This is a genomic window from Acetobacterium wieringae, from assembly GCF_026646375.1.
GTDB classification, from domain to species: Bacteria; Bacillota; Clostridia; order Eubacteriales; family Eubacteriaceae; genus Acetobacterium; species Acetobacterium wieringae_A.
Window position 1 is genome coordinate 1 of record NZ_JAIPPU010000010.1, and the last position, 57,671, is coordinate 57,671.

Annotated in this window: 58 protein-coding genes (1 of these 58 running past the window's edge); 37 read left to right on the forward strand and 21 right to left on the reverse strand. The window is 43.1% G+C overall.

Going from position 1 to position 57,671, the window contains the following annotated elements:
• The 4 genes from Q7P33_RS10070 to Q7P33_RS10085 all read left to right on the forward strand — a co-directional run.
• Positions 1–837 (forward strand): virulence RhuM family protein (locus Q7P33_RS10070; RefSeq protein WP_303869973.1); only part of this gene is annotated, 837 nt, incomplete at its 5' end.
• Between the two features lie 86 nt (positions 838–923).
• Positions 924–4,172 carry a type I restriction endonuclease subunit R gene (locus Q7P33_RS10075; RefSeq protein WP_303869976.1) on the forward strand — a complete coding sequence of 1,083 codons (3,249 nt, stop codon included), beginning with the start codon at positions 924–926 and terminating at the stop codon, positions 4,170–4,172.
• 156 nt (positions 4,173–4,328) lie between these two features.
• Positions 4,329–5,159, forward strand: a complete 831-nt coding sequence (locus tag Q7P33_RS10080; RefSeq protein WP_303869979.1) for a GIY-YIG nuclease family protein — start codon at positions 4,329–4,331, stop codon at positions 5,157–5,159.
• Positions 5,160–5,402: 243 nt separating this feature from the next.
• Positions 5,403–6,014 carry a GNAT family N-acetyltransferase gene (locus Q7P33_RS10085; RefSeq protein ID WP_303869981.1) on the forward strand — a complete coding sequence of 204 codons (612 nt, stop codon included), beginning with the start codon at positions 5,403–5,405 and terminating at the stop codon, positions 6,012–6,014.
• Between the two features lie 292 nt (positions 6,015–6,306).
• On the opposite strand, the gene Q7P33_RS10090 is transcribed toward Q7P33_RS10085, so the two are convergent.
• The 5 genes from Q7P33_RS10090 to Q7P33_RS10110 form a co-directional block, all read right to left on the reverse strand.
• Positions 6,307–7,194 carry a hypothetical protein gene (locus Q7P33_RS10090; RefSeq protein WP_303869983.1) on the reverse strand — a complete coding sequence of 296 codons (888 nt, stop codon included), beginning with the start codon at positions 7,192–7,194 and terminating at the stop codon, positions 6,307–6,309.
• Positions 7,195–7,288: 94 nt separating this feature from the next.
• Positions 7,289–8,662: a HAMP domain-containing sensor histidine kinase gene (locus Q7P33_RS10095; RefSeq protein WP_303869986.1), complete on the reverse strand. Its 1,374-nt coding sequence runs from the start codon at positions 8,660–8,662 to the stop codon at positions 7,289–7,291.
• The gene (locus Q7P33_RS10100) at positions 8,659–9,342 is read right to left on the reverse strand and encodes a response regulator transcription factor (RefSeq protein ID WP_303869989.1); all 684 of its coding nucleotides are present in this window, start codon (positions 9,340–9,342) and stop codon (positions 8,659–8,661) included. The genes Q7P33_RS10095 and Q7P33_RS10100 overlap by 4 nt, the downstream gene beginning before the upstream one ends.
• Positions 9,343–9,506: 164 nt before the next feature.
• Positions 9,507–9,689, reverse strand: a complete 183-nt coding sequence (locus Q7P33_RS10105; RefSeq protein ID WP_303869991.1) for a hypothetical protein — start codon at positions 9,687–9,689, stop codon at positions 9,507–9,509.
• Positions 9,690–9,709: 20 nt separating this feature from the next.
• Positions 9,710–10,090, reverse strand: coding sequence for a DUF2680 domain-containing protein (locus Q7P33_RS10110; RefSeq protein ID WP_303869994.1), 381 nt, complete (start codon positions 10,088–10,090; stop codon positions 9,710–9,712).
• Between the two features lie 357 nt (positions 10,091–10,447).
• Between Q7P33_RS10110 and Q7P33_RS10115 the strand changes: the two genes are divergently transcribed.
• The 3 genes from Q7P33_RS10115 to Q7P33_RS10125 all read left to right on the forward strand — a co-directional run bounded on the left by Q7P33_RS10115 (position 10,448) and on the right by Q7P33_RS10125 (position 13,738).
• Positions 10,448–11,416, forward strand: a complete 969-nt coding sequence (locus tag Q7P33_RS10115; protein WP_303869997.1) for a lamin tail domain-containing protein — start codon at positions 10,448–10,450, stop codon at positions 11,414–11,416.
• Between the two features lie 19 nt (positions 11,417–11,435).
• A complete protein-coding gene (locus tag Q7P33_RS10120; protein WP_303869999.1) occupies positions 11,436–12,080 on the forward strand; it encodes an MBL fold metallo-hydrolase in 645 nt (214 codons plus the stop codon).
• 290 nt (positions 12,081–12,370) lie between these two features.
• Positions 12,371–13,738 (forward strand): phosphatidylserine decarboxylase, encoded by a 1,368-nt coding sequence (locus Q7P33_RS10125; protein ID WP_303870001.1) that lies wholly within the window; start codon positions 12,371–12,373, stop codon positions 13,736–13,738.
• A gap of 76 nt (positions 13,739–13,814) precedes the next feature.
• Here the strand turns inward: Q7P33_RS10125 and Q7P33_RS10130 are convergent, their stop codons facing one another.
• Both Q7P33_RS10130 and Q7P33_RS10135 read right to left on the reverse strand, forming a co-directional pair.
• Positions 13,815–14,825 carry an NAD-dependent epimerase/dehydratase family protein gene (locus tag Q7P33_RS10130; RefSeq protein ID WP_303870002.1) on the reverse strand — a complete coding sequence of 337 codons (1,011 nt, stop codon included), beginning with the start codon at positions 14,823–14,825 and terminating at the stop codon, positions 13,815–13,817.
• A gap of 148 nt (positions 14,826–14,973) precedes the next feature.
• Positions 14,974–15,630 (reverse strand): hypothetical protein, encoded by a 657-nt coding sequence (locus Q7P33_RS10135; protein WP_303870005.1) that lies wholly within the window; start codon positions 15,628–15,630, stop codon positions 14,974–14,976.
• Positions 15,631–15,813: 183 nt separating this feature from the next.
• Between Q7P33_RS10135 and Q7P33_RS10140 the strand changes: the two genes are divergently transcribed.
• The 3 genes from Q7P33_RS10140 (at position 15,814) to Q7P33_RS10150 (ending at position 19,791) form a co-directional block, all read left to right on the forward strand.
• Positions 15,814–16,410: a hypothetical protein gene (locus Q7P33_RS10140; RefSeq protein ID WP_303870006.1), complete on the forward strand. Its 597-nt coding sequence runs from the start codon at positions 15,814–15,816 to the stop codon at positions 16,408–16,410.
• Between the two features lie 315 nt (positions 16,411–16,725).
• Positions 16,726–17,925, forward strand: a complete 1,200-nt coding sequence (locus Q7P33_RS10145) for a M20 family metallopeptidase (RefSeq protein WP_303870008.1) — start codon at positions 16,726–16,728, stop codon at positions 17,923–17,925.
• A gap of 291 nt (positions 17,926–18,216) precedes the next feature.
• Positions 18,217–19,791 (forward strand): diguanylate cyclase domain-containing protein, encoded by a 1,575-nt coding sequence (locus Q7P33_RS10150; RefSeq protein ID WP_303870011.1) that lies wholly within the window; start codon positions 18,217–18,219, stop codon positions 19,789–19,791.
• A gap of 136 nt (positions 19,792–19,927) precedes the next feature.
• Here Q7P33_RS10150 and Q7P33_RS10155 read toward each other — a convergent pair whose 3' ends face one another.
• The 4 genes from Q7P33_RS10155 to Q7P33_RS10170 are packed head-to-tail and all read right to left on the reverse strand — an operon-like array spanning position 19,928 to position 22,889.
• Positions 19,928–20,587, reverse strand: a complete 660-nt coding sequence (locus Q7P33_RS10155; protein ID WP_303870014.1) for an amino acid ABC transporter permease — start codon at positions 20,585–20,587, stop codon at positions 19,928–19,930.
• Positions 20,581–21,303 (reverse strand): amino acid ABC transporter permease, encoded by a 723-nt coding sequence (locus tag Q7P33_RS10160; RefSeq protein ID WP_303870016.1) that lies wholly within the window; start codon positions 21,301–21,303, stop codon positions 20,581–20,583. Before Q7P33_RS10160 ends, Q7P33_RS10155 begins: the two co-directional genes overlap by 7 nt.
• On the reverse strand, positions 21,303–22,115 hold the full coding sequence (locus Q7P33_RS10165; protein WP_303870018.1) for a transporter substrate-binding domain-containing protein: 813 nt from the start codon (positions 22,113–22,115) through the stop codon (positions 21,303–21,305). The genes Q7P33_RS10160 and Q7P33_RS10165 overlap by 1 nt, the downstream gene beginning before the upstream one ends.
• A gap of 51 nt (positions 22,116–22,166) precedes the next feature.
• Complete coding sequence (locus tag Q7P33_RS10170; protein ID WP_303870020.1) at positions 22,167–22,889, reverse strand: amino acid ABC transporter ATP-binding protein; 723 nt, start codon at positions 22,887–22,889, stop codon at positions 22,167–22,169.
• Between the two features lie 266 nt (positions 22,890–23,155).
• Here Q7P33_RS10170 and Q7P33_RS10175 point away from each other — a divergent pair, with 266 nt between their 5' ends.
• The gene (locus Q7P33_RS10175) at positions 23,156–23,521 is read left to right on the forward strand and encodes an ABC transporter ATPase (RefSeq protein ID WP_303870025.1); all 366 of its coding nucleotides are present in this window, start codon (positions 23,156–23,158) and stop codon (positions 23,519–23,521) included.
• An 80-nt stretch (positions 23,522–23,601) separates the two neighbouring features.
• On the opposite strand, the gene Q7P33_RS10180 is transcribed toward Q7P33_RS10175, so the two are convergent.
• On the reverse strand, positions 23,602–24,123 hold the full coding sequence (locus tag Q7P33_RS10180) for a DUF4364 family protein (RefSeq protein WP_303870027.1): 522 nt from the start codon (positions 24,121–24,123) through the stop codon (positions 23,602–23,604).
• Positions 24,124–24,208: 85 nt separating this feature from the next.
• On the opposite strand from Q7P33_RS10180, the gene Q7P33_RS10185 reads away from it, so the two are divergent.
• The 6 genes from Q7P33_RS10185 (at position 24,209) to yqeC (ending at position 30,961) form a co-directional block, all read left to right on the forward strand.
• Positions 24,209–24,913, forward strand: coding sequence for a 4Fe-4S double cluster binding domain-containing protein (locus Q7P33_RS10185; protein ID WP_303870029.1), 705 nt, complete (start codon positions 24,209–24,211; stop codon positions 24,911–24,913).
• A 114-nt stretch (positions 24,914–25,027) separates the two neighbouring features.
• Entirely contained in the window at positions 25,028–26,350 is a 1,323-nt protein-coding gene (locus tag Q7P33_RS10190) for a DUF512 domain-containing protein (RefSeq protein WP_303870031.1), read from the forward strand.
• A 212-nt stretch (positions 26,351–26,562) separates the two neighbouring features.
• Entirely contained in the window at positions 26,563–27,882 is a 1,320-nt protein-coding gene (der, locus tag Q7P33_RS10195) for a ribosome biogenesis GTPase Der (RefSeq protein ID WP_303870035.1), read from the forward strand.
• A 240-nt stretch (positions 27,883–28,122) separates the two neighbouring features.
• Positions 28,123–29,709 carry a 4Fe-4S binding protein gene (locus Q7P33_RS10200; RefSeq protein ID WP_303870036.1) on the forward strand — a complete coding sequence of 529 codons (1,587 nt, stop codon included), beginning with the start codon at positions 28,123–28,125 and terminating at the stop codon, positions 29,707–29,709.
• A 142-nt stretch (positions 29,710–29,851) separates the two neighbouring features.
• Complete coding sequence (locus tag Q7P33_RS10205) at positions 29,852–30,082, forward strand: hypothetical protein (RefSeq protein WP_303870038.1); 231 nt, start codon at positions 29,852–29,854, stop codon at positions 30,080–30,082.
• A gap of 153 nt (positions 30,083–30,235) precedes the next feature.
• Complete coding sequence (gene yqeC, locus Q7P33_RS10210; protein ID WP_303870040.1) at positions 30,236–30,961, forward strand: selenium cofactor biosynthesis protein YqeC; 726 nt, start codon at positions 30,236–30,238, stop codon at positions 30,959–30,961.
• Positions 30,962–31,225: 264 nt separating this feature from the next.
• Here yqeC and Q7P33_RS10215 read toward each other — a convergent pair whose 3' ends face one another.
• The 4 genes from Q7P33_RS10215 to Q7P33_RS10230 all read right to left on the reverse strand — a co-directional run bounded on the left by Q7P33_RS10215 (position 31,226) and on the right by Q7P33_RS10230 (position 32,975).
• Complete coding sequence (locus tag Q7P33_RS10215; RefSeq protein WP_303870041.1) at positions 31,226–31,633, reverse strand: arsenate reductase ArsC; 408 nt, start codon at positions 31,631–31,633, stop codon at positions 31,226–31,228.
• A 21-nt stretch (positions 31,634–31,654) separates the two neighbouring features.
• Complete coding sequence (locus Q7P33_RS10220; RefSeq protein ID WP_303870043.1) at positions 31,655–32,086, reverse strand: arsenate reductase ArsC; 432 nt, start codon at positions 32,084–32,086, stop codon at positions 31,655–31,657.
• A 202-nt stretch (positions 32,087–32,288) separates the two neighbouring features.
• Complete coding sequence (locus tag Q7P33_RS10225) at positions 32,289–32,651, reverse strand: putative zinc-binding protein (protein WP_303870046.1); 363 nt, start codon at positions 32,649–32,651, stop codon at positions 32,289–32,291.
• A gap of 24 nt (positions 32,652–32,675) precedes the next feature.
• Positions 32,676–32,975 carry a helix-turn-helix transcriptional regulator gene (locus Q7P33_RS10230; protein WP_303870047.1) on the reverse strand — a complete coding sequence of 100 codons (300 nt, stop codon included), beginning with the start codon at positions 32,973–32,975 and terminating at the stop codon, positions 32,676–32,678.
• Between the two features lie 192 nt (positions 32,976–33,167).
• Here Q7P33_RS10230 and Q7P33_RS10235 point away from each other — a divergent pair, with 192 nt between their 5' ends.
• Genes Q7P33_RS10235 through Q7P33_RS10255 form a run of 5 tightly spaced genes read left to right on the forward strand, consistent with a single transcriptional unit; the run spans position 33,168 to position 35,489 of the window.
• Entirely contained in the window at positions 33,168–33,539 is a 372-nt protein-coding gene (locus Q7P33_RS10235) for a hypothetical protein (protein WP_303870049.1), read from the forward strand.
• A 2-nt stretch (positions 33,540–33,541) separates the two neighbouring features.
• Entirely contained in the window at positions 33,542–33,844 is a 303-nt protein-coding gene (locus tag Q7P33_RS10240; RefSeq protein ID WP_303870052.1) for a ferredoxin family protein, read from the forward strand.
• Positions 33,837–34,685, forward strand: a complete 849-nt coding sequence (gene gcvH / locus Q7P33_RS10245; RefSeq protein WP_303870054.1) for a glycine cleavage system protein GcvH — start codon at positions 33,837–33,839, stop codon at positions 34,683–34,685. The genes Q7P33_RS10240 and gcvH overlap by 8 nt, the downstream gene beginning before the upstream one ends.
• Complete coding sequence (locus Q7P33_RS10250; RefSeq protein WP_303870057.1) at positions 34,678–35,085, forward strand: putative zinc-binding protein; 408 nt, start codon at positions 34,678–34,680, stop codon at positions 35,083–35,085. Before gcvH ends, Q7P33_RS10250 begins: the two co-directional genes overlap by 8 nt.
• The gene (locus Q7P33_RS10255; RefSeq protein ID WP_303870060.1) at positions 35,082–35,489 is read left to right on the forward strand and encodes a putative zinc-binding protein; all 408 of its coding nucleotides are present in this window, start codon (positions 35,082–35,084) and stop codon (positions 35,487–35,489) included. The genes Q7P33_RS10250 and Q7P33_RS10255 overlap by 4 nt, the downstream gene beginning before the upstream one ends.
• 75 nt (positions 35,490–35,564) lie before the next feature.
• Here the strand turns inward: Q7P33_RS10255 and Q7P33_RS10260 are convergent, their stop codons facing one another.
• On the reverse strand, positions 35,565–36,104 hold the full coding sequence (locus Q7P33_RS10260; protein WP_303870064.1) for a (Fe-S)-binding protein: 540 nt from the start codon (positions 36,102–36,104) through the stop codon (positions 35,565–35,567).
• Positions 36,104–37,255: an aminotransferase class V-fold PLP-dependent enzyme gene (locus Q7P33_RS10265; RefSeq protein ID WP_303870067.1), complete on the reverse strand. Its 1,152-nt coding sequence runs from the start codon at positions 37,253–37,255 to the stop codon at positions 36,104–36,106. Before Q7P33_RS10265 ends, Q7P33_RS10260 begins: the two co-directional genes overlap by 1 nt.
• Before the next feature lie 266 nt (positions 37,256–37,521).
• On the opposite strand from Q7P33_RS10265, the gene lpdA reads away from it, so the two are divergent.
• From lpdA to lexA, 15 genes are all read left to right on the forward strand, one after another.
• A complete protein-coding gene (gene lpdA, locus Q7P33_RS10270; RefSeq protein ID WP_303870070.1) occupies positions 37,522–38,907 on the forward strand; it encodes a dihydrolipoyl dehydrogenase in 1,386 nt (461 codons plus the stop codon).
• A 100-nt stretch (positions 38,908–39,007) separates the two neighbouring features.
• Positions 39,008–40,723 (forward strand): arsenical pump-driving ATPase, encoded by a 1,716-nt coding sequence (arsA, locus tag Q7P33_RS10275; protein ID WP_303870072.1) that lies wholly within the window; start codon positions 39,008–39,010, stop codon positions 40,721–40,723.
• 66 nt (positions 40,724–40,789) lie between these two features.
• A complete protein-coding gene (locus tag Q7P33_RS10280) occupies positions 40,790–41,068 on the forward strand; it encodes a hypothetical protein (protein WP_303870074.1) in 279 nt (92 codons plus the stop codon).
• A 210-nt stretch (positions 41,069–41,278) separates the two neighbouring features.
• Positions 41,279–42,103: an XdhC family protein gene (locus tag Q7P33_RS10285; RefSeq protein WP_303870076.1), complete on the forward strand. Its 825-nt coding sequence runs from the start codon at positions 41,279–41,281 to the stop codon at positions 42,101–42,103.
• Between the two features lie 65 nt (positions 42,104–42,168).
• Positions 42,169–42,528, forward strand: a complete 360-nt coding sequence (locus tag Q7P33_RS10290; RefSeq protein WP_303870077.1) for a metalloregulator ArsR/SmtB family transcription factor — start codon at positions 42,169–42,171, stop codon at positions 42,526–42,528.
• Between the two features lie 88 nt (positions 42,529–42,616).
• Positions 42,617–43,633 (forward strand): radical SAM protein, encoded by a 1,017-nt coding sequence (locus Q7P33_RS10295; protein ID WP_303870079.1) that lies wholly within the window; start codon positions 42,617–42,619, stop codon positions 43,631–43,633.
• A gap of 70 nt (positions 43,634–43,703) precedes the next feature.
• Positions 43,704–44,105, forward strand: a complete 402-nt coding sequence (gene arsD / locus Q7P33_RS10300) for an arsenite efflux transporter metallochaperone ArsD (protein ID WP_303870081.1) — start codon at positions 43,704–43,706, stop codon at positions 44,103–44,105.
• 884 nt (positions 44,106–44,989) lie between these two features.
• Positions 44,990–45,358, forward strand: coding sequence for a metalloregulator ArsR/SmtB family transcription factor (locus Q7P33_RS10305; RefSeq protein ID WP_026393202.1), 369 nt, complete (start codon positions 44,990–44,992; stop codon positions 45,356–45,358).
• A gap of 36 nt (positions 45,359–45,394) precedes the next feature.
• Positions 45,395–47,746: a heavy metal translocating P-type ATPase gene (locus Q7P33_RS10310; RefSeq protein WP_084504829.1), complete on the forward strand. Its 2,352-nt coding sequence runs from the start codon at positions 45,395–45,397 to the stop codon at positions 47,744–47,746.
• A 264-nt stretch (positions 47,747–48,010) separates the two neighbouring features.
• Positions 48,011–48,691 carry a TnsA endonuclease N-terminal domain-containing protein gene (locus Q7P33_RS10315; RefSeq protein ID WP_051355559.1) on the forward strand — a complete coding sequence of 227 codons (681 nt, stop codon included), beginning with the start codon at positions 48,011–48,013 and terminating at the stop codon, positions 48,689–48,691.
• Positions 48,669–50,570, forward strand: coding sequence for a DDE-type integrase/transposase/recombinase (locus Q7P33_RS10320; RefSeq protein WP_070371419.1), 1,902 nt, complete (start codon positions 48,669–48,671; stop codon positions 50,568–50,570). The genes Q7P33_RS10315 and Q7P33_RS10320 overlap by 23 nt, the downstream gene beginning before the upstream one ends.
• 23 nt (positions 50,571–50,593) lie before the next feature.
• Positions 50,594–51,589: an ATP-binding protein gene (locus tag Q7P33_RS10325; protein WP_070371420.1), complete on the forward strand. Its 996-nt coding sequence runs from the start codon at positions 50,594–50,596 to the stop codon at positions 51,587–51,589.
• 344 nt (positions 51,590–51,933) lie between these two features.
• Entirely contained in the window at positions 51,934–53,082 is a 1,149-nt protein-coding gene (locus Q7P33_RS10330) for a hypothetical protein (protein ID WP_303870092.1), read from the forward strand.
• A 516-nt stretch (positions 53,083–53,598) separates the two neighbouring features.
• A complete protein-coding gene (locus Q7P33_RS10335; RefSeq protein WP_303870094.1) occupies positions 53,599–54,579 on the forward strand; it encodes a tyrosine recombinase XerC in 981 nt (326 codons plus the stop codon).
• Positions 54,580–54,674: 95 nt separating this feature from the next.
• Complete coding sequence (gene lexA, locus Q7P33_RS10340; RefSeq protein ID WP_303870096.1) at positions 54,675–55,319, forward strand: transcriptional repressor LexA; 645 nt, start codon at positions 54,675–54,677, stop codon at positions 55,317–55,319.
• Positions 55,320–55,362: 43 nt separating this feature from the next.
• Here the strand turns inward: lexA and zapA are convergent, their stop codons facing one another.
• The 3 genes from zapA to pheT all read right to left on the reverse strand — a co-directional run.
• Positions 55,363–55,923, reverse strand: a complete 561-nt coding sequence (gene zapA, locus Q7P33_RS10345; RefSeq protein WP_303870098.1) for a cell division protein ZapA — start codon at positions 55,921–55,923, stop codon at positions 55,363–55,365.
• Between the two features lie 107 nt (positions 55,924–56,030).
• Positions 56,031–56,909 carry a DNA-processing protein DprA gene (locus tag Q7P33_RS10350; RefSeq protein WP_303870101.1) on the reverse strand — a complete coding sequence of 293 codons (879 nt, stop codon included), beginning with the start codon at positions 56,907–56,909 and terminating at the stop codon, positions 56,031–56,033.
• A 14-nt stretch (positions 56,910–56,923) separates the two neighbouring features.
• Positions 56,924–57,671 carry the final stretch of a phenylalanine--tRNA ligase subunit beta gene (pheT, locus tag Q7P33_RS10355; protein ID WP_303870104.1) on the reverse strand. It continues 1,634 nt past the right edge of the window, so only the last 748 of its 2,382 coding nucleotides appear in the window; its start codon lies beyond the right edge, outside the window; its stop codon occupies positions 56,924–56,926.

Genomic DNA, 57,671 nt, shown 5'->3' on the forward strand with positions numbered 1-57,671 from the left:
ATTTTTGCTGTTAATGAATTGATGGAAAATTCAGTTATTCGAAATTTTCGAATAACTGGATCAGATGGCAAAAGCTACAATACCAAGCATTATAACTTATCGGCGATTATTGCGGTTGGTTATAAAGTGAATTCTGAAAAGGCCGTCCAATTTCGGAAATGGGCAACTGAAATCGTCAGGGAATTTACCATCAAAGCTTATGTGATGGACGATGAACGGTTAAAAAATAATGGAACAATTTTAACGAAGGATTACTTCGAAGAGCAATTAGAGCGGATTCGCGAAATTCGCTTGAGCGAAAGACGGTTTTACCAGAAAATTACCGATATTTATGCCACCAGTCTTGATTATGACAGAAGTGCTGCCACGACCAAACGCTTTTTCGCCACCGTTCAAAATAAACTTCATTGGGCGATTCATCAGGAAACAGCAGCCGAGACTGTTTATAACCGGGCGGATTGCGAAAAAGAAAATATGGGTTTGATGTCCTGGAAAGATGCACCGGCTGGCAAGATTCAAAAGTTTGATGTGGTGGTAGCCAAAAATTATCTGACCGAAAAAGAAATGAACCAGCTGGCTCGCCTGGTTAATAGTTATTTGGATCTGGCAGAAGATTTTGCCCGCCGGGAAATTCCGATGACAATGAGCGATTGGGAAGAACGGCTAAACGCATTTTTAAAACTTACCGATCGTGAGGTGCTTAATGATGCCGGGAAAATTTCGGCGGCCATTGCTAAGAATAAAGCGCTGGCAGAATTTGAAAAGTTCCGGGTGAAGCAGGACTTAACTTACCAGTCGGATTTTGATCGCTTGATTGAAGGTGTCGAAAACAACTGACCCTTCCTGTCAAACTGACCATTACCAAAGAGAACGTATGTCGAAACCATAAAAGTTTAACATTACAAACAAAAAAGGGAGACATTATGAGTTTATCAGAAACCTTCACCGAGGCCTTTCTGGAAGAGGCCGCCATCGAAATACTCACCAGTCTGGGCTACAGCTACGCCTTTGGCCCGGATATTTCCCCCGGTGGGGCGGCCCCCGAACGGCAGGATCACCGGGATGTCCTTCTTTCTGAGCGCATCCGGGAGGCCCTTTTTAGCATCAACCGCGATTTGCCCAAAGAGGCTCTGGATGAAGCCTTTCGCCAGGTCATCAGCTTAAACAGCCCGATGCTGTCTGAAAACAACCGCCAGTTTCACCGGCTCTTAACAGAGGGCATCGAGGTCTCCTTTATGGAAGCCGGCCATCTTCGTACCAAGCGGGCCTTTCTGATCAACTACGACGAGCCCGATAAAAACGATTTTCTGGTGGTCAATCAGTTTACCATCATTGAGCATGAAAACCGCCGCCCGGATCTGATCCTCTTTGTCAACGGTCTGCCCTTGGTGGTGGTGGAGCTAAAGTCAGCCAGTGACGAAAACGTCGGTATCAGCAGCGCCTACAATCAGATTCAGACCTACAAAAAAGACATTCCCGCCCTTTTTGTTTACAACGCCTTCTGTATCCTTACCGACGGCATCAATGCCCGGGCCGGCACCTTAACGGCCAGCGAAGAACGCTTCATGAACTGGCGGACAGTGGACGGGGTGGACATTGCCCCCAAAAATCATCCCCAGTATGAGGTTCTCTTTAAGGGGATGCTGGCCCCCGGCCGGATTCTGGAGCTGATCCGGGATTTTATCCTGTTTCAGGAATCCAAACAGGCCGATACTGACGAAACCGGCAAAAAACACGGCGAGACCAAAGCCATCGTCAAGATACTGGCGGCCTATCATCAGTATTTTGCCGCCAAAAAAGCCCTCGAAAAAACCCGGGCGGCTGTTAGCGAAACAGGCGACCGCAAAATCGGGGTGATCTGGCATACTCAGGGGTCAGGGAAGAGCTTTTCCATGGTTTTCTACACCGCCGGACTGGTCCGGACGTTAAACAACCCCACGGTGGTGGTGATTACCGACCGCAACGATCTCGATGATCAGCTTTATGCCACCTTTGCAAAATCCCGGGATATTTTAAGGCAGACCCCGGTTCAGGCCGATGTCCGCCGCCTTAGCGACAGCCAGAAAGCCCAGGCCGCCTGCGGGGTGATGGTCAACGGCTTGTATGAACTGTTAAACGAGCGGGAATCCGGGGGGATCATTTTTACCACCATCCAGAAATTCACCCCGGAATCCGGGGAAATGCCGATCCTCACCGATCGCAGCAACGTCATCATCATTGCCGATGAGGCCCACCGCAGCCAGTACGGCCTGAGTGCCAAAACCGATCTGGGCTCCGGGGCGGTTAAATACGGCTACGCCAAATATCTTAGGGATGCCCTTCCCAACGCCTCCTTTATCGGCTTTACCGGCACCCCCATCGATCTGGCGGACCGCTCCACCACGTCGGTTTTCGGGGAGTGTATCGATACCTACGATATGACCCGGGCGGTGGAGGACGAGGCGACGGTGCGGATTTATTACGAAAACCGGATCATCCGTCTGGATACCGATGAGAACGCGCTCGCAAAAATCGACGCCGATTTTGAGGCCATCACCGAAGGCCAGGAGGACAGTGTCCGGGATAAAAACCGGGCCCGCTGGACCCGGCTGGAAGCGGTGGTGGGTTCCCCCAACCGGATCAGAAAGCTGGCTGAGGACATTGTCGCCCACTACGAAGCCAAGGCCCGGGTGATTTCCGGCAAGGCCATGGTGGTGTGCATGAGCAGACTGATCTGTGTCGATTTGTATAACGCCATTATTGCCCTGCGGCCGGACTGGCACAGCGATGACGTCGATGCCGGTAAAATAAAAGTGGTGATCACCGGCAGCGCCGCCGACCCCGAAAAGCTCCAGCCCCATATCGGCGGCAAGCAGCGCCGGGACATTCTGGCCCGGCGGATGAAGGATGATCAGGATGACCTTAAAATTGTCCTGGTCCGGGACATGTGGCTGACCGGCTTTGATGTGCCGTCGCTGCATACCATGTACATCGATAAACCGATGCAGGGCCACAGTCTGATGCAGGCCATTGCCCGGGTTAACCGTGTCTTTAAGGAAAAGTCCGGCGGTGTGGTGGTGGACTATCTGGGGATTCTGGAAAGTCTCAAAAGCGCCCTCAAACAGTACACCAGCAGCGATCGGGGCAATACCGGGGTGGATGTGACCGTGGCGGCCTCAATCATGCAGGAAAAGCTGGAGATCCTCCGGGGCATCCTCCATGGTTTTGATTATCGGGGCTATTTCGGGGACTCCCAGGTCGAGCGCCTGCGGGTGATCATCGGCGGTATGGATTTTATCCTCGGAAAACCCGAGAACGAACAGAAGGATTTTAAGAAAACAGTCATTGAGCTGGCTAAAGCCCATTCTCTTTGTGCGGCTACCGAAGTGGGGAAGGCCCTGGCCCTGGAAGTCAGCTATTTTAAGGCGGTCAAGGCCAGTCTGGTCAAAATCAGCGATCCGGAAACACCACCCAAACCCCAGTGGGAAGTGGATGCCCGGCTGCGGCAGCTGCTGGAACGCTCGATAATTTCCGAGGATGTCATCGATGTCTTTGATGTGCTGGGGATCAAACGGCCGGATATTGCCATTTTGTCCGAAGAGTTTCTAAATGAGATCCGGGAGATGAAGGAGAAAAACCTCGCCCGGGAAATGCTCAAAAAGCTGTTGGAAGGGAAGATCAAGGCCCTGGAGCGCAGCAATCTGGTGAAGGCCGAGACTTTTTCTGAAAAGCTCACCCAGGCCTTAAACCGCTACCGCAATCAGGCCATTACCAATGCCGAAGTCATTGAAGAGCTGATCCGGATGGCTCATGAAATTGCCCGGATGAAGGCTTCCCAGGCCAGTCTGGGCTTAAACGACGATGAGATCGCCTTCTACGATGCCCTGACAGCGGATGACATTGTCCGGGAATTTATGGAGGATGCGACCTTAAAAACCATTGCCCAGGAGCTGACCATTGCCATTCGCAACAACATCACTATTGACTGGAGCATCAGAAAGAGTGCCCAGGCCAGCATGCGCAAAATCATCAAACGGCTATTGAAGAAATACAAGTATCCCCCGGAACAGGCCGATAAAGCCTTAAAAATCGTCATGCGCCAGGCTGAAAAAATGTGCGAAAACGTGGTCCATGAGGGCTTCTGGTATGAGAAGGTCGCCGAGGAGAAAGCGGAATATCGGGTGGAGCGGTGATTGGTAGGGCAAGTCATTTAAAGAGAAAAGCCATGGCATCAAGTATGTTATAAAACATAGAACTATATAAAAAACATCATTGCAATAAATAATAAAGTCTGTACAATAACCAACCTCAAAGCAATTATTTACACTTAAAACAGAAAGGAACAATCTATGCAAAAATCAATCACTTATCTTTATCCGGATGCTGATAACGCCGCAAATCTAAAAATGTACCAGGATCGGACAAATCAGATCAAAGCCTTTTACTTTACCAAAGAAAGCTATAAAAAGGTTTATGAACTTCCGTATGCCCTTAATTATGCCATTTACTTTCTGTTTAATGACAGTGAAGATGAGAATCTTGTTTACATTGGGCAGTCTGTTAATGGCATTCAGCGGATTGAAGAACATGTTAAAGGTAAAGATTTTTGGTCCTATGCCATTCTTTTTGTGACTGACAATAACAGTTTTGACAAACTATCGATTGATTATTTGGAATATGATTTTATACAGAAATTCAAAGAAAGCAGCTATGTTTTAACCAATAAAGATCTCAGACCTAATCGACCCAACATCAGTGTTTATGACCTGCCAAATCTGGAATCGTTTATAAATCAGATTGTTTTTTTACTTAGTGCAGAAGGCGTTGACCTCGATGAAGTAAAAACCGCACCGGAAAAAGTCAAATATTATTATCCATCCCCCAAGCATCACGCAAAATTGTTTGTGCAGGACGGAAAATTTGTTTTAGTATCGGGCAGCGTGATTAGAAGACCGCCAGAATCAACCAAAGAATGGAAAAACAGCAGGCGTTTTGACAGGGGAAATGAAATTATAGACAGCTATATCGCAAACGAGAAGGTTAAAGAAATCGATGGGAAATTAATTACTCAGGTGAATATGGCGTTCAAGTCGCCATCAGCACCGGCAGATCTGATTACTGGACAGTCCGAAAATGGTTGGAAATTTTTCAAGGGGTTGGACGAGCTTAGAAACAAGTAGGGCGAAATTCCTGGCAGCTTTTTTAGTTCCGTCAAGACCCGTTTAATGTCCCACTGGCCCCAAAAACCAAAACATCAGAGCGTCACTTTAAATCAAAACCCAGCGGGATGACTTGGCTAATGATCGACTAAATCTATTTGCCATTTTTTGCAAAATATTACTGACACAGCCCAATTTAACAGGCACCCAGGCAGCACTTAACTGAGGCTTTGCCTGTCGGATAAAAAATACGGAGGATTACAAATGATGACAGAAAATGAATTAAAAACCTATACCCAATTGATGAAAACCCGGTTTATGGAAGATCCGGGGGTGATCTTTCAGATTAACGGTCTGGATCGTGCCGATTTGTTGATTGAAGCCCAGTTCGAAGGGCAAATCCAGGCCTTTATGGCAGAAAACGCCGTCCAGGTACTGGCTGATGGTCAGGGGCTGCTGATTGGTTACGCAACCAGAGAGTGGCCCGAAGAACGGCTGACCGGAGTGATGCAGCAATCCGCCCAAAAATTACTGGCAGTCGTCAATCAGGACGAATTGCAGGTGCTTTCCGATCGGGCCAACCGTCAGGCTCAGATCATCCCGTCGAATTGGCATCTCGCCTATGGTGCCACAGACGTTTATCATCTGCTGGTCATTGCCACGGACAGATCCGCGCGCGGCACTGGGGCCTTCAGAAAACTGCTGACACCGGTGCTTAAAAAATGTGCCGCAGCTCAGGAGCCAATCGTCCTTGAGACCTTTAACCCCGACAACCTGCCGATTTATGAACACTTTGGATTTCAGTTGATGGAATCGCATCACTCCGAAGAAATTGGCTTGACCTGTTACTGCATGATGCGTTCATCGGCAAACTAAAACGAGTCCGCTGACAAGATGTGGAGCGTGAGTTAGTATTTATGTTGGTGCGATAATTCTTTTGTGGTCATCAAAACAGATCACGGTATCAGACTCAGCTTAACGTAAAGAAAGCTGGAGATTTGAGCGCTCCAACAGTTAAACACTTGTATGCGGGGCTGTTGGCTGCCATTTAAAGTATTTTATAATGTGATCATTCGGAAGTCACGGACGACAGTGATCCGTTTAAAGCCCTGCTGATAGCGGCAGATGTGTTTGGATGAAGGGTCTCTTGACGTTTTTAGTTGTGATACTATTTGCCGACAATCTCGCTGATTTTGGCATAGAGATCATTTTCGTCTTTCATCATATGCCCCTGAGGAAAAACGGTGGTCAGATAATGTTGGGCAAACGGAAAACAACAGGCTTCAAAAGGTTTCATCTGAGAGTTGATAAAGCCAAAATCAAGTTGCCTGATCTCAATTTGATCGGCTTGAATATGCTGGGCGCACTTCATTTCCATCGGGTCAAAGATCAGTCCAAAGGGATCATTGCCGTTGTTGTCCAGCTCGCCGGCATAATCAATGGACAAATTTCCTTCTATCCAGAGGCGCTGATTCAGAAAAATACAATTATACTGATTAATATCAATGATCAAATCCATTCTGGTGCGGTTATTCTGGCTTTCAATATCACAGATCAGCTTGCCGTTATAGCTGGTGGTAAAAATCGATTTCTGTAAGGTGGCGGGCAGAAACCCTTGCCCCGGATCATAGTGAAACGTATTGGATTCGTAGTCACAGATCAACCAGGAAATTAAATTGGTCGTTTTGTTTCTGGCAATCACATAAAGCTCATAACGGGAACCCCAAAAAACACTGGTATGAACATTAAAACACCCGATAATTGCGCAAAGCTTTTTATCAGAATGCTCGAAGATGGAAATCGGTTCAAGCTCGTAGCTATCTGGCAGGTAGACGCTAACCTGTTCCGGGGTAATCTCGTAGGCTAAAAAAAGACTGTATGGTTCAACAACGAAGCCCATGTATTGATTCGGTTTGGTGTTTTGACGGATAATAAAATTTTGGATAAATTTAGGCAATTTCATCAGTTTTTGAGCATTACTGAAGGTCGTCGCGATTCCCTCCGGGGTAATCTTTTTTTCGGTTTCCTTGATAAACTCGATAATTTCCTTGTTCATTGCCAACCCTCGTTTTCTCTGTATTTTGGCTCTATTGTACTATAATGCCAGGGTGAATAAAACCCCAAAGGATAAAAAACCCGGGGAAGGGTCGCTAATCCGCATTGGTCAAGGCCTCGATGTCTAACGGCAGGTGCATTACAAATTTGCTGCCTTTTCCTGGGGTCGATTCCACTTCAATTTTACCGCCGATCTTTTCCAGATTTTCGTTGACCACATACAGTCCAATGCCATCACCGGGAATATCCCGGGCATTTTCACCCCGAAAATAGACGTCAAAAATTTTGTCTTTGTCAGCAGCAGCAATGCCGTTTCCGGTATCCTCAACAACCAGCGTCAGGGTATTATCCTGGCTGAAATAATGAAGTCGGACCTTGCCGCCGGACGCGGTAAATTTGTAGGCATTGGTTAACAGATTGTAGATCACCTGGCTTAATTTATACCGATCAGTTGTTAAGGTAAGCTTCTGATGATTTAGTAGTTTTAGTTCAACGTCCTTTTTCTCAAACTGAATTTTTAGGCCGCCGATGATCTGTTTAATCAGTTGGCTGATTTCTACCGCTTCAAAATTGACAGGATCGAGTTCTTTCTGGGCGTCAATCATATTGCTCATGTTGCTGATGATTGCGGTAAGATGCTCAATTTGGCTCTCACAAACGCCGATTTCTTCAGGAGTTAAGTCAAGGATTCCGTCCTGAAAGCCTTCCAGATGGGTTTTTAAAATGGTTAGGGGAGTTCGGGTCTGATGAACCAGCTCATCGATCAGTTTTTTGCGACTGGTCTGTTTCATTTTCAGTCGGGCATTTAAGGTGTCCAGACTGTGTTGGATGGTACGGATTTCCTTGACCCGGGATTTAGGGATTTCGCCGGGATTTCCCAGATCAATGTCAATGGCCTGCTGGGCGGTAAGTCTTAAATCCCTGCTCATGCGCCGGCTGATAAAAAGACCGATGACAAAGATCAAAGCGAAGACCAACCCCAATGAGATAAAACCGCTATAAGCCAAAGAGACCATGAATTTTCGGGCTTCTTGTGAATCCCGGATGGCGCTGTAACGGGTAATATAAAGTTCACCAATTTCAGTACCGTTGGCCATAATTTTGCGGGTGTCGACCTCTTCCGCCTGGGTGTTAGTCATTCGTCCCATCATGCCGCCCATCATCGGCATTGAGGTCGTACTGACCGACCCCAGCAGATTACCGTTCTGGTCGTAAAGCTTAATCGTTTTGATGGGGTCACTTAAATGGGATTCCAGCTGCATATTGATCTGCTGCTGGGAATAGCCATTATCCAGGAGCACTTGCTGGGAGAAGGCTTCCAGCTGGGAAACATGGGTATCATAATTTTCGGTGGAGTAATCAATAAAGGTGCGATTGATTAAAAGACCAAACATAATCGAATTGATTACAACGGATAAGACAACCGATAAAAGCAGGACGGTCATCCACTGCCTGCGGATACTCATCATTTTGCACCGCCAAAAACATAGCCGGCCCCATATTTGGTTCGAAGAATCTGGGGATCGCGGGGATTTATCTCGATTTTCTGACGGATCCGTTTGATATAGCTGTCAATATTCCGATCATAGCCCTCATAATCGGCACCGTAAGCCAATTCAATCAGTTGCTCCCGGGATAAAACCTGGCCCTGATTTTTAAATAGCGCCAGCAGCAGGCTGTATTCGGCAGTGGTGATAAGAATCTCTTTGTCCCCGCGAAACAGCTTCATACTGCCAGTATGCAGACTAAGCTCGTCACAGCGAAGAATCAGCTCATCAACCTCATGGTAGACCCGTTTTAACAGGCGCTTGATGCGCAGCATCAGTTCTCTGGCACTAAACGGCTTGCTCACATAATCATCAGCGCCGTTTTTAAAGCCCTTGATGCGGTCAACTTCCTCCTGTTTGGCAGTCAGCATAATAATCGGAATCTCCGAAACTTTGCGGATCGCCGCCAGGACCTCAAATCCGTCAATTCCCGGCATCATCACATCCAGGAGCACCAGATGGATAGTCTGACGATTAAATAGGCTCAGGGCCTCAAAGCCGTCCGAGGCAAGATGGACATCATAGCCTTCACTGGTCAGATATTTTTTTACAATGCTTTGAATCTCCTGCTGATCTTCAACGACCAGAATCTGATAGTTCACCTTGCCACCTCGCTTTTTTTATTCGATCTGTAATATAAATATCCCCCACCTAAGCTTATTTAAAACAAGGTGAGGGATCTTTTGTGAATTGAACACCGTCAGACAACGCAGATTTCTTTGACCGGGTCGTTTGGACCAGCGGTACGTCCTAATCATATTTTACCTTAGCTTCTTAAAACCTCAAGCATTTTTTTATACTGGTCTTCATCGATCTCACCGTCAATGTAGCGCTGTTTGAGTAACGTCAGCGACTGATCCGGTTTGGGGCTTTCTTTACAGCAGCCGCCATTATTTCTAAAGACCAGATAGATGATCAGGATGATAATCAATAACCCCAACAAACCCATCTTTACTCACTCCTTTTTAATCAGTAGTCATCGGCATCATAGCAGCCGGCACCGCCGCCCATCATGCCACCGCGTCCAAAGCCGCCCATCATTCCGAAATAACCGTCCTGCTGACGTTCAACCATATTGTCCAGCCGGGCCAAGGCCAGATCGGCCTGTTCCTGGGTCATCAGACCATCTGCCACAAATTTGGCAATGCTTTCTTTTCGCTGCGTGATCATCTGGTTAAAGGAATCGGTTAAATCGGTTTTTTGTTGTTCGGTTAAGGTGCTGCTATCAACCCGAAAACCACATAATCCGCGAAAATTTTGCGCCGCCTGTGAATCCGATGTCGCTGCAAAAACCCCTGTTGGAACAATGACCAACAGCAAAACCGCCAGAATCATTAATACTTTTTTCATGATACTCATCCTTTCTTTTCTTATTTCTTGATAGGATCATCATACGCTTAAAATATGGCACAAATATGATTAAAACCGTTTGTTCGAAACAAATATTTTTTTAAGTAAGCGCTGGTGGTTGTTCCGATAAATTAAGAAAACTAAAAAAAGCGCGCAAGTCCTCCAGATTGGTATAACCTTTGGCAATCCTATCTTTTACCAGTTTTGCTGACAAAAGGTAAGTAAACGTGTATAATTAACAAATAAACTCTGGAGCAGATCCCGTTAAAACCGCACAAACATCAAAAAAGACACCGCGGAAGTGATTGAGGTTGATCCCGAAGCGTTTAAAAAAATGATACAAAAGAGGAAATAAATATGTCATACATAAAAAAACACCAAACAGGAAAATCCGCCGTACTGCTGTCGTTGATGCTGCTGTCGGTATTTTTCTTTTCCGCTTGCAGCACCCTTAATAACCCCAATCGGCCGGATTTTGAGGGGTATACCTGGATTGACGTCGATGGTGGTGATCTGTCGGGCCAACGGCTACCCAATGTGGTGGTTGATATTGGTTTTGGTGATCGTGACTATTATGCCTTTACCAATGAATATGGGCAACTGGTCAAGGTGACAGCAAAAGAAATTATTTTACAGGATGAAGATAAGGAACCGGTTTTGGCATCGGGCCGCTATTATCCCGATGAGGCCAAAATCCCCGGTACCGAAAGTCCTACCCTGGATGAAGGCCACGTCATTGCCGATTCCCTCGGCGGGGTCTCCAATGCCTATAACATCACCCCCCAGGAGAGCACCCTGAATCGCGACGGGAATCAGGCTTACATGGAAAAGGTGATTCGTGATGCCGGTGGCTGCAGTGATTTTACCGCGGTGATCACCTATCCCTCAACCACCACCCAGATCCCCAGTCATTACAGTTATACCTATACGCTAAAGGGAACGGTCATCCATGATCAATTTGATAATGTCAATCCCGATGACGTCAATCAGGGGCTGGGTCTCACGTCGCAAAATGGGGGAGCCGCCAGCGGTGTCAGCATTAGCGCCCTCGATAAAAAGGCCGAATACATCGTTATTAAGAATGCCGGCACCAATCCGGTTGATCTGACCGGCTGGAAAATCGTATCCGTTACCGGGAACCAGACCTTTACCTTTCCGGCCTTTAGTTTAGCCGCCGGCGCCGAGGTGAAAGTAGGCGATTCTGCCACCAATTCCGGCATCGATTTTCATTGGCTCGATGGCGGCGGTACCTGGAATAACAGCAAGAGCGACCCGGCCGAGTTATACGACAACAGCGGGAAACTGGTGGATCGTTACGATAATTAATACTAAAGGAGAAGCGCCCATGAACATTCTTACAATCCCAGCCGGTTCCAATTGTTACCTGATTTCCCAGGGTGAACACCACCTGATGATTGACGCCGGTGCCCCGGGAATGGGGGATAAAATCGAAAAAACCCTGGCCCGGCACCAGATTGCCATGGAAAAAATCAGTTATCTGGTACTGACTCATGGCCATAGCGATCATATCGGCAGTGCGGCTGTCTTTCAGAAAAAATATGGCATTCCCATTGTCATCCATCAAAACGATGTCAATATGATTGACAACCCTTTGTCCCAGCCGATGCAGGCCACTCATCCCATCGGCAGAATGATTACATGGCTGGGGAAGGGCACCATGAAACGGAATCCGCCCCAACGCTTCACGCCGGATCTGCTCATCACCGGGCCCCAAACTAACCGGCTGGGTTTTGGTGAAACCATCCATCCGCTGCCGGGACATACCCGGGGCTCCATGGTGCTCACCTTTCCCAGCGGCGAATTATTTGTCGGCGACATCTTTATGAATATGCTAAGCCCCCAACCGGCGTATCTGTGGGAAGATCACGCTGCTTTGCAAAAGAGTATTTTGGCGGTGCAGCAACTGCCTGCAAAAACTATTTACTATGGACATGGACGCCCGACCCCGGCAAGCAGAATTGCCCAGTAGCAGTCGCCACAAAAACAGTGCCTGATAAAGGATGAGCATATTTTTTATGGGCAAAAAAGTAAGGTTACCCCGGAAAAAAAACTTTAAGTGGTAGAAATCATTTAAAATAGCCTCGATTCAGCTTGCAATCAAGACCGGTAGGGTTTTAGAGATCGGGATAAAAATGCGAATGGCGTATCGTTTAGTGGCCAGAGTCCGCGCAGACGAGTATTTTTTCGAGAACTGACAAATAGCAGCGTTTTTTGGGTATAAAAAGTCATACAGAAAATAATTATCCAAGGAGGAAAAGAATGAAACGATTATTGTCGCTGTTTCTGATCGCCAGTCTGTTGCTGCTGTCAAGTCCGACGGTCTGGGCCGAGAACCCCGTTCATGAACCCATCACCGAGGAACTCATCTTGCTGGTGGAGCATAACCCCGAGCTGGAAAGCCTCTTGCAGCAATCAATTGATCAGGCTAAAATGGTTAATCCGGACACGAATTCCAATCCGGTTCAGTCGCTGGATGCTTTTTACGACTATATTGACTGGGCTGCCAAAGCGATGCCCTGGACCATCCTGCCCAATGTCGGCGATACCTATCCGGCCCTCTACGATCAGATTGATCAGAGTTTGGACTATTTTTATTTCATCACCGATCAGCCCCTGGATGAGCTTAAAGATATGGGGTACTACAACAATTCGCTGCAATATCATGAACCCTATCGTTCCTGGATGATCAAGTTTACCAAAGAGTGGGGCGAATACCTGAGCACCCCGGCATCCTGGAATGACAGCTATTATCAAATTGCCTATAACAATCCCGATTTCGGATTGCAGAAGGGCTGGTATGAAGACCCCTCCAACTGGAAGAGTTTCAATGATTTTTTCAGCCGATATCTGGTGTCGCCATCTGTCCGTCCAATTGCTTCCCCTGATGACGATGCGGTCGTGGTGGCCCCAGCCGATTCGGTACCGCAAGGGGTCTGGCAGATCGACGGGGATTCCCGGGTTATTGGGGAGGGAGTAAAGATTAAATCCCAGACCTTTGATTCGATTCCGGCCTTGCTGGGAGCTGGCACTGCCTATGGAGATGCCTTTGCCGGTGGGGTGCTGACCCATACTTTTTTGAATGTTCAGGATTATCACCGTTTCCACTTCCCGGTGGGCGGAACCATTTTAGAGGTTCGCACGATTTATCAGGACGATGCCGTTGGTGGCATTACCTATTGGGATGAGCAGGCCAAGCGCTACATGCTTAATGAAGGGGGCTATGGCTGGCAGGCGGTGGAAACCCGTGGCTGTGTGATTATGGAAACCACCGACTACGGGCTGGTAGCCTTGCTGCCGGTGGGGATGTCCCAGGTTTCGTCAGTTTTGTTTGAGGACAATATCAAGCCCGGTACAGTTGTAGAAAAAGGGGATATGCTGGGTTATTTTCTCTTTGGCGGATCGGACTATGTGATGATCTTCCAAAACGGTGCCGGCTTTGAACTGACCGCCGCCAAAAACAGCGATGGCAATGGCTATGCCCACCTGCTGATGGGCGAAGCCTATGGTGTCATGACTGGCAACCCGACGGCCTATGCCGATCCGGCCATCTGGGAAAATACCATCGCCGTGGTGCTGCTGCTCGTGCTGCTTGGCGGTGTCGCTATGGTTGGCCGAAAAAGCGTCTAATTAATGCAACCAAATTTTAAGCCGCAAAAAACTGCTGCTGATCTCGGGCTTGTCATTTAAAGCTCGAAATCAGCAGTTATTCTGCCTGTTTTGACTGGAACGGCTGTAAAAAAGCAATCGTGTCCTGTAAGGTTTCACGCAGCTCCCGGGTCGTGTAACCCAGGGCGTCATCGGCTTTCTGGTGCGAAAAGTTGGCATTGCTGCCAAGGGTATAAAGGGAGTAGCGGGTGTAGAGCGGTTTTTGTTTTCTTAATTGATACCATCGCTCAGCCAACGGCGCGGTCATCAGGGCAAACCAGCGGGGTAGCACGGTTTTTAAATGTTTTTTACCGCTTATCTCAGCCAACAGAGCAAGCAGTTCCTCAACCGCAACATAGCGGTTCGACAAAATATAACATGCCCCGTTACGGCCCCTGTCGACGGCGGCAAGAACCCCTTTTGAGACGTCCCGGACATCTACAAAATCATAGCCGCCGCGAATAAAGGCGGTCAGCCGCCCTTCCAGAAAATCCAGGACCAGCTGCTTAAAGTGCCCCTGGCCATAATCGTTGGGGCCGCCAATCCCCGAGGGGTGAATGACCACACAGTCGAGACCGGCCATAACGCTGTCGAGCACCAGTTGGGTGGCCTCCGCTTTGGTTTTGGCATATAAACCCACCACAGCATCGGGATCAAAGTGGCTGACTTCCTGAATCACCTGATTATCCGGCAGTTCGGGAATAGCATGGACAGAACTGATATATATCAGCCGTTTGATGCGATATTTCTGACAGAGCTTGATCACATTTAAGGTGCCCTGGACATTGACGGCATACACCTGGGGATCAAACTTTGTGGCAATTGAGACAATTCCGGCGGTATGAATGGCAATCGTTTCATAGTCCGCGGTACCCGCAAATAGCGGCTCGAGCCCGGATAATGAACAGATGTCACCCGGCACGATCTCAAGCGCCAGACCGTCCAAAGCAGGGGATGAATCACCAGGTATGACCAGTCCACGAACCATTTCACTCTGTTGGCACAGATCGCGGATAATGGTGTTGCCCAGATGACCGGTAGCCCCAGTGACAAGATATAATCGTTTCATGCGGATTTCCTCGTTTTTTTGATAGATACCCTGATTGAATGGCGCTAATCTCTAGTATGCCTTGCAAAAATGATAAAGTCGTTTAAACCTCAAAAAAAAGAAATCGAAACGTGCTTCGATTTCTTTTTTAGGTTGGCGCGGAATTTCTTTAGCATGCAACGTCATAAAGCTCCGCTTTGAGGTTTTCAAGATTCTGATCATTCAGACGTAAAGCGGCTTGACGGCCATCAGATACATATAACTTAAGTTTTTTCTTATCCGCAGAAAGTTGATATTCCAGTTTTAAAAAATTAGCAATATTGGGGTTAAACGACTCGAAATCGTCAGCTGAAAGCTCGTCAAGGTTGAGGACCACTTTTTTCGATTTAATAATCACCCGGTCTCTGGTATAATCAAAGACAAAGGGGATCTTTATATAGCGGTTAAACAGATAAAAGGCGCTTGTTCCCAAAACCCGATCATTCTCCTGATCATTCTGATACGCAATAACACATTCATCAGCTTGATGCTCAACAAAGCCGGGTAATAAAATCGCATAGCCATAATTTCCGAAACGCTCTTTAAATTTCAGCAGAGATTCTTTTCCCGGCTGGTCGGTGGTCATTTTTTTGAATTCGGATTTGGTGACATGATAGGTGATTATGATAAAATACAAAAGAACCGGCAGAAACTCAAGCTGGGCACTGACATAGGTTTTTAAATAGTAATTAAGCCCCAAACTGAGTATGAAAAGAAAAGTGAAAAAGGTCACGCGGATTGCGAGTGGTTTAAGGACGACATTATTTTTTTCAAAATACGCTTTCATGATTGATCTCCCAAAATTTGAATTTTTATAATGATGAAACCCATAATGATTCGTTATTATATCACCAAATTTTAACCTTTTCAAATGAAAACGGCGCTCAGAATTTTTAGTGCGACGGTTATAAAGAAAGATTTAAATAAAAAGCAAACCTTAACGACAAGAATAATTTATTAATTTAAACAATTGGAGATACCCGTGACAGATAAAAAATCAATACGTGCCGACTATCTGACCATTTTTAAAAAAGCCTATACTCTGATGGATGAAGCGGTCATCGACGGTAATTGTGGAGAATCGTGCGATTATCATTGTTGCCGCCGTTTTGATGACGACGGTAAGCGCCTTGGCATGTATTTATTACCGCTGGAATATGAATACATGCAGGCCAAAGTTGCGACCAACTACGAACTGCACACGCACAAGCTCTACAATTTACCTCCTAAAATTAAAAAATCATATTACATCTATTGCCATCTGGAGAGTGGTTGCCTACGGGATTATCGTCCCATCCAATGCCGAACCTACCCCTTTGAACCTCATCTCGAAAACGGGGCGCTCTCCCTGGTAATCGAAAAAGAGCAGATACATGATTGTCCACTGATAACACATCGCTCCGAATGGCGCCAAGCTTTTATCGATGGTGTTTATAATGGATGGCTGGAACTAATCAAGATCCCTATCATTCAGTATCACATTAAGTATTATTCAAAAGAACGCGTCGCCATGGATAACCTGATGATACATGATCCATCCGATGGATTTATGGCACTGCAAAGATGAAATAAACGGATTCAATCACTAATTTCGCCACTCTGATGGAGACTTTTTTGGGGATTCGGTACCCGGTACCAGACTCGACTTAACTGATCTGTCTCAAAAACGTGGTTGTTATTTCACAAATCAGTGTGATGGGAAGATGCATCATCTGCTATAGGGATAACCGTTTCATTGGTCAATTTTTAGCTCTCAGTGTCAGGAATAATATTGAGTGCGATTAAGTTTGTATGTTATAATTATAAATGTTTGAAATTATATCATCAATAATGATGGATTTCAAACAGCTTTATGCTAAATCAAATGCGAGGAGAGTACAAGGTGGAAGAAATTTTGGAACAGGCAAATAAACTTCAGAACGAGTTAACAGAGATAAGACATCATATTCATCGTCATCCAGAGCTGGGATTAGAGACCGTTAAAACAGCAGATTTTGTAATTGAAAAACTAAAAGACATGGGATACGAACCCAAGCGTATTGGTGGAAATGGTGTGATCGCAACAGTCGGTAAACAAACGGGAAAGTGTTTTCTAATTCGGGGTGACATGGATGCGTTGCCCATTGAAGAACAGGCTGATGTTGATTATAAATCAGAAGTTCCTGGGAGAATGCATGCCTGTGGGCATGATATGCATACGACGATGCTACTCGGCGCCGCCAAGCTTTTAAAAGAAAACGAAGAGCAAATAAATGGCATCGTGAAACTCTTGTTTCAGCCGGGAGAAGAAATAATGAATGGTGCAAAATCAATGATCGAAGCGGGTGTTCTGGAAAACCCCAAAGTTGATGGCGCATTTATGTTTCACGTTGTCAGCGGTTTTCCGGTTCCCACCGGGAATATTATTTGTCCTGAACCAGGAAACAGGGCATCATCAAACGATGCCTTTGAAATACACATCCAGGGCAAAGGGGGACATGGTGCTATGCCAGAAAAATCAGTTGACCCGATTAATGTAGCTGTCAAAGTCTATGAGGCGATTCAAGCAATGCAGTGCCGGGAGTTGCCGAGCAGTCAGGATGTAACGATCAGCCTATGTCAGATTGAAGCGGGATCAGCATTTAACATCATACCCGATACGGCAATTATGCGGGGAACCCTGCGGACATTTGATGAAAGCACGAGAAATTATGTTCTTAAGAGAATGGCTGAATTAGCTGACGGCATTGCTACGTTATATCATGCCAGTGCCACAGCTAATTCGACTGAAGGCTCGCCGACATTTCATGTTGATGGCTCTGTGGTGATTCCGGTTAGAAAGGCTCTGGAAAAAGTTTTCGGCGATACAGTTGTTGATTTCGAGCAAGCGATTGGCGTTAAAAGTATGCCGGGCTCAGAGGATTTTGCTTATATTGCCCAAAAGGTTCCAGGCGCTTTCTTTTTTATTTCTTCTGGTAATTCGGAAGATGGCTACAAATACTCCATGCATCATCCCAAGGTGCGTTGCAGTGATGAAATCTTGTATCGCGGTGCAGCTGCCTACGCAATTGCGGCCATGGCCTGGTTGGATCACAATAATTAATGCTTGGTGTTTATAGGCCAGTGAACTTGGCACCAGTTTCGAATTAATATGAACCACAGCATTTCTATGGGAGCTCCTGTGGTTTCAGTTGATCAGCGTATGACGGCGTTCAAAAAAGACATTGCCATTAACAGTGGCCCCAACATCTGCGTTTTCTTTATTCTCGACCCAAGTCGCCTGAAAATCCAGCCAGTAGAACTCCTCGCCTGAAATAAAAAACCAATAAGATTAAATTTACCCATAATAACATCATCGCCAAAGACTGGCGCAAGCAGAAAGAAGCGAGGTCAGATGAAAGAAACAGTCTTAATCATTAATATCGCCACCCTGATGGTAACCTTATTTTTAGTGTATGTCAGTTACCGGCATCGTCGGGATAAGGGCGGGCTACCATTTTTATGTACGATGGTGCTGCTGTTGTCCTGGGTGGCCGGTTCCACCATTGAATTGTTTGCGCAAAGCTATGAGGCCAGGGTATTCTGGCGAAATTTTATTCAAATCGGGATGGCCTTCATCCCCATTGCCAATCTCTGGTTTGTCATTGAATATACTGAAACCAAAAACAAATATCTCAACGATACGGTGTGGCTGGCAGCAGCAATCAGCCTGATCGGAATTATTTTGACCTTCACGAATCCATTGCATCATCTGATCCGCAAAACCGTGGAGATGGTTGAGTCAAACGGTCACTGGAGCCTCTATGTGGAGCCGGCATTCTGGGGCAATATGTTTGTGCTGTTGCGTTTTGCCCTGATGTTGTTTTCGATCATTATTCTGATACTATTTCAGATCCGCATTTTCAGAAGTGGTCAGAAGCAGGTTCTCTATATTCTGATCGGGTTTATTCTAGCACTGACACTGTTACTTATCAAAAACTACCTGATGGTCGAAACCGCCGAAACGTTTCCGATGTCGGTGATCTTTTTGATTCCCAATCTATTTATCGCCTATAGCGTCTATCGCCACGATTTTTTAAAGATTGCACCGTTGGCCAAGGATTGGATCATCAACTCCCTGCCAGATGGGATCGTGGTGTTATCCGCAGCCGGGGAGATTGTGGAGGTGAACCCGTCAGCTGCGGCATTTTTCGAGCAGTTTACTGAACCAGAAGCGGCCCAAAGTAATCACTTTTTATCAGGCACCAAGCTCATAAATCGTGATTTTGCCAGATATTCGGCCTTCCTTCACGGCCAATCATTATGGCAGGAGGGCTTAACGCAAAGAAAAAACGGCAGCGTCGAGCTGGAGCTGGACACGCCTGATGGAGCCAGACACTACTTTGAAATTGATCTGCATCACTTTATCAATGACCGCCACCATTATTCCGGCAGTGTCTCAGTGATCCGCAACGTAACCAGCTCCCGGCTCGAACGACAGACCCTGAAACAACAGGCCGAGATGGATCGGCACATTCAGGTGCTTAACAAACAGGCCTACATTGATTATGTCAATGCATCAGTTGCCGACCCAGTGTCACTACTAATTATCGACATTGATAAGTTTAAATCCGTCAATGACCAATACGGCCACCCCATCGGTGATGCGGTGATCTTAAAGGTGGTATCCGCCATCAAACAGTGTATCCACAAGGACGATCTGATTGGCCGGATTGGCGGAGATGAGTTCAGCCTGACCCTCTTGAACTGTAGCAACGAACAGACCCGATCCATCATCCGGCAGATTTTTAAGCAGGTTCAAAAAGAAACCGCCGACATGCTTCATGAAAAGGTCACCGTCAGCATCGGGGTCTTAACCGGTCAGACCTTGCCGGATTGCCCCTTTGAAACGCTGTATCAAAAAGCGGATGAAGCCTTATATGCAGCAAAAAAATCAGGGGGCAATCAGGTAGTTTTTTATCAAAACTAAAAAAACACCGTAACAATTTAAAACGCAGCTCACGGTGAATGACGATGCCATAAATAAAAACAAAGTCATGGATTAAAATCAATCCATGACTTTGTTTACGTTTTTAACTCATTCATTATTATCTTGAATTGTTTCATTATCTGGCGATTTGCGTTCTTTTCTGATAGCTGCGAACCACACAAGACAGGCTGAAGCAAATCACAAAATAGCCAACCGCCAACACCGTAAAGATCATAAAAACTTCTGGGGTGGTCGTATAGCGTCCCATTACCACAAATCCGCTGCGAGTATACTCGGGAATTGCAACAACCTGCAAGAAAGAAGTATCTTTAACGGTTGTGATGACCTGCGAAAGCAGGGAAGGCACAATACTTTTAAAACATTGGGGTAAAACGATGTAGATCAATGTTTGAATCAGCGTAAACCCCTGGGATTTTGCAGCTTCGAACTGGCCTTCGGCGATCGAGTTTAAACCGCCACGGACAATTTCCGCAATGACCGCAGACGTATATAAGGTCAAGGCTAACCCGCCGCGAATGACAATGGTGCCATAGGGAATCATAAAGCAACACACCAGAATCCAGAGCAGTAAGGGTGTATTTCGAAACATCTCAATATAGAACCCAGCCAATTTGCCAAAAAAGCGTTTTTCATAAGTTCGTAGCAAAGCCAGTATGGTTCCAAAAACAATCGAAATAATGACAACCGATACTGAAAGCGCTAAGGTTAACGCCATGCCTTTGGCCAGAAATTCTACATTTGAAGGCGTAAATACATTTTCAAAAACCTCTAACATGTTACGGCCTCCTCACATGGATCATAGAGAATACGGGTCGTGTCATTGCGTTTGAGACGTTCTTCATATTTTCTTGCCCAGGTTGCCAATGGGAAACAGAGTATAAAATACAAAAGACCGGCAAAAACATAAGATGGCCCATAATCGAGACTGGACGATGCCCATGAATCAGCCATATACATCAGATCAAAACCAGAAATCATCGCCAGAACGGAAGTGTTTTTGATCAGGTTAACCGCCTGATTGGTAAGCGGCGGGAGAATAATTTTAATCGTTTGGGGCAGAATAATATAGCGCATATACTGAATATAAGTAAAACCCTGGGACTTGGCAGCTTCGACTTGTCCCTCCGGAATGGAAGTAATTCCCGTTTTAACAACCTCGGAGACATAAGCACCATGATAAATTCCGACGCCCAAAACACCGATAACAAATACACTTAGCCGTAGTCCCGCAATGGCCAGACCATTATACAAAAAGAAAACCTGAATAACCAGGGGAGTGTTTTGAAAGAACTCAACATAAATCCTTGCGATCCCACGCATTACTTTATTGTTTGAAGTTGAGATAACGCCAAAGATAATACCCAGAACAAGAGCAAGCATTAAGGCGAGGGCTGCGACCTCAATAGTTCGCAGAAACCCTTCGCCAAACATTTGCCATTCTCCAAACATCTTCTCCCAACGCCATAAGGCAAAAGGATTAGAACTATTCATTAATAATTAAGTCCCCACTTCGTGATCAGACCTTCGATCGTGCCATCTTCCAACCATCCATTGATATAGCCGTCAACTGCTTCAGTCAGAGCGATATTATCAAGTTTTGAGGTAACACCATATTGCTGTGGTGAGAAGCGGTCTGGTAGGATCATGGTTGTATCATCAACATACCCACCAAGGATTGAACCATCGACACAGAAAGCATCAACGCGTCCAGAGTCTAAAGCTGCCTTGATTTCTGGATAAGTTGCATATTCTGAGAATGATACCGTAATACCTTTTTTATCTGCGACTTTTTGAACGGCATCTTTGGAGGTCGCGCTTTGAGCAACACCGATTACTTTGCCATTCATGTCAGCTAAACCTTTGAAACCGGCATCTTTTTTAACTAACAGACCAACCGCATCTTCGTAATACGGGGTCGAGAAGTTGTACGTTAATTTTCGTTCGTCCGTAATCGTAAACGTTGCGATGACGAGATCAACTTCACCATTGTCTAGTAATGGCCCACGAGTTTTGGCTGTTACCGGAGTTAATTCGTAGGCATTTTCATCGCCGAGAATTGCTTTGGCCAACAGCTTGACAAGATCAATTTCAAACCCTTCGATTTCACCAGTAGCGGTGTTACGCAGCCCAAAGTTGGGAACGTCTTCTTTAACACCGACTCGTAAAACACCAGCTTTAACAACTGCGTCCAAACTGCCATCAGTAGTAGCATTATCCTTTGAACCAGTTGACGACGAGCAGGCTGCCAAAGTAAACACCAGGCATAAAACAAGCAGAGCAGAGAGTACCTTTTTCATAGTCATTTTCCTCCTAAATAAAAATATAATAACTAATATCGATTGCGACATTAGACATTAACGCAGAATCTTACTGAGAAAGAGTTTTGTTCGTTCCTCGGTTGGGTTTTCAAAGAAATGTTCCGGCTTTCCTTCTTCCACAATCCGGCCATCGTCCATGAAGATAACCCGATCGGCAACCACGCGGGCAAAGCCCATTTCATGGGTAACCACTACCATGGTGATGTTTTCCTTCGATAACTTGATCATGACATCCAACACTTCCTGAACCGTTTCCGGATCCAGCGCTGATGTTGGTTCATCAAATAGGATAATCTTTTTTTCGGTTGCCAGGGCTCTGGCAATGGCGACTCGTTGTTGTTGTCCACCGGATAAGGTTGACGGATAAGCATTTTCCTTTTCACTCAAGCCGACAATCGCCAAGTATTTACGGGCTTTTTTGATGGCTTCTTCTTTGGGCAATTTTTGCAGTTTAATCGGTGCCAGGGTCAGATTTTCCAGAACGGTTTTATGAGGATACAAGTTAAAACTCTGAAATACCATCGCCGATGTTTGTCGCACCAGTTGAATTTTATTTTTTTGCGTAAGTTCTTCACCATCAATAAAAACATGCCCGGAAGTAGGTGCTTCCAGAAAGTTCATACAACGAACGGTGGTGCTCTTACCCGAACCTGACGGTCCGATAATAACTAATTTTTCACCCTCCGCGACCTCCAGATTAATATCTTTTAACACATGATGCTCACCAAAAAATTTATTCACATCTTGAAGTTTAATCAACTATTCTTCCTCCAAATCTAATGACAATAGCCAAAAAAAGAACTTCCATAAAATATACGCATTGTGTTATAGTATATTTGAAGCTCTGTCGCTACATAAAGTATTTTTAAATATAAAAAACCCTTTTACAATAATATTATGAAGAAGACCTTTTGTCAAGCGTTTTAAAATGCATCATTAAGTACGTTAATGTTGAAATAAACTGAATAAGCAATTGCGTTTTGGGTATAATCAAGAATAACTTTGAGTGGAAAGAAGGCGGAAAAATGGGTGAAAAAATAACAACTGTTCAGTACAAAGGCAATTTAAATGAGGTTTATCGAGTCGCTGACAAGGGCGTCGGCAATGCTTATAACGAATATGTTATTCGGACTAAAGATGATGATCCAGTTGAGCTGGCAAGAATTAAGTTTCAAAAAGGATCCAGAAACGAACCCATATCGGAGATCGGCGTCATTGATTCCGATTTGCTTGAGATTGTCAGAGATCGCTTAAAGCTATTCCAGGAAGGGGAGTTCGAGTGTACAGAGAATGCGATGGCCTTGGTACACATTGAGACAGCGATCATGTGGTTAAACCGTCGGGTGGAAGATCGGATCAAACGAGATGTCATCGGAACCCATAAGAAATAAATGCGCGTAACAACGACAAAGGTTGGCCATCGGGTTAAAACCCCAGTGGCCAACCTTTTGAATGTGTTGGTATAAACTAATCAGGTTAATAGATTCAGTACCGACGCATATAACTCCTGGGTATTCTCTTTCCAGCGATTGCAGATATCCAAGGCCAGTTTCAGGGTCGGGGCATTTAAGGCGATCTCCATTAAAACCATGTTGTTTTCCTGAAGTTTTAGTTCCACCAGATAATCGGTTTCGCCCAATTTCTGATAGTTTGCGGTAATTTTCACTTCTTTAAAAATCTTGGCCCGGTTTTCTTTTAAGTAAAGATCAATCATCTCAGTAATATAAGTGGGGATTTTATCGTTAAAAACCGTCAGGGTTTCTTTGCCCATGGGGGATAAGCTCAGCACGGACTTACCGTCATATTCCAGTGTTGAAAGAAAATCGTCCTTGATCAGATCATCAATGTAGAGTTGGATATCAAAATAGCCAATCTGTAGGTTTTCAATAATGATCAGGGCAATCTGCTCCCGGGTTAAAGCGGTTTTGATTTTTTGTAGGACATAGAGTATGATTAGTTTATCTTCAGCCTGTTGGGAAGAATTAAAGAGCATAAATATCACCACCTTTATATTGCTAATGCTATTGTAACACATCAATTGGGGAATTTCCCTATTTCTGTGTAAAAAAGAGGAGAAAATGAAAAAAGTAATCAGCGGTCACCAGCCCAACGTTCTCAACGACACGATCACTAACTTAGGACAGTCCCTGGGTGCCACGGCCATCGGCTTCTCTGATCTGACCATCCTGCCGGAACAGAAGCGGATGGGCTTTGACCGGGCCATCACGATTCTGGTCAAACTGTCCGACGGCATTTTAAATCAGATCGGAGAGGAGCCGACCCAAACCTATTTCAGTCATTACCGCAGTGTCAACCGCCTGCTCGATGATATCAGCCTGCGCCTGCTGCTGACACTGGAAGCCCAGGGTTATCCCAGCGTGGCGATCCCGGCATCCCAGTCGGTAGCCGATCCTGATGATCCCTACACCGGCGCCTTCCAGCATAAAACCGCCGCCGTGTTGGCGGGGCTGGGCTGGATCGGCCGCAGTGCCTTGTTTGTTCACCAACGCTACGGCCCCCGGGTGCGGCTGGCCACGGTGCTGACCAATGGGCCCCTTGCTGTCGGCGAACCGGTTACTGCCAGCGCCTGCGGCAGTTGTCGTGTCTGTGTCAGTGCCTGTCCGGCCCAGGCCATTGAAGGACAACTGTGGACTCCGGGAATGCGCCGCAACCAGCTTTATGATGCCTTCGCCTGTAGCCAACAGATGAAAGAGGCCTACCAGCATATTGGTCGGGGAGCAGTCTGCGGTCTTTGCATGGTTCGCTGTCCGATCGGCCAATAATTTCGAAAAATTCTTAAAGAGGTTTTTTTTTCAGTGAAAGTATTATATAATAGGTAAGGAGAACTGCCGGCTGGTTTTGCTGGCAGTTTTTAAATTGTAAAGAAACAGAGAGAGATGTTGAATAAGTTTATTATAGAGGCTGTTTTAGACGACAGCATTTTTAGTGAGATGGATGTTACTCCCGGCGACTGTCTGCTGTCGATCAATGGCATGCCAGTCACCGATATTCTCGACTACCGCTATTTGATCGCCGATGACTGCTTAGTGGTGGAAATTGAAAAACCGGATGGCGAAATCTGGGAACTGGATATTGAAAAAGAATATGAGGAAGATCTGGGGGTGGTTTTTCCCGAAGCGATGATTGGCACGAAAACCTGTAAAAATAATTGCGTTTTCTGCTTTATTGATCAGCTGCCCCAGGGCATGCGGGAAAGCCTTTATGTTAAAGACGACGATGAACGGTTGTCTTTCTTAACCGGCAATTATATCACAATGACCAATCTGACCCCGGATGAACTCAACCGGATTATCCGCTACCGGATCATGCCGATGAACCTGTCGATTCATACCACCAATCCCGAATTGCGGATTAAGATGCTTAAAAACCGTTTTGCCGGGGATGTGATGCGCTATCTGGAAACCTTTTATGAAAACGGCATACAGATGAATGGCCAGATTGTGCTGGTACCTGATTATAATGACGGCCCCGAACTGGAACAGACGCTTAAGGATTTAAGGCGGTTTTATCCGGTGCTGCAGTCGGTCTCGGTGGTTCCGGTGGGCCTCTCCAACCACCGTCAGGGTCTCGCCGAGCTCCGGCTTTTCACCCGGGAAGAAGCCCGGCAAACCCTGGCAATAATCGAAGCCGTCCATGCCAAAATGGAAGCCCAGCATGGTGATGGTTTTGTCTATCCCAGTGATGAGTTTTACCTGCTGGCCCAGCAGCCAATTCCCGACAGTGAGTATTATCACGGTTTCCCCCAGATTGAAAACGGGGTGGGGATGATGGCTGATTTTAAGACGTCACTAACCGAGGCCCTGGCTGATTTTAAAACCCCTAAAGCTCTCGATCAGCCTAAAAAAATCGGATTGATCACCGGTACGGCAGCGGCCACTTATCTGGACGAACTGGCATCTATCATCACAACCGCCGTGCCTGGGCTGACGCTTTTAGTTTTCCCGATTACCAACCACTTCTTTGGCGAAGCGATTACCGTCTCCGGCCTGCTCACCGGCACCGACATCCTGGCTCAACTAGAATCCCGTCTGGTCCAAGATCCATGCGATTTGCTGATGCTGCCGGAAAACGCCCTGCGCAGCGGTACCCATACCTTGCTCGATGACTGGACCCTGGAAAGCCTCAGTGCCGCCCTGGGCGTCACCATTGCCGGGGTTCCCCTTGATGGTCGGGCCCTGCTAAAACACTGCACCGCATAAATAATGCTGAATCATTCAGCCAGAAATTAATACTCCGAACAAAACTTGCTTTGTGTTCAGTTTCCCCAAACAATTGTGTAACGTGTAGGCGAACAGGACAAGAAATTGTTGTCCGCCCTAGTGCAACAATTGTTTCGTGCGAAACGGGATGCAAAGTTCAAAGCACTTTTGCAAGTGCCACAAAATGATAATAAATGAAATGAGGAACCACTATGCCAAAACCTATCGTCGCAGTGGTGGGCCGCCCCAATGTGGGCAAGTCCACCCTGTTTAATAAATTAGTCGGCGAACGAATCGCCATCGTCGAAGACACCCCCGGGGTAACCCGGGATCGGATCATTGCTGACGCCGAATGGCAAAACCACCATTTTACCCTGATTGACACTGGCGGAATCGAACCCCATAGCAAGGATGATATCCTGTTGCAGATGCGGGTTCAGGCCGAGGTGGCCATTGATATGGCCGACCTGATTGTCCTGCTGGTTGATGGTCGGGAAGGAATGACTGCCTCAGATCTGGAAGTCGCCAATATGATCCGTAAACACGACAAGGATGTGATACTGGCCGTTAATAAAGTTGACAGTCAGAGCCTGGAAAATAACGTCTTTGAGTTTTATAACCTCGGCATCGGCGAACCGCTGGCCATTTCGGCAGAACAGGGGTTGGGACTGGGGGATTTTCTCGATGAGATCATTAACCGCGTCAAGCGTTATTACGATGAAGACGAATCCGAAGATGAACGCCTGCGGGTGGCCGTCATCGGCAAGCCCAACGTCGGCAAATCGACCCTGATTAACAAGGTGCTCGGCGAAGACCGGCTGATAGTCAGTGATATTCCCGGCACCACCCGGGATGCCGTCGATACCAGCGTCCGCTATGATGGCGAAGATTACGTCCTGATTGACACCGCCGGATTACGGCGCAAGAAAAAAATCTATGAAGATATTGAGCGTTACAGCATTGTCCGGGCCATTGCCGCCGTCGAACGCAGTCAGATCGTCCTGATTCTGATTGACGGCTCCCAGGGCGTCACCGAACAGGATGCCAAAATTGCCGGAATTGCCCATAATCGCTCCAAACCATCGATTATTATCGTCAATAAATGGGACGCGGTGGAAAAAGACAATAAAACCATGAAAAAGATGGAAGGGGATATCCGTGATGCCTTGTCCTTTATGGACTATGCGCCAATCATCTTCATCTCGGCCAAAACCGGTCAGCGCCTCGGCAAAATATTTGAAACCATTGAATTTGTCAAGGCTCAAAGCGCCAAACGGATTACCACCGGAAAGGTGAACGAAGCCCTTGCTGAATTTGTGATGATGAAACAGCCCCCCTCCAAACATGGTCGGCGTCTGAAACTTTTTTATGCCTCCCAGGTGGCCATCAATCCGCCAACCTTTGTGGTCTTTGTCAATGACATGACCCTGGTTCATTTTTCCTACCAGCGTTATCTGGAAAACAAGATTCGGGAAACCTTTGATTTCTTCGGCACCCCGATCCGTCTTTTTATCCGGGAACGAACGGAGTAAAGGGTACCCCATCCAAGCTTCTTGACCAATCAGAATTTTTGCACCTCGTAAACAGCAGCTGTTTGCGAGGTGTTTTCTCTGTCAACCCCAGAGTATATGTCACTTTTGTTACTTTTGTCACAAAACGGGTAAGTAAAAAATGGGCGATTCATCAAAACAAGGATAGGAAATGACACAGAAATGACACAACAAACCCTTAAGATGTCATCATGTTCCAAATTGTAAAGATGAGGTGAGAAAATGGATTGGAAGAAAATTGCAAAATGGTCTCGTTTACTGGTACTATTGGGTTTGCTGATCTGGGTTGTTTATGAATCCTATATGCACCAGGTGCTGGGTGGGGGTAAGGCCCCATCCGTTCATGCACTCTGTCCCTATGGAGCCCTGGAAAGTCTTTATACATTGCTGCTGACGGGTAGCTTTGTCAAGAAAATTTACTCAGGAACAGTGGTACTCCTGGGGATTACGATTGTTCTGGCGATACTGTTTCGCCGTAGCTTCTGTGGGATGCTGTGTCCTTTTGGAGCCCTCCAGGAATTATTCCAAAAGTTGAGAAACATCACCATTAAAAAACGGTTTGTGATGCCAGAAAAAGTCGATGGTATTTTACGTTACTTAAAATATGTAGTACTGGTTTTAACTGTTTTAATGGCATGGCTATTTGGCACACTGTGGATGTCCCCTTATGATCCTTATGCAGCTTTTTCACATATTGCCGTCATTGCTGGCTCGATCGAAGAGGATCCCTTGGCTATTATCGGTTTTCTGCTGCTTTTGGTTACAGTCGTCGGATCATTCTTTTATGACCGGTTCCTCTGCAAATATCTGTGTCCGGCAGGAGCCTTTTATGCCATCATCGGAAAAATCAGCCCGACCAAGGTCACCCGCAACAACGATCTGTGTGTCCACTGTAAAAAATGTGATAAAACCTGTCCGGTCAACATCAAAATTGAACAAAGCGACAAGGTAACCTCAGCAGAATGCATCAACTGTAATGAATGTGTGCTGGAATGCCCCGTTAATGGTGCTCTTGAAGTCAAGGTTGCCAACAAAACGGTGGCGCCGATGGTTATATTGGTTCTGGTAGTGGGTCTTTTCTTTGGCAGCATTGGCATTGCCCAGCTTACCGGGAATTTTGAAATTCTGCCCAAAGCAGTGGCTGAGGGTCAAACGATCCCTATTTATGAGGTTAAGGGTTATAATACCATTGAGGAAGCAGCAGTTTTGACCGGCCTGTCGTTGGATCAGGTCTATGAACAGCTGGCTATTCCCAAAACTGTGCCTAAAGAAACCCAATTCAAGAATATTGCCTCTGTGGCTCCTGGATATCAATTTGATCAGGCCAAAGCCAATGCCGGTGGATCAGAAAATACCGATATCCAAGTCAGCGAGGAGAAAACCAGCGGGTCTGTCGATGTCAGCGGAATCAAGGGCTCGATGACAATACAGCAGGCCATCGACAGCTTGGGCATGGAGCAGACTGAATTCTATGCTTTATTCAAGATCCCTGAAGATATTCCCACTCAAACGTTGATGAATGCGATTGTGAATCAGGTACCAGGTTATGATTTCCAGCAGATCAAAGCCAGCCTCACGTCTTCGTCAGAAACCAGTGTAGAGTCCACTACCGCAGGTGCAGTGGATGTCAGCGGAATCAAGGGCTCGATGACAATACAGCAGGCCATCGACAGCCTGGGCATGGAACAGGCTGAATTCTACGCCTTATTCAAAATTCCCGAAAACGTCCCCCCAGAAACCCTTTTAAAGGAAATATCTACCCTCTCGCCCGGGTACGATTTCCAGAGCATCAAGGACTCGCTCCAATAAAACAGTAAACTCTAGGCGGTCAGAAGTTTTTGTCATTGTCATCAATAAAAATACTTTTTCAGAACAACTCTGACACAGAATTGACATATTATTGTTTTATAATATAAGTAACAAATAAATCTGAAGAGAGGAGGAATAACTAATGAAAAAAAGACTTATTTTAGTCGGTGCAGTAGCCTTAACCTTATTGACAGCAGGCAGTGCGATGGCCGCACCAAGATCAGGCAACGGAACCTGTGACGGCACTGGACTGGGAATTGGAAACGATGGCGTCCGCCAATACGTTAACTGTGAAGTTGACGGTGATGGTATTTGTGATCTCGGAACCCAACCACAAGATGGAACCGGCATGCAGTACCATGGACAAAGATAAAACATTCTTATTTATTAGCCCCTAAGACCTTCAATCATTGAGGGTCTTTTTTAGTTGTTTGGTTGATTAAAAAGCAAAAGATCGTTTAAAACATCGCATTTTTGTCGTATAATAGCTTTATCAGATAAAAGAGTTTTTTCAAAGGAGGCTACATTGAATCTAATCGACGTATTTAACCTAACCCCAACCGACGTCATCACCATTACGGGTGGCGGTGGCAAGACCTCCCTAATGTTTGCCCTGGGCAGAGAACTCACTGCTGCTGGCCAGGCCCATGTAATCACCACCACCGCCAAAATCTGTGTTGCCGATGTGAACCCGGCGCAGGTGTTGATTGATTCGAACATCGATACCATTATTGCCGAAATAAAAAAAGACCCCGCCAAAGAATGGGTCATTGGCCGGGAAACCGTCGCCCAGCAGAAAATTGCCGGATTTGATGATACCAATCTGTGCAAGCTTCATCAGGCGTTGTCCCCATTGGTAATTATTAATGAAGGCGATGGCTCCAATCGACGTCCCTATAAATTTTATGCTGACTACGAGCCGGCCATTCCGACCTTGACCACCAAAATCATTCATGTGATTGGAGCTGAAACCTTTAGGCAGCCGATCGATGAAACCTTATTTCATCGCTCCCAGCTGTTTGATGGGGAAGAACCCGTTTTTGATGAAGCGGTCTTAAAACGCACTCTTGAAACGTTTAGTCGCACCAAGCTTAATCCCCACTTTGATCAGACAATTGATCGCATTCTACTGATCAATAAGGCCGATGGAGCCCAGCTGGAGAATGCTCGACAAATGGCACAAATCGGCAAAATGATATTTCCCCGCTGCTTGATCAGTTCCCTCAAAGAAGGCTGGATCAAAGCCTGCTGATACTCACATATAAAAAGTGCGATTCGCACTGAGGTTGTCAATAAACTCCCTACCGACCAATTGTTAATCTGTTGTATGCGCGCAATTCGTACAGTTGCGTTTAATAATTCGGCTAAATATAGCCGTTTCTTTGCAACTGTTCGCCTTGAGGCACACAACACGATATAACAATTGTCGGTACTATGTTATCTTTTTTAACAGTCTGAGCGCGATTTGCACTTTTTTTATGTGGTGAGTTTGTGGTTACGATCAGAACGTTAAAAACTAAAGGCCGTTATTTTGGATCATATCAGCCAGATTTTTGATTTTTTCCTCAATTTGAGAAATAATTTCCAAAAATTCGGCATCGCTTTTTCCGGTTGGGTCATCAAGTCCCCAGTCTTCAGTATACTGACCGGGCAGGTAGGGGCAGACCACATTGCAGCCCATTTTGATGACAATGTCAATTGGCGGCAGTTCGGTGAGTAGCTTTGAATACTGGGTCGCTTCCATATCAATGCCGTAGCGTTCTTTAATCAGGCGGACGGCATCCTGGTTGATTTGCGGTTTGGTCTCGGTGCCAGCAGAATAGCTATCAAATACATCACTGGCAAATTTCTTTCCCAGGGCTTCGGCCATCTGGCTGCGGCAGGAATTGTGGACACAGATTAAGGCAACTTTAGGTTTGTTCATACGTTCTCCTAAATGGTAAATTTAATATGAAGGTTTATAATTATTTATCAGATCAACGACGTTTTCACGGATTTTATCCCGTAGATGACGGGCTTTTTCCAGTTGTTCTTCTGCGGTACCCGTATAATCAGCCGGATCTTCAAAGGGCCAGTCGAGGACATTCATCACCAATGGAAAAACCGGGCAGCGTTGACCATTTTCCAGATCACAGACCTTAACGATTATGGAATAGAGGCGCCCCTCTTTAAAATAATCAAACACTGAATTAGTCGTGTTTTGACTGAGATCATAGCCAAGTTCAGCCATCACCTTGACAATCAGGGGATTAATGGTGCCCGGTTCCAGGCCAGCACTTTCGGCAATGAAATGTTCTTTCCCTAAATCATTTAGAAAAGCCGCTGCCATCTGGCTGCGGGCAGAATTATGGACACAGACAAATAGTACTTTTATCATCAATTGGACTCCTTGCAATAAGATTTGTTCTTAAGCATAACATATCAAAAGAAAGCGCGCGAGCTTGATTATGTTAAATTTTATCGTTTCATTTTTTTTAGCACAAAAAATAGCAGTTATGTTAAAACAACATAACTGCCACAAGGTGGAATTGATTTACCAGTTTTTCATCTGCATAGACTGCCGCTACATTAAAAAGGACTCAGGCATCGGCTAGAATTTTATCCAGGGCATTTTGAACGTGTTCAATTTCGGCTTCGATATCGTCCAGATTTTTATATTTTTCGTTATGGCGAACATCATAATCCAGCGTCATGACTATTTCGTCATAAAGCTCATAGCCCATATCTTCATACGCCATCGAGGCACAGGTTGAGGGACAACCATTAAGTGAAATGTATTTTTCAGTACCACCGGCGGCTTCAACTTCTTTAAGAATATTCATGCTGACATGGGGGAGGATGGTGATGTTTTCTTCGTCAATAATCCCAAAATATTGGGCAACTGTTTTGGTCATCATGCTGACGTTGCAGTGCCCGGGACAGGGATAAATCTTGAGTTTCATAAAAGTTACCTTCTTTCATTCGGTTTAATTAAAATCCAACGTATCAAAATATTCTTCCACAGTTTGATCCATAATAGCGATCAATTTTTTGATCCCTTTTAGTTTCACCCAATAATGCATTTCAACGCCAATTTTTTTACTTTCGAGAATTCCTGCTTCGCGAAGAATTTTAAGATGCTGGGAGAGATTGGCTTGACTGTAATCAAAGGCAGGAAGCAATTCACAGACACATCGAGATTCGTCAAGGAGTGACTTAACAATTTGTAATCGGATGGGATGCCCCAGCGCCTTGAATATTTTTACAGAAAGATCTTCACTATTCATAATTGACCTCATTTCGATTTTTCAGAATAATTAAATAGCTTTAAGGTATGACACCGGATGCGCTATATAACATTATAAGCAATCACTTATAAAAATGCAAACTTATTCTATTCCTCTTGACACCCATAAATGAGAGGGGTATAATGAACGCATACATAAGTATTTAATTATATTATAAAAGAGGTGGAAGATATGAGTCAAGAATTACCAGGTTTTATTATGTGTGTCTGCACCGGAAAGTGCCCTGGATTTCAAGCTATGGATATTTGGGATTTTATCAACCAGGTGCGGGTTGAGCTACCGGTTGAGTATGCCTTTATCCATCCGCAGCTATGCGAAGAAGACGGCGATCGTTTTCTCGCTGATTTCTTAAAAGCGCACCGAAAAGTAATCATTGGTGCCTGTGCCCCCAACATGCAACGTAAAATGTTCAAGGATGCCTTTAAAGAAGCTGGCCTGGATATTGAAAAAGATGCTGTAATGCTCGACATCCGGGATATGACTAACGAAAAAGCCTTTGAAGTGGTCGAAACTAAACTTGAAGAAATGGGATATGAGGTGTAGAAATGAGTGAATCAACGTTTATGGGTGTTGAGCGGGATCGTATTGACTGGTCGCCCCGTATTGACTTTACCAAATGCAACGATTGTATGGACTGTGTTAAATTCTGTCCGCATCAGGTTTTTGACGTGGATGAAAATGCCAAACCCAAGTTGTCAGTTAAAAATCCCAATAACTGTGTGGTTTTCTGCCGGGCTTGTGCCAAAACCTGCGGGCCGGATGCGATTTCGTTCCCGGATAAGCCCGAAACCACCAAAATGATTAAAGCCATCCGTAAGGCCGAAAAGGAGGCAGCCAAAAATGAGTGAGTTGCGGTGTGTATTGCCCTGCAACGGGCTGGATAAATGTGCCGGAGATCTGTCCCGACGGGCAGCCCTGGAGCTGGCTCAGTCAGAAAACGCGGCGCTGATCTGTCCGGTTCTGTTAAATCAGAACCGGAGCCGTTACGAAAAAGTCCTGGCTGATGCCAACTTAACGGTCATCGATGGCTGCAATACCCGCTGTGCCAGTAAACTGGCCGGTGATCTGGAATTATCAATTAACGATAAAGTCAACGTCAGTGAGGTTGCCAAAGCCCTGGAGATCAAACTGGGGGTCGACATTCAGGAAAGTGATGACAACCGGGCGGTTGTCCAGGCTGTCTTGGCAAAAATAAATAGCAGTGCCGCTGATCAGGCAGAGTCGGAGTTTATTGAACCGGAAGCGGTTGAGTATAATAGCTTTTCCCATGGCAAGTTTATTTTCAAAGTCCCCCAAAACAATTATTTCTTCAATGAAAACGACTGCTGGGTGACTGTGTCCGGAAAGATGGCTCGGGTGGGGGTCAGTGATTATGTGCAACAGAATCTGTCAGACATTCTCTATGTCGACCCGCCGGAAATCGGCGATGAATTTGAGCAGTTTGACGATTTAGGCAGCATCGAGTCCAGCAAAGCGGTATTTGAAATTGTTTCACCGGTTTCTGGCACCGTGGTGGCCGTCAATACCAGCTTAAACGATGCCCCCGAACAGGTCAACGAAAGTCCCTATGAAAAAGGCTGGCTGGTGGAAGTAAAACTCCGTGATTTTTCCGAAGATCAGGATCTTCTCCACGACTGCCCGGCCTATTTTGAATTTTTACAACGAAAGGTAACAGAAATCGATGTCTAAAATAAAAGTAATCCCCTGCAGCGGAATCGGCAAAGTATTTGGTTTACTGGCCAGAGAATCCGTGTTAATGGTGACTGAGGAAAAGTGTCCGAACGACACCGAAACCCTCTGTCTGGCCCATGTAGTCACCGGTGATGACGAGGTCGTGGCCAAGATTAACGGCGAAACCTGCATCACTATGGATGGCTGTGCCAAATATTGCGCCAAAAAAAGTGTCGAAGAAACCGGCGGCGTTGTTGTTAAAAGTCATAAGGTTCCCGATTTTATGAAAGCCCATCGCGGCGAAGAACATGGTACGGGAACTGCCCTTACTGAAGACGGTTGGAAATATGCCGAAGAACTGGCTGAGATTTTAGCTGACGATGTTAAAGAAATAAAGAGTGGGGGTAACGTGTTATGATAAATAATAAAATTGGAATTATTTCCTGCAGCGGTGAAGAGTGTCTGGGAGGCACCATTTCACGGCTGGCGGTTCGTAAAATGATGGAGGAATTAAAACCGGGAATGGTCTCAACCCTGTGTCTGCCTTTATTTATCGCCGGTGATGGTGGTGAACGGGAATTTGCCGAAAAATACCCGACCATTGCGATCGATGGCTGTTCCAAATGTTGTGCTAAGCGAGCCATCGAAAAATACAGCAATCAGGTAGCTGGCAGTGTTGATGTGGCCAAAATCATTGGTGAAGCCAAAGCATTAGAAAAACCCCTGTCGACCCGCCATCTAACGGACGAACATAAAGAATTCATCGAACAGACTGCGTCAAAAACCTGTCAGATCTTTGACGAAATTGCAGCAAAACAATAACCATCATGCTAAAAGCCAGATCCTTTAATAAAGATCTGGCTTTTGGATTAAGACAATCATTCTGGTTTAGCGGACTCAGTCAGTTTCATAACCTAACAACTGCAGATGGGCTTCCAGGCTTAGATAATTGGGAGCATACTCATCTTCTTTCATCAGGGTACATTGGTTCAGCCGACAGCTGCCTAAAATCAGTTTGGAGGCAAAGGCCATGCAGGAGCCCTGCCCACAGATCTTACAGCCGATTTTCCTGGGCAATAATTTATAAAGCTGTATCGCACTTGGGCGCTCCCGAGTTTCCTCATTGGGTTCAATATTGTCTTTATTCGCCCAGGTATCATTAATCAGATTATAAAGATGATCGATCATTTCATAACACTGGGCTTCATTAGTTAACTGGGTACAGGTAAGATTGCGATCGTGGATATTAATAATATGGCTGCCAATCTTATAGGTAAAGGTCTGGGCCGAGGGAATGTAAAGGCCGGTCTTAATCACCGTATTAAGATAGGGCATAACTTCGGGAACCGGATTGCTGAGCTTCGCCCGAAATTTAATCCGACCGCCCCCGGTGGTACAGGGTTTGATGTAAATAAGACTGATCGTTTCGAGGTACATTAGTTATTCTCCTTTAAATATGATTTTAAGCCATTAACCAGGGCATCGATATGCGCCTGTTCATTGAAATAGCCAATCCCGATGCGACAACTGCCCCGGGTCACTGTCCCAATCAGACGATGGGCACTGGGGGCACAATGTAAGCCAGCGCGGATCATCACATGGCATTCCTGATCCAGATAAAAGGCGATTTCTTCGGGAACCTGTCCTTCAAGATTAAATGGAATAACGCCAACGCTCTTGGACGAATCCCGGGGGCCGTAAATTTCGATTCCCGGCACCGTAGTTAAAGTATTGAGGGCATAATCCATCAGAGCATCCTCTTTATGACGGATTGTTGCTAGGCCTTCAGCCTCCAGAAACGAAAGCGCGGCCCCCAAACCGATGATGCCGCTGACATTCATGGTACCAGCTTCCAAATGGTTGGGGTAATAATCCGGCTGGTATTCGTAGGCTGAATCTCCGCCGGTCCCACCGGAGATAAGAGGATGAATTTCAGCCTCGCAATTGACAACCAGGCCACCGGTACCCATTGGTCCCAACAGGCTTTTGTGGCCGGTAAAGGCCAATAGATCGATATTCTGGGTCTGGACATCAATGGGAATCACCCCCGCCGTTTGGGCGGCATCCACCAGAAAAAGAATGTTTTGCTTACGGGCTAAGGCGCCGATCTCACCAATTGGTTGAATCGTTCCCAGCACATTGGAAGCATGGGTAAAAACAATCATCCGGGTTTGTGGCGTGATCGCTGCTTCCACATCCTGGACCGCCGTTTCGCCCTGAGCCGTGGCCGGAACCACTGAAATCGTAATGCCCCGATCCCGTTCCAGAGTTTTCAGACAGCGCCAAACAGCGTTATGCTCCAGAGCACTGGTGACGACATGATCCCCAGACTTTAAAATACCCTGGAGGGCCAGATTTAACGATTCCGTAACGGAAGAAGTGAACACCACAGTCTTAGGATCATCGTGGTTGAACAATTTGGCCAAGCTTTTTCTGGTCTGATAAACCAGGCCATCGGCCAGAATCGCTTTTTCGTAGGAACCGCGTCCAGAAGTCCCACCATTATTGACAATATAATCATAAATCGCTTGAGGAACAGCCAGTGGCTTGGGAAAGGTGGTAGCTGCATTATCCAGATAAATATCCATATATGTCTCCTTCTATAATCATTTAATAATATCCTTAGTTATATCTTTTATCATAAGCGCTAAGAATAAATTCGTCAATAGATTTAACAGGTAGAATTTGGGTTGATTAAAATCGCATTTCCATGATTATTACTTAAAAACAAGGCAAGAAATTAACAGTTGACATAATTGGGAGGAAACTAGATCATATCAGTAACCGTAATTTTATGACAGCACTAACTTTAATAGAGTTACATAAATATTTTAGAAAAATACAAGGAGATACCATGAAAATTACAATTATTGGTGCTGGCCCCGGCGGCTATGAAGCTGCCATTATGGCGGCTAAGCTAGGGGCTGAAGTTACCGTAGTCGAAAAAAACAAGGTAGGGGGAACCTGCCTGAATGTGGGCTGTATTCCAACCAAGGCCCTGCTGGCTTCAGCCGATATTTTGACAACATCATTGGAAGCTGAGAAATTTGGAGTATTCAATGAACATACTTCTGCGGATCTTAAGCAGATAAATGAACGCAAAGACAAGCTGGTATCCGGTTTGGTTAAGGGAATTGAATTTCTTTTTGAATCAAATGGTGTTAACCTGGTGCGTGGTACTGGCCATCTTATCAATCCTAAAACGGTTTCCGTCGAACTAAGCGATGGCGGACTTGAAACCCTGGTTAGTGATAAAATCCTACTCGCCACCGGTTCCGTTCCAATCTGTCCGGAACTATTTCATTATGATGGTGTGCGAGTGATTACCAGTACCGAAGCTCTAGCGCTTAATAAACCGCCAAAATCAATGATTGTCGTTGGCGGCGGTGTGATTGGCTGTGAACTGGGGCAGTTTTTTAGTCGTATGGGGACTCAGATCACACTTGTGGAAATGGCCCCACAACTTTTACCGTTTGAGGATGACGATGTTGCCAAACAGCTTTTGCGTCAGTTTAAACGGGAGAAAATCAAAGTCATGACAGGCAGCAGTATTTCTGATGTGTCTGTTACAGACTCCGGGGTTGAGGTCACCTTGGAAAATGGCAAATCCATAGCCACAGAAATGATGCTACTGGCCATCGGCCGATCAAGCTATGCAAGCGGACTGAATCTTGAAAAACTGGGAATAAAGGTTGATACAAAGGGGCAGCTGGTTGTTGATGATCACTTGGAAACCAGCGTCCCAGGGATTTATGCAGTGGGCGATCTGATCAACACGCCCTATTTGGCCCATGTCGCCTCAAAAGAAGGGATAATAGCAGCCGAAAATATGCTGGGGCACAATAAATCCGGCGCCCATAAAGCAATTCCCCGATGCGTCTATACCGATCCCCAGGTTGCCGCGGTCGGGTTAACCGAAAAAGAAGCCGAACAAAAAGGGATTATATATAAAACCGGCAGTTTTGATTTCCGATCTCTGGGAAAAGCCCAGATTATCGGTAAAATCCAGGGGCAGGTTAAAATTATTGTGAATCAGGAAGATATCATCATTGGCGCGTCGATTATTGGACCAGAGGCCACCGACCTATTGGCTGAATTGACGATGGCCGTCCACCTGGGTTTAACGGCTGAAGCCCTTGGGGACGTGATTCATCCGCACCCAACCCTATCCGAAGCGATCATGGAGGCCCTGCATGATGTGCATGAAAAATCAATTAATAAAGCGCCATTACGGTTTTAATTAAGCAAATTAAAAATCACTTGACAAACTCATATGAATGAATTATCATATGTCCATAAAGTCATATGAATTAATTTTCATAAGAGAAAGAAGGATTTCGATGTATAAACAATTTTCACCAGCTAATGTTGATTTGACAAAATATTTATTTTATACTGGCAAGGGTGGTGTCGGTAAAACGTCAACTGCCTGTGCTACGGCAGTAAGTCTTGCCGATATGGGCAAGAAAGTCTTCCTCGTTAGTACCGACCCAGCTTCAAATTTGCAGGATGTATTTGAAACCGAATTAACCGGACAGGGTGTACCGATTAAAGCCGTTCCAAACCTGATAGTAGCCAATCTTGACCCCATTGCGGCAGCCGAAGAATATAAAGAGTCGGTAGTCGGCCCGTATCGTGGTAAACTATCAGATGTTGCCATAGCTAGTATGGAAGAACAATTGGCTGGTTCCTGTACTGTTGAGATTGCCGCTTTTAATGAATTTTCCCACTTCATCACCGACGAAAAAATGAGTCAAGACTATGATTATATTATCTTTGATACTGCACCCACCGGACACACCCTTAGAATGCTGCAACTGCCATCAGCCTGGGATAGCTTTATTGATGAAAGTACCCACGGCGCTTCCTGCCTGGGGCAGTTATCCGGTTTGACCGAACAAAAGAAAATGTATGAAAAAGCGGTAAAAACCTTATCCGACAGTGATAAAACAACATTAATCCTGGTTTCCCGTCCAGAGCCATCGCCACTGGCAGAAGCAGCCAGAGCATCCAAAGAACTAAAGGAAATTGGTGTCGATAATCAAATTTTAATCATCAATGGGGCACTGGAAAATTTTGACCAATCTGATGAAATTGCCACCGCATTCTATGGTAAACAAAAAGAAGCTGTGAAAAATATTCCCAACAGCTTAAAAACCCTGGATATATATACCTTACCACTACGGGCCTACAACGTTGCTGGCGTTGATAACATCCGTCGCTTATTTATTGAAGATGACGTGATTGAAATCGAAAAGGTTAAGGAAATCAGTGACTTGCCCGGTTTAGAGAAACTGGTCAAGGATATGTATGATTCCAATAAAAAAGTCATTTTTACCATGGGTAAGGGTGGTGTTGGTAAAACAACCATTGCTGCCGCCATTGCGTTGGGCTTATCCAAAATGGGTAAAAAGGTTTACCTGACCACCACCGACCCAGCTGGTCATCTCAGTGCCGCAACCATGGGCGGGGAAAATATCACCGTCAGTAATATTGATGAAGCTGAAGAACTGCAAAAATATCGGGATGAAGTTATTGGTAAAGCTAAAGCTGCTAATATAAGTCAAGACGATATTGATTATATCATCGAAGATCTGGAATCCCCCTGCACTCAGGAAATTGCTGTTTTCAGAGCTTTTGCCGAACAGGTTGAAAAGGCTGACGATGGGGTAGTTGTCATTGACACCGCACCCACCGGACATACCCTGCTGCTACTCAACTCCACCGAAAGCTACCATAAAGAAATGCAGCGTTCCAACGCCGATATTCCGGATTCGGTCATCAACCTATTACCACGTCTGCAAAATCAGGACGAAACCGAAGTAGTTATTGTCGCCCTTCCAGAGGCAACCCCAGTCTTTGAAGCCCTCCGGTTGGAAGCCGATTTGAAACGGGCCGGAATTCTGAGCAAATGGTGGGTGATGAATGCCAGCCTGTTGGCCACCGATACCAAAGATTCGTTTTTGCGGGCAAGAGCCAATAACGAAGAAAAATGGATTAAACGAATCGCCGAAGACACTAACGACAATTATGTAGTTATTCCCTGGAAAAAATAACGCGTCTGCTTTGACAGATAAAAAGCCAACTCAATAGATTATATATAAAACAAAAGGAGAAACAAAATGATTATTACAGATGAAGCAAAAGTGGTATTGGAAGAAATGTTAAAAGAAAACGGCCAGGATTCGCTCCAGGCAACCCTGCAACAAGGCTGTTGTGGCAGCTCCCTTTATTTTACTTTAACCAATAAAAAAGCAGGCGATCAACCCGTTATTGTTAATGGAATTAACGTGCTGATGGAAGGCGAAGCAGTGCTTAAAACCAATACGGTTACATTAAAAATAAATGATGAAGGCAAGCTGTTTGTTGAAGATACCGCTCAGGCTTCAGGTTGTTGTTAATTCAATAAGTTGCTACTGTTAATCAGATAGTATCAAAAGGAAATTCCTTTTATAAAGGAGAATCAAATAAGTGCAGTAGAAATAATAGAAGCATAAATTGACTTTCAGTGATAAAATAGAGATGAAAATTTTGCTATGCTTAGGGTTGTTTGAGCATTGCTTTCAGCAACTTGATCAAATATCCTTAAGCTTAGATTTGAAAGGAAACATATGGATATTTTACAGGAACAGCTAAAAGCAAAAAAAGCTGGACAGGCTTATGCCATTCTGACTGTGGTGGAAACGGAAGGAACCTCCCCAAGTAAAATTGGAAAGAAAATCTTTCTGTTAGAAGACGGCTTCACCATCGGAACGATCGGTGGTGGCCAGTTTGAACGCGACGCTATAGCCGATGCTATGCAGGCAATTAAAGAACGCCAAAGCTTTTTTAAACGTTACGAACACATCCCCACCTATGAGGCGGCAGGTCTAGGGTGCACCTTCAATGTCAGTTTATTTGTCGAAGTCGTCAGTCCCCGGTTGCAGCTGGTTGTGTGCAACGCCGGTCATGTTGGCTATGCAGTTCTTAATTTGGCAAAACTGCTACATTTTGAGACAATTCTCTTTGATACCCGTCACCCTGAACAGATTCAAGAGCAGATAATGGTGGCTGATCAATTTATTCCTTGTGACGATTTTGAAAAAGCCATCCTGGAGGCCGAAATAGCGGATGGCGCCTACTACGTCTGTTGCGCCTCAACCCATACCCAGGATAAATCGGCTCTAAAAGGTTCACTTCAAAAGAATTTTGCATATGTGGGCATGCTGGGCAGTTTCCAGAAAACAAAAGAAATGTACAAACAACTAGTTGAAGAAGGTATCGCCGCAGAGTTACTGGAACAAGTGCATACACCGGTGGGCCTGGATATCTGTGACATGTCACCTGAAGAAGTTGGCTTTTCGATTATGGCTGAAATCCTGATGATCAAAAATGGTGGCACTGGGAAACCCCGTAAGGAACTGAAACGAAAAATGCCAACAAAAACGAATGCGTAAATTTTTAGGGTTGCCCTAAAAATCCAACATAATTATAAAAAAATAATTATAAGTGGAGGATAAACATGACAGTCATCGAAATACTTAAAATATTGTCGGATACCAATCGATTACGAATTCTGAATTTGCTCTATGTACAGGAGTTATGTGTTTGTGAGCTGGAGTATTTATTAGGTATTTCGCAATCGAATTTGTCCAAACATCTGCGCTTGATGAGCGATGCCGGTTTTTTGGAAAGCCGTCGTGAAAATAAATTTGCCTATTACCGAATTAAAGACCTAGTTCTCACCGAACATCCCTTTCTGACAGCAATTTTCGAAACAGAACTAGGTAAAGAAGCTTTTCTGGTAACTGAATTAAATAAGCTAAGTCAGTATCGAGACAGCGAATTAACCTGCCACAGTATCACTGCATTGATCGTGTAAATAATCAAATCGATGGGTAACAAAGTAAGTCTTTATAAACTTTCTAAGCCCCTGTCATTTGGGAGAACAAGAATGAAGCGAGGCTAATATGGAACTTAAACGAATTTATATTGAACTCACAAATCGCTGTAATCTGAATTGTGAGATGTGTTTTCGGCATACCTGGGATACAGTTGAAGGTGATATGGATTTGGAGCTGCTCAAGTCGATCCGAGAACAGGTTAAAGAATTTCCCACCCTAGAGGAAGTTTTTTTCGGCGGGATCGGTGAACCAACGGTTTACCCCCATTTTAAAGAAGCGGTCGAGTTGTTTGAAGGTTATAAACTGCTAATGACCAGTAACGGCATCATGACTGAAGACAATGTTAAAATACTTTGCGAAAAATTTACGGAAGTCTATTTTTCAGCCGATCAGTATCACGAAGACACCCAGGGGGTCAAGGATCAACTGATCAAAACCTTTGAAACCATATCCAATTATCATAAACAAACCCATTCACCGACACCGAAAGTTGGGGTGGCCTATGTACTGACTAAAAGCAATGCTGAGGCCTTATTCGACATCATGAAGATGATGCGACACTACGGCTTTCACCGTTTATCGCTTTCGCATCTATTGCCGATCAATGAAAAAGATGCCGACGATATTTTTTACAACCGCTACGAAAACCCTGAAGGTAAGGCTTATCTGGAAAAAATATTTACCTATCGGGACATAAAAATAAACATCCCGGATATGGAATTAAAAACCGAACGTCGCTGTACCTTTATCGATAAGGGCTATATCTATATTGATACCCAAGGGGAAGTGATGTCCTGCTATCGGTTGGCAAACAGCTATGACGAATACGTCTTTGGTGATAAAAAAAGAGTCATCAAACATTCTTTTGGCAACATCAAGGAACATTCTCTAAAAGAGATAATCACCGGAAAAGACTATCAGAGTTTTTGGCATACGGTTTATAATAACCAGTATCCCTCCTGTATCGACTGTGATTTAAGGGGCGGCTGCAGCCTGGTGGAAGACACCAAGTACGATTGCTATTTCAACACCCCTTCATGCTCAGACTGTTTATGGGTTCGAAATTTTGTCCGCTGTCCGTAATCAGGTTATCAGGGATAAGATATGTTAATCAAAACTTCAATATAATATATTACGAAATGGAGAAAGAAAAATGAATAAAGTAGAAATTTATGAGCCAGCAATGTGTTGCTCGACCGGTGTATGTGGACCAGGTGTCGATCAGGAACTGTTAAGAGTGGCAACCTTTTTAAATGAACTCGAAGGCGAAGGGAGACTAATTATCCGCTATAATCTTTCCAGCGATCCGATGGCCTTTGTTACCAATCAGGAGGTCAACAATATCATCGCCAACGAAGGAACCGAAGCTCTGCCAATCACCGTGGTGGATGGGGAAGTCAGACAAAAAGGCTCCTACCCATCCAATGCCAATTTTGCTGAATGGGCAGGCATGACCAGAGAGGATATTATTAAGATGGTTCAAAAAAATGACAAACCGGAAATTGACAAGCCAGCATCATGTGGTTGCGGCTGTGATCAATCAGGCTGTTGTTAAAGAACAGATCAAACTAATTATGAGAACAACTTTGTCGCAAAATTATATTTTGCGACAAAATCAATGCCGGTAAACGCCAGTAGCGACACTGCCAATAAGGAATGTCTTACGATGGCTATCAACAAACGGATCGTCAAGTTAAGCACTGACGATCCGTTTGTATTATCGATTTAATCGTTTCGGGTAGCGTATCTTCAATTCACATCAAAACACCGGTTTTGTGATTTGGGGTCATCGAGTTGATAGCAAGTTCAATCAACCTTAGTTTTTTCAAGCAAATCAATTGAAAACGTATTTTTTCAACAATCAATTAACTGAGATCGAAACACTAATGTGCATTGACATATAACCCGTACAAAATTCAATTATAAAAATCCCATAAAAAAGCCATTCGTTTTTTTTATTACCACTTATATGTCAAAATATTTTGACATATAAGTGGTAATTTTTGATTTTTTGACATATAACACGTAAAAAACGAAAATTTGACATATAACACGTAAAAAAAGTTAGAATCATTATTATGAACTTTAGTTTCTTTTATAAATGAAATATATATACATAGAAAGCAACTTACATGAAAAAGATCGATTTGATCGTAAATGTCAATTAAACATGATTGTATTGCTTATAAATCATTTCTGAATGTTTGTGAAAGTAAAGATTGATAAAATATGTAGCCAATACCATATTACCCTTCCCGAAACAATGTAACTTTGTCATAAATGTACTCATAGACTTTATACTCGGAGCTGAACATCTTATTTTAAATGAATATATGAACAATTATTCAAATATTGATTGACAATTAGTCCATGAAAGAGGTATAATCGATACATGAATAGCTGTTCATGTATAAATCTTTTAAATGTAAGGGGAATGACATGATTCGTATTGAGAATCCAATCGAACGTTGTGATTGTAATGTAATCCATGAGGATGTTGTAAAGCAAGTTAAGGATAAAATGCCAAAAGAAGAGCTCCTATATGATCTTGCTGAGTTATTCAAGGTTTTTGGAGATTCAACAAGAATCAAAATATTGTGGGCATTAGCTGAAAGTGAGATGTGTGTATGTGACATCGCATTTCTATTGAATATGACACAATCCGCCATTTCACATCAGCTAAAGGTTTTAAAACAAGCAAAACTTGTGAAAAATAGAAAAGAAGGAAAAGTAGTATTCTACTCATTGGATGATGACCACGTTAAGCAAATATTTAATCAAGGGATGGTACACATAAACGAAAAGTAGAAATATAGTTGATAATAAAAAAGGAGGAGATCAATAATGGAAGAATCAAAAATTGAACTTGTTTTAGATGGTTTGGATTGTGCTGTCTGTGCGGCAAAAATTAATGATAAAGCGAACAATATAGAGGGAGTTAAAGAGTCCACGCTTAATTTCGTCTCTAAAATTATGACTATTGAACTGGATAATGCTGATATGAAAGAATCTGTTATTAAACATGTAACGGAAATTGTATATAAGATTGAACCTGATGTCACTGTGTCTGAAAAGTTGCATGATAAATACATTAAAAAGACACTTGTATTAGAAGGACTTGATTGCGCTAATTGTGCTTTGAAAATTGAAGGAAAAATCAAGGAACTAGATAGCATAAAAAACGCCAATGTTGATTTTACAACGGGTAAACTTAATATTGAAACAAGAAATAGAGATCTCGAAACAGCAATAAAAGATATTAAACTTATTGTAAAAAAAATAGAGCCTGATGTAATGGTAAACGAAGAAGCTAAAAAAGCTACCGAGGAACATGTGGAAATTGGTGATGAAAATAGGAAAGAGCTTGTCAAATTAGCAATCGGTGGGGTGTTGTTTGCCATTGCTTTAATATTTACATTCCAAACACCAGTGGAATTTATTTTGTATTTTGTTGCGTATTTGATAGTTGGCGGAGAAGTTGTGTTGCGAGCTGCTAAAGATATAAAAAACGGACAGCTTTTTGATGAAAGTTTTCTGATGTCAATCGCAACGATAGGAGCATTTGCTATCGGTCAATATCCAGAAGGTGTTGCAGTAATGCTGTTCTATCAAGTGGGCGAATTCTTCCAGGATTTGGCGGTAAACAGGTCCAGACGATCGATTGCCGAACTTATGGATATTAGACCTGATTACGCAAATTTAAAGGATGGGGATGATATCAAAATTGTTTCTCCAGAGGATGTGCTTATCGGAGAATATATTATTGTGAAACCAGGTGAAAAAGTACCACTTGATGGAGTTGTTGTTGAAGGGAAATCCATGATGGACACTTCAGCACTTACGGGGGAGTCCGTTCCTCGTGAAGTAGAAGTTGGTAATGAAGTCTACGGAGGGTTCATCAATAAAAACGGGTTATTAACGATTGAAGTTAAAAAAGAATTTGGCGATTCCACGGTATCAAGAATTTTGGAACTGGTTGAAAACGCCAGCAGTCGAAAAGCGCCTACGGAACAGTTTATTACAAAGTTTGCGCGAGTATACACCCCAATAGTAGTAGTAGCAGCTTTAGCGCTTGCGATTATTCCGCCTTTAGTTATCCAAGGTGCAACTTTTTCTGACTGGATTTACAGGTCATTGGTTTTTTTGGTAATTTCTTGTCCTTGTGCATTGGTTATTTCAATCCCGCTGGGCTTTTTTGGTGGAATTGGAGGCGCTTCAAAAAATGGTATCTTGATAAAAGGTGGAAATTATCTAGAGGCTTTGAATAATGTTGATACTGTAATATTTGATAAAACTGGAACCTTGACAAAAGGTGTGTTTAAAGTAACAGAAATTAAAGCGGTCCAAGGCATAACCAATGATGAGCTTTTAATGTATGCTGCATATGCTGAAAATTATTCCAACCATCCCATTGCTCAATCAATTATGAAAGCTTATGGCAAAGAAATTGACAAAGGCGTAATTGAAGCGCATGAAGAACTACCCGGCCTGGGATTAAAGGTTAATATTAAAGGGAAGGAAATTTTTGCAGGTAATGCAAAGCTGATGGCCGATAAAGAAATAGCCATACTGGAAAATGATGAACCTGGAACAATTGTATATATAGCGATAGATCGGAGTTATGCAGGTTCGATTGTCATCTCAGATGAAATCAAAAAGGATTCTAAAAAACTTGTTGGTGACTTAAAAGCACTCGGTATAAAAAAGACTGTTATGCTGACAGGCGATAATAAGATCATCGGTGATAAAGTTGGTAAGCAACTAGGATTGGACTTAGTTTATTCGGATCTACTTCCCGATCAAAAGGTAGAAAAACTGGAGCTGCTTTATAACCAAAAAAGCACTAAAGGATGCGTTGTTTTTGTTGGAGATGGTATAAATGATGCCCCAGTCTTAGCAAGAGCTGATGTTGGCGTTGCAATGGGGGGGTTAGGATCTGATGCCGCTATTGAAGCTGCGGATGTTGTGCTAATGACTGATGAACCGAGTAAACTGATCAGTGCAATAAATATTTCAAAGAAAACGAGACGTATAGTATTACAGAATATTACTTTGGCGTTTGTTGTAAAAGTAATTGTCCTAATATTAGGTGCCGGTGGACTTGCTACAATGTGGGAAGCAGTATTTGCTGATGTAGGAGTTGCATTGTTAGCAGTCTTAAATGCTATGAGAGTCATGAATACGAAAAATTTGTAAAAATAGATTAAAGGATCATTAATTTAGTGTTGCTATTTTAGTTTCAAATGAAGCTTAAACATTAAACACTACTATACTTTTAACAAATTAAATTGAGCCTAATGACGGATTGAAATAAAAAATTCAATCCGTCATTTTTGGTATTTAAACCTTAAAGTATCTTTGAATAAATTTCTGTGATTATTCTAAAGAAAATTGGATAAGTAAACGATAACAATATTTGCTTTTGAGTTTTGAGATTAATAAATATTGCGGAGGAAGCCCATGTTAAGTGAAAAGCCAATCGAAATGCCACGCTCACAGAGCTATGGATCGAATTACTTTATTTGTCATAGTCTAAAACTAAATCGAAGGGCATGTTTTTACAGTAATCTGGAATATGCGAACTTTTTATCTGTTGAATTGAACCCGCAAATTATTAAATACGTCGAACAACCACTTCAAATAACTGGAAAAAATGATGATGGCAAAATGTGCAAAACAGTGTTTGATATGGAAGTTCTTTATGAAGACAATATTAATGAATTATGGGAAATTAAGTATTCTTCTGATTTAACTGGAGACAATAAATCCGCAGTCAGAGCAAAGTCTCAAATTGCTATCCAAAAAAATTGGTGTTTGAAAAATAATATTCTATATCGTGTGCGTACTGAAAATGATATTTTTCAAGGTCTGGAACATCTCAATAATATGAGATTTATGTATCACTGCATTTGTAGAACTGATGAAAGGTTACTCGGAAATTGTATAAAACGAATAAAACGATTTATAGAACAAGTAGGGGATACTACAATTGGACATATCTATGAATCTGATCCAGAGCCAACAATGGTATTTCCAAGCCTGGTCTATTTGCTGATACGTGATCAGATCAAAGCGGATGTGTTTAATCAGGAATTGAACTTTTATACAGAGGTGTGTTATGGCAAACGTTTTTTGGAATAATAAGATCGCAAAATTTTATGAAGAAAGTAAAACATGGCGAACTGTAAGTACCTATAATATGTCAGACTCTGATAAACAAATCTATGAATCAAGGAAAAAAGCAGTTGATTTGTATTTAAATGGTGAGTCAATGAAAAACATAGAAAAAATGACCGGCATAAACCATTCTCATATTAAAGAGTTTGTCGATCGATGTGCAAGCCTTGATACGAGTGGCCAACCTGTAGGTTATATTGGATTAATAAAAGGGCACCGATTGAAATCGAGAAAGGGTCCATTTATTAAATTAATGGAGGATCACCCCGATATTCGAGATCAATTACTATTAGATTATTTTAATGAAAAAAAATCAAAATGGGACAAATTATCATCTTTTAAAACAATCCATGAATCTTTAATAAAAAATCTGATAGCAAACGGCTTTAAAGAGACCGACTATCCATTTGAAACTAAATCCCAAGGATATCGATCAATGGTCAGATTTTTGCATAATATTGGTGACGAAAATCCTTATGCTTCATTGAATCGTTACGGAAAAAATGCGGAGCAATTATTTCGTAACACAAGATGCATACAGCCGGATCAATCCAGTCCTATACGACCTTTTGCAAAAGTTGAGTTAGATGGGCATAAAATCGATGCATTATTTACAGTTGCTGTTGAAAATGAGCATGGCGACACAGTTTACGTTTTAGCCAATCGTATCTGGATTATTGCAGTAATTGACGTAGCAACTCGCGTTATACTTGGATACACTATTTCTGTTAGTCAAAACTATAATCGATTTGATGTATTAGAATGTATACAAAACGCAATAATTCCACATAAATCATTGAATTTTAGTCAATTCAATTTTAAAAAAAGTATTGAAGGATACCACTCAGTGGCAGTCCCTTATACGCAATGGGCACTCTTCGACGAGATTTGTATGGATAATGCACTATCGCATCTTTCACGTGACGTTACGGATAATTTAGAAAAATTAGGTATCAGTATAAATTTTGGCCCTGTCGCAACACCTCATAGACGCCCTCTCATTGAACGATTTTTTAGAACTTTAGAAGAGAAAGGTTTTCATCGAATACCATCTACAACGGGGAGCAACATTAATGATATTCGTCGAATAGGAGCGGAAAAAGATGCTGTTACATATCGGATTACCCTAAAAGAGATATCCGAAATAGCTGAAATAATTATTTCAGAATACAATTTGCAACCTCATCAAGGTTTAGGTGGATTTTCGCCTCTATCAGTTATGAGAGACCGAATTGATCGAGGCTTGATTCCATCATATGTTTCAGATGATAGCAGAAAGGATTTTTCGCTTATGAAATGTTATCAAATCAGAAAAGTTCAAGGCAACAAAAAAAAGGGAATCCGGCCATATATCAATTTTGCTGGATACAAATATACAAGTTCCGTTTTGTCTTCAAGCTATACACCAGTTGGTAAGAATATTGTAATCGAGTTTGATCCGCTTGATATTAGAGAGATGGAAGCATATTTAGAAAATGGCGCTCATATCGGACATTTAGTGATCAAAGGTAAACGGATTGGCACTGCGATTTCTTTAAAAACAAATAAATTAATTCGAGATTTCGCAAATAGAAATGACATGAATAACAGTCACGTCGAAGACTTAATAACAAATTTTGCAAATAATCTGGAAGAAAAAGCTCTTTCCAGCAAAACGGCGGCAACCCACTTGGCGACTGTACGAAATGAAGCTGAAAAAAGAAGTCCTAAATCAAATATTTTACCTCAAAATAAAAAAAGTTCCAACACTATAGACGAAATCACTCTTGAAGATGACAAAAAATTGTTAAGCGATGAGGAATTAATGGCGAAATGGTCAGACCCATCCAAACGAACATGGTAATTAAATGAAAGGACTAAAATAAAATGAGTGCAGATCAATTTGATCAAGTAAAATCAATAGTAAAAAATAAACATCCCATTCACACTGGTAATTACAAAATAAAAACATCGATTGTCGAAGAAGCAATCAAAAAAATAGACGAAGCTATCAAATTTAGAATACAAGGGATGATTATTTATGGACCATCAGGTTATGGAAAATCGACAGCAATCAATATAATAAAAAATGAAATATACGAAAAGTATGACCGCGAAATTTTAACGTTTGTGAGCTCCATGCCTGATCCACTAAAGAACACCAATGTTTTTTACACGAGATTATTGAAAGCCACAAATCATGATTTATTTAATAAAGGTTCAACACAAGATAAATCGGATCGATTGTGTTCACAGTTAATAAATTTAGCTCTTGAAGAAAATGGAAATCGAAAAATCCTTTTTTTCATTGATGAAGCAGATGCGCTTGATAAGAATGAGTACCAGTGTCTTAAAGATATTAATAACCAGTTAAAAGCTCAAGGTATAGAAATGACGACAATTTTAGTTGGTACTGAAGATTTAATCTCACAGCGGAACTTGTTCTCAGGAATGAAGGAAGTCCAGATTGTGCGACGTTTCATGCAAAAAACGCACATATTCAATGGTATTCGGACAAAGAAAGAACTTCAAGATGTCCTCGGTGCATACGATTTCGGTATGCGATTTCCCTTAGATTCAGACTTGACATACACGAATTATTTTTTTCCAACGGCATTCAGTGAGAGTAAATTTCTGATCCATGAAACTGATAATTTATATAATTGTATTTGTAATATTTATGGAAAAACTATTTTCAGTAAACATGGATTGTCAATGAGTCATTTATGTAACATGATTGAATTTCTTTTTATAGAACATGGAATTGAAGGGGCAGGGGATGAATGGATTACCGAAGATATGTGGATCGAGACTGTCAAATTTGCAGACTGTGGCCACGAGCAAGACCTTTTAAATGCATGTATCAATGGAAAGCGAAAGTGAGTATAAAGCGAGGATAAGCTGGTATGCTAACAAAATTTAAGCGAAATCAATATGAAAGCTTTTATGATTATTTAGTTAAATCATGTTACGTGAATTCTTGTTCTTCAAATATATTGATTAAACCAATATTGGTAAACAATAATGATACAAATAAATTTTTGCCAGAACTTTTATTTCAATATAGGGGTAAAATAAACGTAGAAGGTTTAAATTCCATATTTGAAGAACCGGTTCTTCTGCAAATAAAAGAAGATGTGAGGAAACTATTAGGTCCATTTTCAATATTTCTTTCCCATAATCTCATTTTTCTATTCGATCATTTTTTTAAATATTGTCCAAAGTGCATGGAAGAAGGAAATCATTATTTATTTCATCAATTTACTTTTTTAGATCAATGTCTTATACATAATATGCCTTTGGTTGAACATTGCCCTGTTTGTAACCATCGCAGATTTTCGGAATTTTGCTTCAATAAAAAAAGTTTCTATATTTGTCCCTATTGTGAAATTGACTTATTCCGACATTTCATGATACACTCACCAATGGAGCTTGTTGCAAAAAGTTATCATAATAAATCAATACAGTTGAATCTTCCATATATTTCGGACAAAAGTTGTACTATAATTGAGATTAATCCCTGGCGATTAAAAATTAAAAATAAGCTTCCGGATTTTGGTGCTAAATTTATAAAAGATTATCTTATCAATGGCGAAAAGAGTAGTTCAGCGACAATTAGTGTGCGAAAAGTAACGAAATTAACTAAATATGAAATTAGTAATCTGAACAATTATTACTCTAATTGCGATTGTGATTGGATTAATTTAGTAAAAGACTATTCGAAAAATGATTTGTCGATTCTTTCATCACTTGAAAATATCATAAATAAAGTCGACTACCGGATCAAGAATACCTTCAAGGTTGGCTATCATTGTGAAAATATGAATCGAACAAATATTAATTATAAAACGAAATTAAATAATGTTTTTATAAAATGTCTCTATGGTCATAAAAAAATAAAAAAAGAACAATATGCATATTATCTATGGCTATATTCCTGTATACTTAGAAATAGGGCAGGAGAGTGTAATACTTCTTTCTTGCTGTTCTTATATGAATATCTCATTCAACTCTTTTATGATTTTTTTAATGATCCCAAAAGCACAGTAATTTCGGCTGATGTTTTCCGGCTTGCTTCTAAAATTATCGAGTTTTATTTATTTGAATACTTTTGTAGACTATTAGGTTTTATTGAGAATAATATTAGAAATGGTGACTTTATAAAAATAATCACAGAAGATCTTTTAGATTCTGGTATTTCAGTTGGCCCAGCCTATAAAGGCATTATTATCGAGAATGATCTCTTTTATAATGTCTATTTTTTCGAAGAAGAAGAGTCTCAGGTGAATGAAGATTATCGAAACAATATAGATAATATGGAAACAATGGTTGGGGGATATAGTCTGATTGTACGCTACAATGTTTCCATTGGATAATTAAAAGGCGTAATACTTTTTTTACTGAAAGTTGGCATTACATATAGAAATTATTTTTTTCATGAAAACCTTCCATTTTTTACGGGTTATATGTCAAATTTTACCTATTTTTAAAATAAAATAGGTATCATACGAACCTGTCATTTTATTTTGCATTTTCTTCACCGGAGATAATAAAATTTCATATTTCTGATTATTGTTCATAGAATTCAATTAAATTCGTTATTTAAGTCCGATAAATTATACATAAGCGCAAATAAATGAATTATTTTTTACCACTTATATGTCAAACTATGTCCGAAGTATATGTCAATGCACAACTAAACGAAACGAAGCGCAGTTTGAATTCGAAATAAGCATAAATATTTTGTCGCAAAATGTAAGTTTCGTGACATAATAGCAAAAGTATGATAAACTAGAATCAAATCTGCCGATGTTTGTTAACATTCCATAATTCTGCTAAGTATCTCAGCAGCTGAAGCCTACTAACCCGGCAAATAATTTTAGGAGACTCCGATGCCAATCCCAAAGAATCAAACTGATAAAATTATTCCCAATAATCCATTGCTCGATGAATTCCTCAATTATGTTATAACCATTAAAGGTTATTCTGAAAAATCCGCCCAGGCTTACCGCTATGATCTGATTATTTTTTTTCGCTTCCTAAAACGTTATTTTGCGATAGTTCCTCAGTCGCTGCCCTTTGATTCGATTTCAATTGATGATATTGACATCGACGTATTAAAGTCGGTTAATCTCGGGATTCTCTATGCCTTTCTTTCCTACTCAAGTAAGGAACGGCAAAATGCCGATGCGGCCCGAAGCCGCAAGGTCTCTTCCCTACGTTCATTCTTTAATTATCTGTGCAATAAGCAGAAGTACTTTCTGCCCAACCCGGTGACTGATTTGGAAATGCCCAAACTCCCGGCCCGTCATGCCCGTTATCTGGAATGGGACGAAGCGGTGGATTTGCTTAAAGGCATATCAGGCCGTCACAAAGAACGGGATTTTGCCATTGTCACGCTTTTTCTTAATTGCGGGATGCGGCTTTCCGAACTGACCCAAATAAAAATTTCCGATATCAAAAACGATGCCCTACGCATCATTGGTAAGGGTAATAAAGAGCGCACCGTCTTTTTAAACCATGCCTGTTTAAAAGCCATCAACCGCTACCTGGCAGTACGCCCAGAGTCTGACTGTGCCTATCTCTTTCTCAGCCAGCAGAATGGCCCAATCAGTAATCGGGCGGTTCAGCACCTAGTCAAGAAACATCTGGCGAATTGCGGCCTTAATACCGACGAAATCAGCGTTCATAAACTCCGTCACACTGCCGCAACGCTGATGTTTCGCTATGGTAACGCCGATCTGCGTTCAGTACAGGAAATTCTTGGGCATCAGAATGTCTCAACCACACAAATCTACACCCACGTCAATGAAGAAATCCTCCGGGATACCCTCAATCAAAATCCCTTGGCACAGTTTGAAAGTGATGATTGAAAACTAATAGAGTATATTAGTTTCACAAGAACTTACGTTTGCCATTAATCTGGTGATATGTTATAATAAAGCATAACTATTTTGGAGGAAAACTCATGTACGAGGATTTAAACAGCAAACAATTAGATATCTTGAAATTCATCGAAACTCAAATGCGCGATAAACGTTATCCCCCATCGGTGCGGGAAATTTGTGCCGCTGTTAATCTGAAATCGACTTCCACTGCCCACACCTACCTGAAAAAGCTGGAAGAGTTGGGTTATATCAGGCGAGATTCAACCAAAACCCGGGCTATTGAGGTGTTGCGCCACGATCCCAACGAAACAATTTCAAGTCACTTTGACGAAAAAACAATTATCTCATTGCCAATTTTAGGATGCGTCACTGCCGGTGCCCCAATTCTGGCAATTGAGAATATTACTGATATTTTCCCGCTGCCGCTGGATTTTACTGAATCTGATGACGCCTTTATTCTTGAAGTCAAGGGCACTAGTATGATTGAAGCCGGGATTCTCGATGGTGATAAAATCATCGTCAGAAAGCAGGACACAGCCAGAAATAATGACATCGTGGTTGCCCTTCTCCTGGAAGATAACGAAGCTACGGTCAAACGTATTTTTTACGATGAACCCAATAAAATCCGGCTACAACCGGAAAACAAGACCATGGATCCAATTATCTGCGATGCTCAGAATCTCAAAATTCTAGGCAAGGTAACCGGTCTGATCCGCAAATTTTAGAGAACTAAAAAAAGATGTTTGCACATCTTTTTTTAATTTCCAGCTAATCCAGTTTCATTTTGTCTTCAATGCTTTTAAAGACATCTTTCTCAATATGATTTTTGTTGGCTTTAACCAATTCGATCTGGCTTTCGAACAACTGATTTTGAAGATCAAGAATCGTTTTGCGGCTGGTTTCACTTTCTATTTTTCCTTGTCGTAGGTGTTCCCGGTATTGGGCCAATAGATCATTTTTTTCATCCAATTCTTTTTGCAGCAATTCTTTTTCTTCAACCAGTGTTTGATATTTTTCTTGTTCTTCGGCAAGCAAATCGCTGAGATTCTTGAGTTCAGCTTTAACTTGTTTCACCTCGTCGATTTCTTTGGCTTTTACTTCTTCACTGCTGCGAATTTCTTCTTCTGCATTGAAAAGGCGTTCGGTAATATTCATACAGCCTAAAATCGCAATCCGAATATGATTGGTAAAAGGATTCGCAGCCTTGACCCGTTCCAATTCGGTATTGACGTAGTCAGAAACGTGCTTAATATGCTCTTCGTTTCCCTTAGCCTTTAAATTAAATTCGGTGTCAAGTATGCGCAATTCCATGATTGTTTGTTCAGGCATTTTTTCCTCCTGTGAAATAAATTTAATTCTCAAAAGTGATAATCAGGTTCTTCTTTGTTATATTCTATTATAGGTAATAAACTTAAAAAATACAATTAATTTATTAATTAAAACTGCTCAATGACATCCGTCAGCTCCGTATTGCTTAAAATCCGATAGTCAATCTGTTTTGTCTCAAGATGCTTAAAGCCAGCACGTGATTCGCTATAGATAACCGGAATGGAATAAATCGCCTTCTGGTATTTTCTTGCATAATCCAGGGTATAAATGGTTCCGCTCCCCGGTGAAAAATTCGAAACAATCACAAACTGACTGGCTGCACTCTGAAGACGATCCCGCTCTATGAACTTATAAGGCTGGAATGGCTCATGATGAGAATATTCGGATACCAGACATCCCCCCATAGCACAGATTTCTTCAGCCAACTGCTGATTGGCACTGGGATAAACGGGAGCCAAACCTGAAGGCAAAAAGGCCACCGTCTTACCACCGGCATCCAGACATCCCTGGTGTCCATAAGAATCAGAACCGATAGCCAGGCCACTGATTACCACAAAATTGTTTTCAGCTAATAACTTACCGGCTTGAAAAGCAAAATCTGCCCCCAGAGCGGAAGGTTGACGGCTGCCAATCACTGCCGCCCGTTTGGAATGTGTTAAAATACGCAAGTCGCCCTTATAAAAAACCAGAGCCGGATGATCCGAAAATCTCAAGCTATCCGGAAACTCTTCATCCCAATAAGAACAGCAAGTGATTCCCAACTTCCCACATTCTTCGGCTAGTTGCCGGGTATAGTCCCCAGCAGCAACGATTTCGGCTTTGCTGATCTGACTGGAAATCATCCCGAAGGTCTGGCCAATTTCAACCAATTCCCGGAAACAAAGCTGCTGAGGGGCGGTGATCAACTCCAGCAGGCGGTTCGTTTTCTGACGGCCGACCCCTTTTAATTGCTGAAGCCCAACAATATGCTCACAAATCAGATTCATGATCGTTTCAATACTTACTCACGGAGTTGGGCATCAAATGCCTGTTTCAATTCACCAAGAATCTGGTCAATAACCGGGTTGATATCATTGTCAGTGAGGGTTCGTTCGTGGTGACGGAAATTTAAGGCATAAGCCAGACTCTTATAACCATCCGGAATTTGAGCCCCAGTATACACGTCAAACAATTCGAAACTTTCAAGGATTTCACCGCTGTTTTTGCGTATAATCGCTGCGATCGCCGCCGCTGGGATCTCAGCTTTAACTAAAATAGCCAAATCGCGATTAGAAGCCGGGAATTTTGGCAGGTCGGTAAATTTATTATCCAGGGAAGCAGATTCAAAGAGTTCATCAAACGATAACTGACAAACATAACACCGTTTTGGTAGTTCATAATGTTTGACAACAATCGGATGAATCTCCCCGATTTCCCCAAGTTTAATACCCTTTACAAAAATTTCCGCTTTTCGTCCAGGATGAAGGAAGTCCGATCCCCCGGCAACAAAATCCGGATCGTCGATTCCGGAATGCTTAAGAAGCAGCTCGACCACCCCTTTTAATTCAAAATAATCGCCGCTGCCGTAAGTACTTATGGCCAGTTTCTTGGCTTCAATCGGTAATTCACCTGAGTTGGAATTTTTTTGATAAGTATTGGACAATTCAAAAAAACAGCCCGTTGGATTTTTGCGATTATAGTTTAATGAAATCACTTCCAACTGATGACCAATAAGGGTATGACGCATGATGCTGTTTTCTTCACCCAAT

Coding starts and splice junctions, on each gene's coding strand:
- Q7P33_RS10235 (WP_303870049.1), top strand. CDS start 33,168: ATGAGTCAAGAATTACCAGGTTTTATTATGTGTGTCTGCACCGGAAAG.
- gcvH (WP_303870054.1), top strand. CDS start 33,837: ATGAGTGAGTTGCGGTGTGTATTGCCCTGCAACGGGCTGGATAAATGT.
- Q7P33_RS10325 (WP_070371420.1), top strand. CDS start 50,594: ATGAGTGCAGATCAATTTGATCAAGTAAAATCAATAGTAAAAAATAAA.
- Q7P33_RS10105 (WP_303869991.1), bottom strand. CDS start 9,689: ATGGGTTTGTTGGGGTTATTGATTATCATCCTGATCATCTATCTGGTC.
- arsD (WP_303870081.1), top strand. CDS start 43,704: ATGAATAAAGTAGAAATTTATGAGCCAGCAATGTGTTGCTCGACCGGT.
- Q7P33_RS10190 (WP_303870031.1), top strand. CDS start 25,028: ATGTTGAATAAGTTTATTATAGAGGCTGTTTTAGACGACAGCATTTTT.
- Q7P33_RS10090 (WP_303869983.1), bottom strand. CDS start 7,194: ATGAACAAGGAAATTATCGAGTTTATCAAGGAAACCGAAAAAAAGATT.
- Q7P33_RS10320 (WP_070371419.1), top strand. CDS start 48,669: ATGGCAAACGTTTTTTGGAATAATAAGATCGCAAAATTTTATGAAGAA.
- Q7P33_RS10255 (WP_303870060.1), top strand. CDS start 35,082: ATGATAAATAATAAAATTGGAATTATTTCCTGCAGCGGTGAAGAGTGT.
- Q7P33_RS10110 (WP_303869994.1), bottom strand. CDS start 10,090: ATGAAAAAAGTATTAATGATTCTGGCGGTTTTGCTGTTGGTCATTGTT.
- Q7P33_RS10280 (WP_303870074.1), top strand. CDS start 40,790: ATGATTATTACAGATGAAGCAAAAGTGGTATTGGAAGAAATGTTAAAA.
- Q7P33_RS10160 (WP_303870016.1), bottom strand. CDS start 21,303: ATGAATAGTTCTAATCCTTTTGCCTTATGGCGTTGGGAGAAGATGTTT.
- Q7P33_RS10310 (WP_084504829.1), top strand. CDS start 45,395: ATGGAAGAATCAAAAATTGAACTTGTTTTAGATGGTTTGGATTGTGCT.
- Q7P33_RS10185 (WP_303870029.1), top strand. CDS start 24,209: ATGAAAAAAGTAATCAGCGGTCACCAGCCCAACGTTCTCAACGACACG.
- Q7P33_RS10150 (WP_303870011.1), top strand. CDS start 18,217: ATGAAAGAAACAGTCTTAATCATTAATATCGCCACCCTGATGGTAACC.
- Q7P33_RS10315 (WP_051355559.1), top strand. CDS start 48,011: ATGTTAAGTGAAAAGCCAATCGAAATGCCACGCTCACAGAGCTATGGA.
- Q7P33_RS10135 (WP_303870005.1), bottom strand. CDS start 15,630: ATGAAAGCGTATTTTGAAAAAAATAATGTCGTCCTTAAACCACTCGCA.
- Q7P33_RS10130 (WP_303870002.1), bottom strand. CDS start 14,825: ATGAAACGATTATATCTTGTCACTGGGGCTACCGGTCATCTGGGCAAC.
- Q7P33_RS10330 (WP_303870092.1), top strand. CDS start 51,934: ATGGAAGAAGGAAATCATTATTTATTTCATCAATTTACTTTTTTAGAT.
- Q7P33_RS10220 (WP_303870043.1), bottom strand. CDS start 32,086: ATGATAAAAGTACTATTTGTCTGTGTCCATAATTCTGCCCGCAGCCAG.
- Q7P33_RS10180 (WP_303870027.1), bottom strand. CDS start 24,123: ATGCTCTTTAATTCTTCCCAACAGGCTGAAGATAAACTAATCATACTC.
- Q7P33_RS10305 (WP_026393202.1), top strand. CDS start 44,990: ATGATTCGTATTGAGAATCCAATCGAACGTTGTGATTGTAATGTAATC.
- Q7P33_RS10230 (WP_303870047.1), bottom strand. CDS start 32,975: ATGAATAGTGAAGATCTTTCTGTAAAAATATTCAAGGCGCTGGGGCAT.
- Q7P33_RS10260 (WP_303870064.1), bottom strand. CDS start 36,104: ATGTACCTCGAAACGATCAGTCTTATTTACATCAAACCCTGTACCACC.
- Q7P33_RS10125 (WP_303870001.1), top strand. CDS start 12,371: ATGAAACGATTATTGTCGCTGTTTCTGATCGCCAGTCTGTTGCTGCTG.
- Q7P33_RS10165 (WP_303870018.1), bottom strand. CDS start 22,115: ATGACTATGAAAAAGGTACTCTCTGCTCTGCTTGTTTTATGCCTGGTG.
- der (WP_303870035.1), top strand. CDS start 26,563: ATGCCAAAACCTATCGTCGCAGTGGTGGGCCGCCCCAATGTGGGCAAG.
- Q7P33_RS10265 (WP_303870067.1), bottom strand. CDS start 37,255: ATGGATATTTATCTGGATAATGCAGCTACCACCTTTCCCAAGCCACTG.
- Q7P33_RS10120 (WP_303869999.1), top strand. CDS start 11,436: ATGAACATTCTTACAATCCCAGCCGGTTCCAATTGTTACCTGATTTCC.
- Q7P33_RS10225 (WP_303870046.1), bottom strand. CDS start 32,651: ATGAAACTCAAGATTTATCCCTGTCCCGGGCACTGCAACGTCAGCATG.
- Q7P33_RS10215 (WP_303870041.1), bottom strand. CDS start 31,633: ATGAACAAACCTAAAGTTGCCTTAATCTGTGTCCACAATTCCTGCCGC.
- Q7P33_RS10075 (WP_303869976.1), top strand. CDS start 924: ATGAGTTTATCAGAAACCTTCACCGAGGCCTTTCTGGAAGAGGCCGCC.
- lpdA (WP_303870070.1), top strand. CDS start 37,522: ATGAAAATTACAATTATTGGTGCTGGCCCCGGCGGCTATGAAGCTGCC.
- Q7P33_RS10335 (WP_303870094.1), top strand. CDS start 53,599: ATGCCAATCCCAAAGAATCAAACTGATAAAATTATTCCCAATAATCCA.
- Q7P33_RS10285 (WP_303870076.1), top strand. CDS start 41,279: ATGGATATTTTACAGGAACAGCTAAAAGCAAAAAAAGCTGGACAGGCT.
- Q7P33_RS10250 (WP_303870057.1), top strand. CDS start 34,678: ATGTCTAAAATAAAAGTAATCCCCTGCAGCGGAATCGGCAAAGTATTT.
- Q7P33_RS10085 (WP_303869981.1), top strand. CDS start 5,403: ATGATGACAGAAAATGAATTAAAAACCTATACCCAATTGATGAAAACC.
- Q7P33_RS10205 (WP_303870038.1), top strand. CDS start 29,852: ATGAAAAAAAGACTTATTTTAGTCGGTGCAGTAGCCTTAACCTTATTG.
- Q7P33_RS10350 (WP_303870101.1), bottom strand. CDS start 56,909: ATGAATCTGATTTGTGAGCATATTGTTGGGCTTCAGCAATTAAAAGGG.
- Q7P33_RS10080 (WP_303869979.1), top strand. CDS start 4,329: ATGCAAAAATCAATCACTTATCTTTATCCGGATGCTGATAACGCCGCA.
- Q7P33_RS10240 (WP_303870052.1), top strand. CDS start 33,542: ATGAGTGAATCAACGTTTATGGGTGTTGAGCGGGATCGTATTGACTGG.
- lexA (WP_303870096.1), top strand. CDS start 54,675: ATGTACGAGGATTTAAACAGCAAACAATTAGATATCTTGAAATTCATC.
- Q7P33_RS10155 (WP_303870014.1), bottom strand. CDS start 20,587: ATGTTAGAGGTTTTTGAAAATGTATTTACGCCTTCAAATGTAGAATTT.
- Q7P33_RS10200 (WP_303870036.1), top strand. CDS start 28,123: ATGGATTGGAAGAAAATTGCAAAATGGTCTCGTTTACTGGTACTATTG.
- zapA (WP_303870098.1), bottom strand. CDS start 55,923: ATGCCTGAACAAACAATCATGGAATTGCGCATACTTGACACCGAATTT.
- arsA (WP_303870072.1), top strand. CDS start 39,008: ATGTATAAACAATTTTCACCAGCTAATGTTGATTTGACAAAATATTTA.
- Q7P33_RS10095 (WP_303869986.1), bottom strand. CDS start 8,662: ATGATGAGTATCCGCAGGCAGTGGATGACCGTCCTGCTTTTATCGGTT.
- Q7P33_RS10295 (WP_303870079.1), top strand. CDS start 42,617: ATGGAACTTAAACGAATTTATATTGAACTCACAAATCGCTGTAATCTG.
- Q7P33_RS10175 (WP_303870025.1), top strand. CDS start 23,156: ATGGGTGAAAAAATAACAACTGTTCAGTACAAAGGCAATTTAAATGAG.
- Q7P33_RS10115 (WP_303869997.1), top strand. CDS start 10,448: ATGTCATACATAAAAAAACACCAAACAGGAAAATCCGCCGTACTGCTG.
- Q7P33_RS10290 (WP_303870077.1), top strand. CDS start 42,169: ATGACAGTCATCGAAATACTTAAAATATTGTCGGATACCAATCGATTA.